We start from the raw sequence: 57,671 nt of genomic DNA on the forward strand, positions 1-57,671 counted from the left end.
TCGGCCATGAAGGGCGGCGGCACGATGACGATCTCGATTGCGCGGTCGGGATCGATACCGCAGGCGGCGAGCCAGTAGCGCAGTTCGTAATTGTGCCGGAATGCGGATGCACGACGGCAAAGCGCAGCGGCTCGCGGCCAGCTTCCACCCGCTCACGGATGAATGCGCCAAGTGCCGTCCCGGCGCGTGCCGGATCGAGATCGGCTTCAGCGCCATGCGCCACTATCCCGGCCCAGACTGCGTTGGAGATGGTGACGCAATTGCCGCCCAGCCCAAGCGAGAACGGCACGATGGTTTCGGAAGCGAGCGGCGTCAGCCCGAGATTGCAGGCGAGCGGCATGGGTCCCAGCATATGGGCAAGATCGAAGTGGCCGATGGCGATGCGGTCGCGGATGTTGGCCCAGGACGTCTCGCGGTGCAGCGTGAGGTCAATGCCTTCGCGTGCGGCGAAGCCAAGCTCGCTTGCAGCGACCAGCACGGCGCTGTCGAAAAGCGGCATGAAGCCGGCGGTGATCTGGTGCTCGGCGCCCATGCTCATTCGTCCTCCGCCGGTCCCAGCAGCCCGGCGGCGGTCACCAGGCTCTGGGCGATGTCGCTGATCTTGCGGTTCTGGTTCATCGCCGTCTTGCGCAGCAGCGTATAGGCGGCTTCTTCGGAGAGGCCGCGCGACTTCATCAATATGCCTTTGGCGCGATCGATGACCTTGCGGCTCTCGAGCTCGCTGCGCGCCTCTTCCAGCTCACGCGCCATGCGCGAGAAGGCGTTGAAGCGGCTGACGGCCATGTCGAGGATCGGCTTGACGCGCTCTTGCCGCAGGCCGTCGACGACATAGGCCGACACGCCGGCATCGACCGCGGCCTCGATCGAGGCCTGGTCGGAGCGGTCGACGAACATGGCGATCGGGCGTTTCACGGCACGCGACAGCTGGAACATGTTTTCGAGCATGTCGCGGTTGGGGTTTTCGAGGTCGATGACGATGACGTCCGGCTCGATCTCAGCGATCCGCCGGGCAATGCCGGTCACGTCATGGATGACGGTAACCTGTTGATGACCAGCCTCGCGCAGGCCGGCCTCGATGATCGAGGCACGGATGCGATTTTCATCGATCACCAGGACGGCTAGGGAGGATCGGACCATGCCCGCATTGTGGGCAAGGCGGCGAAATTGTGCAATGCGGCATAGCCGCGTCCTTTCGAAGGGCGTGGCTATGCCGCATCATCGCTTACCGCTGTGGATTGCTTCCTGCTCGCAAGCAGATCACGTCGTCTTGCTCAAAAGGCAGGGTGCGGGTCAGCCGCAGACGCGAACCTGCTCGATCACCCTGTGATGGTGGCGCCAGTGCTTGATGATCTCGACATGACAGCGGTGATGCCGGTGGTGGCGGCGATACTGGCCATCGTTGTTGTCATCATATTGCACGTTCTGGTCATCGCCATACTGGTTGTCGAAATTCTGCCGGTGATGGCGGCGAACGATAATCTGGCCGTTGTCGGATTCGTCGTCCGGTGAATACCGGTTGCCGTCGTCCGACTGGATAATCACGCTTGCGGCTTGCGTCGGCGCAATGACTGCGGCTGTGGCGGCCAATGCCACCATGGAAGCCAGAAATAACTTCTTCATGTTTCGTCCTCCTGCGGTTCTATGCGTATCAACTCGCAGAAAGAATTAGCGTTCCAAAATGAATCCCAAGTCTTTCGAAGCCATCTGCGGCAAGCCGGGTCTATAGGCGAACGAAGGCCGTCAACGGCAGGTGGTCGGAGGCAACGCGCGAAAGTGGCGTATCATGCGCCTCCACCGCTGCGATCATTCCGTGCCGATTGGTCATGATCCGATCGAGCGCCAAAAGCGGCAGGTTCGAGGGGAAGGTGGGGACTGCCGGCGGCTGCGGCCCGAAAGTCGCATGCAGTGTGTTGAGCGCGGAGCGGTTGCCGAGCCGCCATTCGTTGAGATCGCCAAGCAGAAGCGTCGGCTTTTCATCGGCGCTGCTCATAATGTCCAGCACCACGCGGGCCTGCTGCGAGCGTGAGTGGCGCAGCAGGCCGAGATGGGCGGCGATGATGCGCAAGGTCCGATTTCCGTCGAGGTCGATCTCCGCCACAACCGCACCGCGCGGTTCCAGGCCCGGAAGCCTGATCTGATGCACGTCGCGGACGACGCCCTTCTTGAACAGGAGGACATTGCCGTGCCAGCCATGGCCCTTGCCGGTGGCTGAAATCGGCACCGGCACAAGGCCGGTTTCCCGCTCGAGGCGCGGCAGGTCGAGAAGCCCGTCACGGTCGCCGAAACGGTTATCCGCTTCCTGCAGGGCGATGACATCGGGGTCGATTTCGCGGATGACGCGGCTGGTGCGCTCAGGATCGAACTTGCGATCGACGCCGATGCATTTGTGGACGTTGTAGGAGGCGACCAGCGTGCCCGTAGTGGCGGTCGCCTTGTGCGCAGCCGCGTTTGCCTTCTGCATCCGCCTGTCGCGGATGGACAAAAGCATGGTTGCCGGGAGGCTGCGTCCGTTCATCCGCACCGTCTGCCTGCCATGCCTGCTGCTTCCACCATGCACCTCAAATAGAGTCTCTGCGCGTATGTTCCATGGCCGACACCAAACTATCCGTCAAACACGTCGTTTTGTTAAAGACGAGAGACCTTTCTAGAGATAGGGCGATCCCAGCCACAGGATGCGGTCGAACAGCCGGATGATGAACGGCCGGGCCCGCAAGGAGTCCAGCGTGACAGGGATAGCCGTTTCGATTGCCGAGCCAATCCGGGCTTCGATCTCGCGGGCAAAGCCTGCGTCGAGAACCTCCAGATCGATCTCGAAGTTCAACCGCAGAGACCGGGCGTCGAGGTTGGACGAGCCGACATAGGCCCAGACGCCGTCGATCGACAGCAGCTTGGAATGGTCGAATGGGCCCTCCGTGCGCCATATACGGCAATAATTCTTCAGGATCTGGTCGAATTGCGCCGTCATGGCGCGGTCGACAAGGAAGAGATTGTTGACCGCGGGCACCACGACATCGATCTCGACGCCGCGTCGGGCGGCGGTGATCAAGGCGCTGATCAGTTCCCGGTCCGGCAGGAAATAGGGCGACATCAGGCGGATCGACTTGCGGGCGACCGAGAAGGCGCCGATCAGCAGTCTGTGATTGGTCTCGTTGCTGGCATCTGGCCCGGATGCGACCGCCCGCACCAGCATCGGCTGGCCGGGCGCCGGCGACAGCGGGACAATACGCCAGGCATCGCCTTTCAGCGCCTCGTTGGTGGCGAAACGCCAGTCTTCGGCGGCAACCGAGAACAGGTCGGCAACGACTGGTCCGGTGACCTTGAAATGCGTGTCCCTGGCGCTGCTGGAGCCTGCGAACTCGGCGGAAAAACCCTTGCGGATGTTCATGCCGCCGGTGAAGGCAATCGTGCCGTCGACCACCAGGATCTTCCGGTGGGTCCTGAGGTTGGCGTAGGGCAGGCGCAGGCCCATAACGATGTTGCCGTTGAAGACATCGGCGGGGATGTTGGCGCGGCGCAGATGGCCCAGGATGCTGGGGACGGAGTAACGGGCGCCGACGGCGTCGATCAGCACGCGAACGGTAACGCCGCGCGCGACAGCACTGGCCAGCGATTCGACGAAAAGCAGGCCGACGGCGTCATTGTCGAAAATATAGGTCTCGAGCAGGACGCTGCGTTCGGCGCCATCAATCGCCGCGCCCATGGCGGCATAGGCCTCGTCGCCGGTTTCCAGCACATCGATGGCATTTCCCGAGGTGAGCGCGCGCCGCGCCACCCTGTCGCCCAGCGTCCGCAGACCGGTGAAGCGTTGACCGTAGCGCTCGACGATGAGGGCCTCCTCGACGGCGGTGTCACGCTCGTCCTTGGCGGATACTGCGTCGCCGGCAAGCGGGCGCTGCGCGGTAATCGTGGCGCGGCGAATGCGGTTGATGCCGGCCACGGCATAGATCAGCACGCCGAGGATCGGTGACAGCACCATCACGCCGACCCAACCGGTGGCGGCGCGCACATCTTCCTTGGTCATGACGGCGTGGGCGATGCCGACGGTCGCCATCACCACCGAGATGATCGCCAGGATTTGGGTCCAGTGAGTCGCAATAGTCTCGAACATTGCCGGGACTATCGAGCGAGCGATTGCAGAAGGCAATGCAGGCGGTCATGCTTGGCATTCGGCGGATGGCAGTCGCGACCTGGCCGGCGCTTCGGCTGAGGAAATCTATTCCCAGGCAGGGTTTGGGTCGATGAAGTTCCGCGGAAACCCCGCTTTGGAAAGCCAACTTGGCCCGAGGTAAAGCATAGAGACAACGTGGTCCGGCATCGTCCTGTGCTGCCTTGGTGGTCCAGGACCTGCTGTACTTTGGTATCACGTCTGTTGTATATCAGAGGGAACGAAAAAAACGATATAACACTTTGATCGGAGGCGGGGGGAGCGCCGAATGATGCAAATCAACTTCGAGGGGCCTCCCGTGGGGGACGGCGACATGTCGGCCGAATGCCAGCGCCAGTTGCTGCCTCTAGTCCACGAAATCGTCCAGGCAGCGGTCGCGGCCGGCTGGAATCAGGACGATGTCCTCCTGGCTTTTGTGGAACTCACTTGGGATCTGTACGAGAAACGTCGCGGCGATCTTTAGCAGCTGACCGCAAGCTGTCGGCTCGGCGCCCCGTCTTGCCTTGCCGCCGATTTCGGTGGCAAAGAACCAAGCAGTGGATTCGCGGAAGCCGCACCAAGGCTGATGAGCGAAACTCAGGGATGGCGAAGACCTGCCAACCCTATGAAATAGAATGCTCGCCGACTTCCTCCATCGGTCATTTTTTCTGTCTTTTCGCGAATAAAAATTTTTCTTTGCGCGGGGGAGTTCTTCCCTAGCCGAGTTGTGTGCGTTACGCTGTTTTCGGGTCGGGCAAAGGGGGATTCGAGCGGCAGCAAGACGGCCGAGGCGATGCAATGAAAAATGCGGACGAGGCTCGGGAGAGCGGCGTTTCCCGAGGCGTCGATCGGACAGCCCGATACGTCTTGGACATCATCCCGGAAAGTGCTGGTCCCAGAAGAGCCACCGCGCGCGGCAGCGTCATCCATTCCGTCCGCGGCCCCGGGTCGCAGACGTTCCTGGCCATGGAACATTCCGCGGGCATTGTGCTGAGGCCAGGACGCAAATTCAGAGCCTCGCTCGGCAGCGACAAGATAACGGAATACGATGCGCCGGTCGGATGCCTCATCATCAATCCGCGGGGGTCGACAGCACCTTCGCCTGGTCGGAGACCAGGGAAAACGCTGTCGTCTCCATATCGCCGGAAGCGCTGTCGGAACTGGCCGCGCACGAGTCCGATCGCGCCGACGTGGAGCTTGCGCCGCCTGCGTTCGGCACGGTCGACCTGAGGGCGCTCAATATAGCCCAGATGATCACCGCCGAGCTGACCGGGACGCTGCCACCGAATGAGCTCTATCTGGATTCGCTGCTCACCGTGTTCGGCGTTCATCTGCTGCGCACATACACGAGCCGCAGCAGGCCGGCCGTGTCACCCAAAGGTGGGCTCTCTGCGGTTGGGGCTCGACGCGTGCGCGAGTATCTCGACGAGAATTTCGCGCGAAAAGTCATGATCGCCGAGCTTGCCTCGGTAGCGGGGGTTTCGCCCAATCATTTCATAGCAAGGTTCGCCAGGACGTTCGGCATGCCGCCGCATCGCTATCTGATCAATTTGCGCCTGGACCTCGCGGAAAAGCTGCTGGCCGGCGGTGAGTTCGCGATAGCCGAAGTCGCCTACCTCGCGGGGTTTTCGGATCAGAGCCATCTGGCCGCTACCATGAAAAAGTACAGGGGCAGAACGCCAACCAAGACCGGATATGCGCCGGGCAGAAACTGAAAGCGCGGTATGGCAAAGTGGCAACACCTGCCGTCCGATAATCCAAGACCGGAATTTCCTACAAAGCTTCCGGAGTTTTCCAAAATACGTCCACCACCACTTTGCCCCAAGGCATAACGGAAGTCATTCGGAATGGCATGGAGCCTGCGCATTGTTCGCCATCTGGCCGGACTGATCGAATGAATTGGAGCGACATTGCAGCCACGGCTCGATCGATCACGAATTGTTTTTGGGAGGAACGGGGAGGGCGGTCCCGGGTTGAATTCCATCTGCGAAATATCAAGGGACCGAAAGATGCGGTCTGATGATGGCCCTTCTGGACCGGCGTCCGGATCCGCGCGACAGCCGGCGCCGAACGTGAAAGGCGGGCTTTCCACACACGGCGCGCGCAAGGTGCAGGAATTCCTGGGTCAGAACTTTACGCGCAAGCTGGCGCTTGCCGAGATGGCGGCGGTTTGCGGCCTTTCATCCTATCACTTCGTGCGGGCTTTCTCCCGCACGTTCGGGGTGCCGCCGCATCAATACGTCCTCGATCTGCGGCTGGACTTTGCCGAAAGACTGCTTGCCGAAAGCCATATGACGATCGCCGATATCGCCCATTTGAGTGGTTTTTCGAGCCAGAGCCATTTTACTACTGTGATGAAGAAATATCGGCATGTAACGCCATTGCAGGCGCGCTTTGGTAAGCTTAACTCAAAGCGTAAGTGATGTATGCACGCCTCAACATTGTTTTACTTTACCTTATCAAAGCGCGAACTAAAGTAACTATCCGTTAACTCCTGCGAAGTTGCGCTGATTTTTCTCAAAAAACAGCAATTTCCTGAAATACGGCAAATCAGAATCGTGTCTTTCTGCGAGGTGCTGGAATTGTCAGACATTTCCTGACGGCTGGCGAACGGAGAGGGACCATGGCCGACAATCGCATTTCAAGTGGCTCGCTTGTCCAGCGTCGCGCGGCGCCTTTCGCCGGACATTGGATTGCTGGCGCTGATCACGGTTCCCGCTCGGTCCGCCGGCGCCTGATGGCGGTGCTGCGCATGGCGCACCGCGTGCTCGGCATGCGCCGCAAGGGGCATGGGCTCGGCATGCTCGGCATCGGCAGGATGTTGGCGGCGGCGCTGGGTGCGATCGCATTGGGCGGCATCGCCACGGCGGCATCAGCGCAGGTTTTCGGCGGCGGCGGCACGGCAAACGGAGTGCGCGGTATCGCGTTTGGGTCCGGAGCCGTGCAAAACGGAGCCGATTCAATAGCCGAGGGCACCAATGCCAATGCGGGCAGCCAGAATGCCGTAGCGGTTGGCTTCCAGTCGCTCGCGACCCAGATCAATTCCATCTATCTTGGCTCGCGCACCGTTGCCGGAACAGGTAGTACTGGTACGAGCGCCATCGGCATCGGCACGGACGTCACGGCATCTCAGGCCGACGCCATCGGAATAGGACGTTCATCCGTTGCGTCGGCGCAATACTCGGTGGCTCTCGGCCTGAACGCCAAAGCCACGGGCACAGGCGGCGCGATGGCGCTGGGGCAAGGCACGATCTCCAACGGCGTTAATTCCGTAGCGCTCGGTGTTCAGGCCCAAGCCCTCGGGGCTGGCGCCAACGCCTTGGGCACTTTCTCCGTTGCTTCGGGAGGGAACTCCACCGCCCTTGGCACCAGCTCCACGGCCAGCAACAACTATGCGACAGCCGCAGGCTGGGGATCCGTCGCCAGCGGCGCCGATTCCGTTGCCGTAGGACGTGAGGCCGCCGCGTCGGCGCTTGACTCAACGGCGATGGGGTACATAGCCAAGGCCTCGGGCCAATACAGCACCGCCGTCGGCGCCAACGCCAATGCCTCAGCGACGTCCAGCACCTCGATCGGCCAGAACACAGCTGCGTCGGGCGTTCAAGCGACCGCTCTCGGCTTCAACGCCAATGCCAGCTTCCTGAATGCGACCGCGCTAGGCGCCAACTCCACCGCCAGCGCCACGAGCGCCATCGCCGTCGGCAACAATGCCAAGGCCGATTCCGCCGAAGCGGTCGCCATGGGCACCAATGCGGTGGCGACCGGCGGTAAGGCCGTCTCCATCGGCTCCGGCAACACGGCTTACGGCAACGGCGCTGTCTCCATCGGTGATCCCAGCTACGCCAGCGGCACCGGTGCCTTCACCGGCGGCGCCAACAACATCGCCAACAGCGACGGCACGGCAACAGCCACCGCCGCCAACCAGGCCAACGGTGCCGTCGCCATCGGCAACAACAACAAGGCCATCGGGCAAGGTTCCGTGGCCCTGGGCAACGGCTCGACCGCGGGCGCTGCCGGCCTTGCGGGCAATGTCGCGCTCGGCAATGGCGCGACGGCGGCGGCAAGCTCCGGCGACGTGGCGCTTGGCTCTGGCTCGGTGACCGTCGCAGCGGTCGGCACGCCCAATGCCGTGATCAACGGCACGACCTATGCCTTCCAGGGCACCAATCCGACCTCGACGGTCAGCATCGGCGCGCCCGGCGCGGAGCGTACGCTCACCAATCTGGCGGCGGGGCGGATCAGCTTGACGTCGACCGACGCGGTCAACGGTTCGCAGCTCTTCGCCACAAACCAGGCCGTCAACGCCATCGGCACCACGCTCAACAACATCAACACCGGCGGCGGCATCAAATATTTCCATGCCAATTCGACGCTGGCGGACTCGTCGGCGACGGGTACGGACTCGGTCGCAATCGGACCCGTCGCGACCGCGTCGGGGACGAGCGCCATCGCCGCCGGCAACAATGCGAGCGCCTCCGACGCCAACGCCTCGGCCATCGGCACTAGCTCTGTCGCATCGGCCCTCGACGCAACGGCGATGGGTTTTATATCCAAGGCCTCGGGCCAATTCAGCACCGCCGTCGGCGCCAACGCCAATGCTACAGCCACGTCCAGCACGGCGATCGGCCAGAACTCACTCGCATCCGCCCTTCAAGCGACGGCTCTCGGCAAACAAGCGACTGCCAGCGCCGCGAATGCGCTCGCTCTGGGCGCCAACTCCACTGCCGGCAACGCCGGCGACGTGGCACTTGGCTCGGGCTCAGTGACCGCCGTGGCGGTCGGCACGCCCAATGCGGTGATCAACGGCACGACCTATGCCTTCCAGGGCACCACGCCGACCTCGACGGTCAGCATCGGCGCGCCGGGTGCGGAGCGGACGCTCACCAATGTTGCCGCGGGCCGGATCAGCGGATCCTCGACGGATGCGGTCAACGGTTCGCAGCTCTTCGCCACCAACCAGGCGGTCAACGCCATCGGCACCACGCTCAACACCATCAACACCGGCGGCGGCATCAAGTATTTCCATGCCAATTCGACGCTGGCGGAACTCGTCTGCGACGGGTACGGACTCGGTCGCGATCGGACCCACCTCGACCGCGTCGGGGACGAGCGCCATCGCGGCCGGTAACAATGCGACTGCCTCCGGCGTCAACGCCTCGGCCATCGGCACCGGCGCCGTCGCATCGGCCCTCGACGCAACGGCGATGGGCTTTATATCCAAGGCCTCGGGCCAATACAGCACCGCCGTAGGCGCCAACGCCAATGCTACAGCCACGTCCAGCACCGCGATCGGCCAGAACGCACTCGCAACCGGCTTCCAAGCGACCGCTCTTGGCCTAGGAGCGAATGCCGGCGCCCAGAATGCAATCGCGCTGGGCGCCCTCGCCAATGCCGGCAATGCCGGCGACGTGGCGCTTGGCTCGGGCTCGGTGACCGCCGTGGCGGTCGGCACGCCCAATGCGGTGATCAACGGCACAACCTATGCCTTCCAGGGCACCAATCCGACCTCGACGGTCAGCGTCGGCGCGGTCGGTGCGGAACGCACCATCACCAACGTCGCCGCGGGGCGGATCAGCGGGTCCTCGACGGATGCGATCAACGGCTCGCAGCTCTTCGCCACCAACCAGGCGGTCGATGCCATCGGCACCACGCTCAACACCATCAACACCGGCGGCGGCATCAAGTATTTCCATGCCAATTCGACGCTGGCGGACTCGTCTGCGACGGGTACGGACTCGGTCGCGATCGGACCCACCTCGACCGCGTCGGGGACGAGCGCCATCGCGGCCGGTAACAATGCGACTGCCTCCGGCGTCAACGCCTCGGCCATCGGCACCGGCGCCGTCGCATCGGCCCTCGACGCAACGGCGATGGGCTTTATATCCAAGGCCTCGGGCCAATACAGCACCGCCGTAGGCGCCAACGCCAATGCTACAGCCACGTCCAGCACCGCGATCGGCCAGAACGCACTCGCAACCGGCTTCCAAGCGACCGCTCTTGGCCTAGGAGCGAATGCCGGCGCCCAGAATGCAATCGCGCTGGGCGCCCTCGCCAATGCCGGCAATGCCGGCGACGTGGCGCTTGGCTCGGGCTCGGTGACCGCCGTGGCGGTCGGCACGCCCAATGCGGTGATCAACGGCACAACCTATGCCTTCCAGGGCACCAATCCGACCTCGACGGTCAGCGTCGGCGCGGTCGGTGCGGAACGCACCATCACCAACGTCGCCGCGGGGCGGATCAGCGGGTCCTCGACGGATGCGATCAACGGCTCGCAGCTCTTCGCCACCAACCAGGCGGTCGATGCCATCGGCACCACGCTCAACAACATCAATGTTGGCGGCGGCATCAAGTATTTCCACGCCAATTCGGCGCTGCCGGATTCCCAGGCCCTTGGAACGAATTCCGTCGCGGTCGGACCCAACGCCGTGGCCAACAATGCCGGCGACGTGGCGATCGGCCTGAATTCCGCATCCGGCACCACCACGGCGGTGGGCGGCGCGACAATCGGCGGCGTGAACTACACCTTCGCCGGCACCACGCCGGCCGGCGCTTTCTCGGTCGGCTCGCTGGGCGCTGAGCGTCAGATCCAGAACGTCGCGGCCGGACAGTTGAGCGGAAGCTCGACCGACGCGGTCAACGGCTCGCAGCTCTTCGCCACCAACCAGCAGGTCACGCAGAACACGACCGATATTGCCAACATCGGCAGTGGCGTCACCAATCTCGGCAACACCATCAGCAACATCGCCGGCGACACGTCGACCGCCTATACCGACGCCAATGGCATCGGTATCCGCTACGCCCGCACCAACGAGACGGGACTGGCGCAAACCGATTCCTTCGCGCAAGGGCTCGGCTCTACCGCCGTCGGCTACCAGGCGACCGCGACCGGGGTCAGCGGGCTCGCACTCGGTCGTGGCACACAGGCCAGCATCGATGGCAGCGTCGCCCTTGGTTCCGACTCGGTTTCCGATCGCGCCTTGGCGCCGGCCACCGGCCAGGTCGCTGCCGGTCCATCCAACTTCATCCAGTACAACACCACCGACAAGACACTACTCGGCGCCGTGTCGGTCGGCACCAGCACATCCTACCGGCAGATCACCAATGTCGCCGACGGCACGCAGGATCAGGATGCGGTGACGGTGCGCCAGCTCGCAGGCGCCATCGCCTCGGTCTCGTCGACGTCGACCAAATATTTCCATGCCAATTCGACGGCCGGCGACTCGCTCGCGGTCGGGGCGGAATCGGTCGCGGTCGGCCCGACAACGGTCGTCAACGGCGACAATGGCATCGGCATCGGCAATGGCGCCATTGTCGACCAGATCGCGCCTGGCGGCACGGCCATCGGCCAGAATGCGCATGTGATGCTGGCCGACGGGCTGGCGCTCGGCACCAATTCGACCGCGGCCGGCGTCCAGTCGGTGGCGCTCGGCGCGGGCGCCAACAGCACCTTCGCCAACAGCGTGGCGCTTGGTGCGCAATCCATCACCACGGTCGGCGCGCAGGCGAACTACACGGCCTATGCGCTGGCAAGCCCACAAACGTCGGCCGGCGAGGTGTCGATCGGCTCTGCCGGGGCCGAACGCAAGCTCACCAATGTCGCGGCGGGCTCGGCCAATACCGACGCCGTCAACGTCTCGCAGCTCAAGGGCGTGTCGCAAAACGTCGCCAACCTGTTCGGCGGCGGCACGACGGTCAATCCCGACGGATCGATCACCGGACCGACATACACCATCCAGGGCAACAATTATACGACCGTCTCTGACGGGTTCACGGCCGTCAACAATGCCCTGACCAACATCTCGAATGGCGGCGGCATCAAGTATTTCCACGCCAATTCGACGCTGGCCGACTCCACCGCCAGCGGCACCGACAGCGTCGCGATCGGACCGGCGAGCGTGGCGAGCGGTACCAACAGCCTTGCCGCCGGCAATGGTTCGACAGCCACGGGGCAAGGTGCGGTGGCGCTTGGCCAGGGCGCCAAGGCCAACAACGCCAATGATGTGGCGCTGGGTTCAGGCTCGGTGACGCAGACCGCGGTCGGCACCTCCAGCACCGTCATCAACGGCAAGACCTATACCTTCGCCGGCACCGCTCCGATCGGCACCGTCAGCGTCGGCAGTGCCGGCGCCGAGCGCACGATCACCAATGTCGCCGCCGGACAGATCAACGCCAACAGCACCGATGCGATAAATGGCTCGCAACTCTATGCCACCAACACGGCTGTCGAGGATTTGAAATCGGGTCTCGGATCGCTCACCCAGAATGCCGTCGTCTATGACACCAATCCGGACGGCAGCAAGAAGAACAGCATCACGCTGCAGGGTGGCGACGTCAACGCGCCAGTGGTCATCTCCAATGTCGGCCCCGGTGTTGCTGGTACCGATGCGGTCAACGTCAACCAGCTGAACCAGGGCCTGACCAACACAATCAGCACGTCCAACAGCTACACCGACAAGGTGGCCGCCACGACGTTGCAGCAGGCCAACAACTATACCGACCAGAAGCTCAGCCAGCTCAATTCGGACATCGGCGGCATCCGCGACGAAGCCCGCCAGGCGGCGGCGATCGGGCTCGCCGCAGCCTCGCTGCGCTATGACGACCGGCCCGGAAAGCTGAGCGTTGCGGCGGGTGGCGGCTTCTGGCGGGACGCGGGCGCGTTGGCCTTTGGCGCCGGCTACACCAGCGAAGACGGCCGCATCCGCGGCAATGTCTCAGGCACGGCCGCTGGTGGACATGTCGGTGTCGGCGCCGGTATCAGCTTCACCTTGAACTGAGGCAGGAATGAAAGGACTTGCCGTACTGACTTGCCTGGCGCTCTGCGGCGGCCTCGCACCGGCCGCCGGGCAGGTTGCGTCGCCCTACAGGATCAAGCCTTCGGATGTGGTGCTGCCGCCCGACGTGAAGCTCGGCGACTACCAGCGCACCATCCGTCCGTTCGAGAATTGGACGCTGATCTGCGACGAGAACCTCAAGGCCCGCAAGAAGGTCTGCAATGTTTCGCAAGTGATCGAGGATGCGTCCGGCAAGATGGCCTTCAGCTGGTCGCTGGCCGCCACGCAGGACGGCAAGCCCTACATGATCCTGCGCACCGCGCCGAATGCCAGGAGCGATGGCCTGGTGTCGCTGAAGTTCGACGGGCGAGGCCAGGCGATCGACGTCCACCTGAACGGCTGCAACGAGATGGTCTGCGTCGGCATGTTGCCGGTCGGCCCCCTCATGCGCCAGAAGATCTCACAGAATGCGACGCCGGCAATCTCCTATTCGACCGTCGACGGCCAGACAGTCACCGTGACCGCAACACTCAAAGGGCTGTCAGCAGCCCTTTCGCCACTCAAATAACCGGGGCAGTACCATGAGCCAGCAGGACCAGTTCATGTCCGCAAAACGTAGCGGCCCGACCGTCGAGGCGGATCGGCAGAGGCTCGTCGAACCCGCGCGGCGGCGGTGGCCGCGCGTTGTCGGATTTTCATTGTTGGGGCTCGTGGTGGCGGGCCTTGGCTTCGCCGCCGGCAACTATGCCGCGATCGCCAATCTGGTCGGCAGCGCGACGGCCGCGCAGCCTGAGGCAGCCAACCCGGCGCTTCCGGACACGCCTTTCCTCGAGCATGTCAAGCAGGCCGGGGTGCAGGCCTGTTCGACCATCTATCCGGTGCTCGGACAGATTTTGACGACCGGCACGAAATACAGCGTCAAATCCTTGTGGAACGACCAGGCCGCCGACAAGCATGCCGTCCAGGCCTTCGTCGGCATGGACTACGCGACGGAACGCTATAGCGGGCCTGCCGCCGGCGTCGTTTTCGCATCGCCCACCGCTTCTGGTTGCGAGGGGACGATGGTGCGGGTGGCACCATTCGCCAGCCCGTGTGCCGACATCCCGTCCATTCTTCCGCAAGGCAGCAAGATCACCGACCATCTTGGGCAGGTCGAAGTGTACGAGCTCGGCGGCAACGCCGGTGAAGCCCTTCTCTTGCCGAGGGGCAAAAGCTGCGTGGTGATCTCCGTCGCTTCGGCGGCGAAGTAAGGCGAGTGGGATCAAGGAAAGGGGTGCCGACCATGAGATTGCGGGCTTTGGCAGTTTTGGGCTTGACCTTGTTGTGGTGCGGACAAGTCGTCTCGGCCGACCTGGTGGCACCGTCGGAGCCGCAGCAGGAGGAAAAAGGCATCTGGGCGGCCATCGCCTATTCGCAGGCCGATAGCAAATACGGCTTCTTCTGGGGCGCCGACAAGCGGCAGGAGGCGAAGGACATCGCGCAGAAATATTGCGAAAACGCCGGCGGAAAGGCCTGCAGCGTCGTTACCGTCTTCCGCAACCATCGCCATTGGAATGATGACGACGAAACCGGCTTCCCCTACAAGCACTGCGGTGCGCTCGCCGTGGCCGACAAGGTCGAGAACCGTTTCACGCCCTGGGGTGTGAACTCGGCCAAGACTCGCCGGGAAGCCGAAGACCTCGCCTTGCAGGCCTGCCAGGCGTCGGGTAGCAAATGCAAGATCCGTGAATGGGTCTGCACATGAAACGTGGCCTCAAGGCCGCCTGCGCATGGGGGGCAATCGCATTTTCATGGATGTCGCCCGCATCGGCACAGCAACAGGTGGCGGCTGTTCCAGATGGCCCGTCATCGCTGCGCGAAGTCTACCAGGACTGGAGCGTGGCTTGCTCTGTCCAGGAGAATGCGAGGGTCTGCTCGCTTTCGCAGGACCAGGTCCAGAAGAACGGCCAAAGGCTCCTCGCCGTGGAGATACAGAGACGCACGGACGGGTCGACGATGGCTACCTTGCTTCTGCCCTTCGGCATCTTGCTTGATTCCGGCGTGACGCTCCAGATCGACGATCAGCCGCCCTTGTCCCCGCAGCGCTTCAGGACCTGCCTGCCAACGGGTTGCATCGCGGTGTTTTCCATCGATCGGCCGACACTTGGAAAGCTGAGGGGAGGCGAGGTGCTGAAGCTCAATGTCACGACAGACGCGGAGACGCCGCTGACATTCCCGGTGTCGCTGCACGGCCTGACCGCGGCGCTCGACCGGATGGTGGCGTTGAGCGCACGGTGAAGGAGGGGCGGCTGCCTTCGAAGCCAGCCGCCGCTGGTCCCATGGAACGTTGGCGTGCCGAGGTCGTTTAGTCCCGGTGCCATTGCCAGCGGATCGTGATGATGAAGAAGACCTACGTCAAACCCACGCTTGTGAAACGCGGAAAACTGACCGAGCGCACGGCACAGATCGTGGCATCCGGGGTCATATTGGGCGAGTAACCGCACTCCGCCGGCCGGCTATTTTTCCCGCATCGCCCGGCGGAAGTTCTGCAAGATCGGCTCAGCGAGGTAGGACAGTACGGTGCGGGCACCTGTCCGGATCATCGCCTCGCTTGGCATGCTGGGCAAGAGCTTGCGGCCCGTCAGGGCCACAACAGGTAGAAATAAATCCAAGCAGACTTCAGGCTCTCCCGTGGTCAACGTGGCCGGATGCGCAATCATTCAGTGTCGCGATCAGTGTCGCGATGATCGAGCAATTCAAGCATGGTGGACAGCATGCTTCCGACTTCTTCCGAGATTTCCTCGGGGCGAATTCCCGCCTTGATGGCGTCCGCCGTCACCTGGTCGGCGAGTTTCGCCGCAAGGGCCGGATCGTGGTTCGAAAAGGGTGGAACATTATCCTCCACCCATTTCTGCAGAAATTCGATGCCCCGAGCGCTCATGACGGACTAATGCGCGTTGGAGCGATTTCGTTCCGCCGGGGTATGTTCAAGAAAACGTCAGACCCTTGTGATCAGGGCCTGACGTTCCCCAAGGCTCACATTACGAGGAACGAAGACGCCGTCAACGCCAGGTGCGGAGCAAGAGTGGCAAACTGGATCTGGTGTGCGCCGCCTGCGCCATCGGCGTCGTAAGAGAGAGCGCCGGTCGAACTGTTGTAGATGATGTGGTCGCTGCTGTCATGCGCACCCCTGCCGACGTGGAATTCCGAGGTGGAAAGGGTGCTGCCTTGAAGGCCGGCAAACACAGTGTGGTCGAGCAGGATCTTGTCCTGGGCCACATTGAAGTCGGTGATCTTGTCGACATTGCTGGTATTGAGGGCGGATTTGAAGACAAAGACATCCGCGCCCCCATTTCCCGTGAGAACGTCTTTCCCGCCACCGCCGTTGATGTAGTTGTTGCCGGCATTGCCATCTACGGTTTGGGAGAACTCGTTTCCTTTGAGATTGATGGGGGAGGTGTCGGACTTGTTCGTGGTGGCGAGATGTTCGATCTCCGACCCGGCCGACAATACATAACTCACCGACGCCAGCACGGTATCGTTGCCGCCGCCCGGCAGTTCCACCACCTTGTCGGCGGCGTTGTTGACATAATAGGTGTCGTTGTAGCCACCACCGATCAACGTGTCGACGCCGGTGGTGCCGTGAAGCACATCCGCGCCGCCCGTGCCATAGAAAGTGTGATCGCTGGTCGAAGGCACAGTGACCGGGGGCACGGTGCTGGGCGGGGGCACGGTGCTGGTTGGGGGCACGGTGCTGGTTGGGGGCACAATGCTGCCAGTCGTATCGCCGGTCGAAGGCGTGCTGGTCGTGCTCTGGTTGTGCTGAAGGAAGAGGGCTTGCAGCGCCGACGAGTTGCCAAGCGCGGTGTCGCCCTGTTGAGAACCCCAAGCATAGGCATAGTCGAAGGCGGGCGATGGCGCCACCTTGGCCCAGTGGTCCAACATGGTCTGTTCCTGGGCGACGGTGGGAAGGACATATTGGCCGCCCGTATCGGTTGTGAAACTGCCGCCCCCAAACGTCTGGTAAACCGGAACGATCTGGCTGACCGGGATACCCGAGGCGACAGCCGCGGCCACGCTCCTGTCGATCATGTTGTAGTCGACCGTGCTTGTGCCGGTACGCACCGGGTAGGGATCCACGCCGTAATAGTCGATATGCGTGTTGGCAGGATTAAAAGTGTTTGAAAAATCGGGATTTGCGGAAGACCCCATGTTCATCATGGTGATGAAGGTCTTGGCTCCGGGCAGGTTTGTGTGGATCCAGTCGGATTCCGCCTTCAGATCCGCGGCGGTGGCATAGGTTCCCCATTTGCCCGTGGGGTCCGGCTCATCGACGAGGAAGAAGCCAAACACGTTCGGATTGCCGATGAAGGGGGTGACTTTCTGAATGAAAGACGACGTTGCGCCATTGGCTTCATTGAGCCAGACCAGACCTTTCGTGCCGGCTGGCAAGGCGTTGAGTTCGTCCACGGATGAAACGTCGACAAGATTGAATCCGGCGGTTGCGACCTCAGAGGCCGACCCACCCGAGGCGTAGTGGAGGGTTGTCATGCAAATATCCTTCGTCCGATTCGGTAGGTGCCCCACACCTGCCTACGGGAAAGGATACATTAGAGACAAATCACATACCGGCGCCTGTTGATAGAATCTTTGATCATCGTGAAGAAAACGCTACCGGTTCGGCCGGCCAGCTTGCCTCCGAGGCTTATAGACTATCCAACGATTTCTGGCATTCCACGCAGGACTGTGGAGCGCGAATGGCGACCGTCTATTTGCTATGCGCCACTCATCAGAAGGGCCCTTTCTATCAACGGACGGTTGTGGCTGAGATGGGGTTCAACGAGCATGTCGAGGTGCCCGCCGACGATCGGGACTATGTTCAAGCCGGTAACGAAAGGGCTCCAGCCAAGGTCTGTCGGAACGCCTGTGCGCCTGCACCGAAACAAGGTGGCGGTAATCGGCAATGCGGGCTTCGGTTGCGCGAGCCATTGGCCAAATGCTCGCATCCGCAGGATTTCTTCGAGCTCGAGGCGCAAAATGAATCGCGTTCTGGCGAGGGCCCGCCATTTCAGCCAGTCGATGCTCCTCGCGAGCACAGCCTCGGCACCAAATTGGGCAAACAATTTTGCCAGAGCCCGCAAAGTCATGCGATCCACCGTCACTCTATGCGCGTGGATGCGCTGAGCGGTGCGTGCGAGAGTTTCACGGTAATTGTGCTGCACAGGCCCGATATTGGTGTCGAGGATTCCCAGGAACGTGACCGCCCGACCGGCGGCAACAAGTTTTGCGGCAACCTCGAACGCGACGCCGCCGCCAAGCGAGTAGCCGATCAGTTTCACATTGCCATCAGGCTGGACCTGGTTGATCTGGTCGACAACCGCATCCACCATCTGCGGTATCGTGCCATGTCCCCTCAGCAGATCGTTCAGATCACCGTAGCGCACGGCAACAACCCTGGCGACATTGCCCATCTCGGCACCGAAGGCCGCCAGGCTTGGGCCATAGCCGATCGATCCAGGCACGATGAACAAAACGGGCCTCGGGTCGGAGGCCTCGACAAGCGCGCTGGTCGTGTCTTGCCCCGGAGAGGCTGCCCTGACGACATCGGTAAAGCTCATCCCGACAGTGAATGCGTCCAGGTTAAGTTCCCGCCCCAGAGCCGTCTCAAGCTCCATGACGAATTGCAGCAGCTTCAATGAATCGCCACCGGCATCGTCCCAGCGGCTGCCAGTTGCCCTTTTACCCGGGAGTATCCTCTCCCATACGGCCGCAGCGGTGCCTTCGATATCAAGCGGGTCCGCCGCCTGCCGGGCGATGGGCGTGTTCTGGGCGTCTTGCGCGTTCAGTGCGCGATCCAGTTCCCGCAGCTTGACACTGTCGACCTTGCCGCCCTTGAGCTGCGGTATCTCGGCAATGCTATGCAGTCGCGTTGGATGGACCGCCGGCGGCAGAGCCGTCCTGATCATCTCGCGCACTTCAGCAATGAACTCGCTTCCGCCTGGTTTTGCGGGGACGACAAAAGCCACCAGTTCGTTCGCATCCGTCACCACCGCAACGGCATCATTCACCTGAGGCGCCCGGCGCAGGACGAGTTCCAGCTCGGCCGGTTCGACCCGTCTTCCGTTTATTTTGATCTGGCGTCCCTTTCGCCCGACGATCCACATCATTCCGGTATCGTCGACCTTGACCAGATCGCCCGTTGCGAAGGTTCGAAGCCGGGGATTGCCGGAGTTCGCCTGAAGAGGGACGTTTTCCCCATCCGTCCAATAGCCGAGCGTGGTGTAGTTGCCTCTGATCAGCAACTCTCCTTCATCACCCGGGGCGACCTCGCATGCGTTCTCATCCACGACGGTGTATTCGATGCCGGGTAGGACGAAGCCAACCGGGACCGTTGCGCCTCGTTCCGGGTAGTCCCTCGGCAGGAACCATTGCGTGCCAATCGTTTCCGTGGACGAATAGCTGATCTGGACAAGGCAGGACTCGGGAACGTTGTCGCGGAGCCGATCGATGTCGGACCACAGGATCTTTCTCCGCCGACCCGCACGATCCGCAGGGAAGAGAATGCATTGGGCGCGGCACCATTCATCAACACACGCAGCAGCGCCGGCACGAGATAGACGACCGTTACCCGCCATTTCTCGAAATTTTCACGGACGGCGCGAATGCCGGCGCTTTCGATGTCGGAGAGGTACAGTGTGGCGCCGCACAGCATCGGGGTCATCATCTCGCGGCACCCAGCGATCGTCGCCGGCCCGGTCAGCGGCATGAACACGTCGTCGAGACCGAAGTGGCAGGCATCCACATATTGCTGAACGCGTTGGAGGATCGCCCGCTGGCTGTTCACGACGCCCTTCGGCGCCCCGGTGCTGCCTGACGTGTAGAGAACGATTCCCGGGGCATCGACCGACACTTCGGACGGCAACGCCGGCAAGCTGCCATCCTGCGTCGCGGCCATGCAACTTGCCGCATCGATCCATTCAAGTGAGGAGGCATCCGGCCAGCCGGCCGGCTTGCCCGGCCCTGGCCTGACGATCGCGGCCAGCCGTGCGCTGGTGGCAATTGCAGCGAGGCGCTGAAACGGATCCCGGGGGTTCAACGGCACGGCGGGCCTGCCAGCCCGCATGGCGGCGAGCATAGCCACCGGATACCAGAGGGTATTTCCGATTAGAAGCCCGACCGCCTTGCCCGGTGGGGCCGAGCCAGCAATCGCAACCGCCAGGTTTTGGACTGCGCTAAGCAGTTCCGAAAAGCTGAGGGACGTAGAGCCGTCACTGATCGCGATCTTGTCCGGGTATTTTTCGACGATCCGCTCCAGGTGAAAGAACGCCGATTTTTCGGAGAAGTCGTCGCCCATCCGTGGGAAGAGGCGGTTGGTCGGTCCGTCCATGTCAAGAGGACGGGTGGATGCCGGTTTCCATGTGAAGTCGTCCGGAAGGCCGTTGTTGCGAGCTATCGCAATAACCCGGTCTGTTGTCAGTCCGCCAATGGACGGCAAGGCGCGTGGAAACCAGCCTTCTGAACGCGGGCGTCCCGACGTTTCCAACACGACCCCCTGTTTTGCTGACCGGCTTTGCAATGTCGTAAGCGACCATGCTGGTCCTGACATCGTTAGAACGAATGATTTCCAGCCGAAGTCATCGATCCAATGGCAGCGACCGGTGCATCGCCGTATCGTCCAACACCTGCTTCATTCAAACAGACGAGGACAGCGCGAAGGCCTGCTCCTAGCGTGGACTTGGGTGTTGTGTGTGCAGGGGCGATGAAACCGGGCCATGGAAACAGATAGGGCCAGCGGTTTTGCGCGATTGGGATACTGCCGGCATCCAGGAGGGACGGGATGAGTCCGCATCTGGTTTGCGTTGGAGGCGAGGATCACCGGCTTAGAATTCCGTTCCTTCTGGCGTTGCGTGAAAGGGGCTTTCGGGTCACTGCCGTCTCGAGCGATGCCGGAGGCGCCTTTTCACCCCATGGCATTCCGCATCGCCGGCTTGCTTTCGACCGCTTTGCCAGTGGCGGTGGAGAATGGAGCGCTATCAGCGCAGTCCGCAATTGATGTCCGAACTGCGTCCGGACATCGTTCAAAGTTTCGACACCAAGCCCAACCTCCTGACCCCTTTGGCCGTGCGCGGGCAGGTTCCTGTCATTCGCACCATCAATGGGCTTGGCTGGACATTCTCGTCACGGGAACCGCGGGCGCTGGCGCTGCGTCCGGTCTTTTGCGGCCTTCAGGGGCTGGCGTCACTTTGGACAGCCATGACCGTCTTCCAGAATCGCGACGATCAGGCCTTCTTCGAGCGCTATCGGCTGGTGGGGCGCGGCAAAGGGCGGCTGATCCGCAGTTCCGGCATCGACCCGAATGCGTTTTCGACAGCAAGGTATCGTGGCCCTTCGGCCACCACGATGCGCGAAGAACTTGGGCTGCAGTCGGCCGAGATCATAATCTTTGTCGGTCGGCTGACTCGCCAGAAGGGGATCCCCACCCTCATCAAGGCGGTCCCCCGCGTCCTGTCCGAGAGGCCCAACGCGCGTTTCGTGCTCGTCGGTCCGCAAGACTCCGAAGGTCCGTTTGCGGTCAGCAGGTCCGATATCGAGCAATATGCTCCTCATGTCATAGCACTGGGGCCAAGAGGGGACGTTCCGGCCCTGCTTGGCATGGCGGATCTGTTCGCGTTTCCAACGCAGTATCGCGAGGGAATTCCGCGCGTCCTGCTGGAGGCGGGATTGTCCGGATTGCCAATCGTCGCTTCGAGAATGCCCGGCTGCAATGACGTGGTCGAAGATGGCTGGAATGGCTACCTCGTCGCGCCGCGCGATGCCGATGGCCTCGCATCCAGGATAATCGATGTTCTGTCCGACCGCGCCCGTGGCAAGATCATGGGCAGCCGTTCCGTCGGCCTGGTGCGAGAGCGCTTTTCGCTGTCGTGGGTCGTCGACCAGTATTGCGACCTGTACAAGACCGTACTCGACGGCAAATACCGCGGCAGCCTTGCTCGATCAGTGCCCGCGATCTCGAGGGAAGAGGGTGCGCGGAACCCCCGGCTGGGTGAGGCGCGGCAATGATCCGTGATGCGCTCCTGGCCTTCGGCGTCGCGATGTCCTACGCGGTGCAACTCAGCATCCCGGGGTTGCCGTTCGGCTACAGCGAACTGTTCCTCTCGCTCTGGATATTGCTGTCGATCACGCGGATCCTAGCAGGCGGCCGACTTGAGGCTACGCCGGCTTTGGCCAAGCTTGCCCGTTTCTGGCTGATCCTGACGCTTACCCTGGGCGTGGGGTCTATCATCGGCTTTCTAACGACCACACTGTTCCTCGATCCGTTGTTGCATGACACGATGGCGTACGTGCTGTTGGCCTGCGTTACCTGTCTGGCTGCAGCGGAACCCAACGCGGCCCTCCGTTTACGCCGTATCGCCTGGTGGATGATCGCTGTCGCGAGCGCAGGCTTTGTCGTTCAGCTAGGGCTTGGTTTCGGCTGGATCCATCAGTCTGGCGTCGATCCCTGGTACTGGGACCGTTTCTGCGGTTGGTCCGACAATCCGAACCAGCTTGCGCTCTACTGCGCGCTGCTTGGTCCCTTGGCCCTGCATCTTGCCACGACCACAAGCAATCCTTGGGGAAGATGTCTCGGGTTGTGCAGCCTGATCCTCACCTTCTATGTCGGAAGGCTGACAAAGAGCGATACCTATCTCTATACGACTGTCCTGGCTTGCCTGATCCTTCTCGGACTGCGGGTCCGGGCCTGGCTGACAAGCGACGGCGGCAAGGTCAGCCTTCCACGGCAACTTGCCCTGCTGTTCGCCGTTGGATTCCTTCCGTTGGCCATATCAATGGCGCCTTACGCCCTCAGCGAGGCCGCCAGTGCCGAAGACTTCGCCAAGAGCCTCACCAAGGACAAGGGCGGGGAAGCGACCGCGGAAAACCGCGGCACTTCGCCTCTACCTCTGGGAGGAGGCATTGAACAAGGGAGCTGGATCCGGATCCCTGGGTCTCGGTCCAGGCCCGCACCTTGATACTCCCCCCGTTGTCAATCAGCAGTTTCTGCCGCGGCCTTTCGAAGCCCATAGTACAATCCTCGATCTCTACACTCAGGGCGGCCTAATTTCAGTCCTGGCCCTGGTGTGGATCCTTGGCTCGTCCGCCTTGTCAGCGTGGCGTGCGAGACTGGACGTCCTCGTGGCGCTCGTAGCCTCGATCGCTGTCTTCAGTGCTCCGCACCTGATCATCCGCCATCCGATCGTGTGGTTCTGTCTGACCCTGTGCCTCGTCGCTGGAACGCCGCAGGCGATTCCCGCGACCGTTCGCCAGAGGAGATATTAGAATGTGCGGGATCGCCGGAATTCTCTTGGCGCCAGATGCGGCCGATACGAATGCGCTCAGGGCGATCGGGCCGATGGCGATGGCCCTTCGTCATCGCGGACCCGATGCCGAGGCCCTCTGGATGAGCCGTGAAGCCGGAATCGCCTTCGGCCACCGGCGTCTGGCCATCGTCGACCTGTCGGAGGCGGGTCGCCAGCCGATGCACTCCGCAAGCGGCCGGTATGTGATTACCTTCAATGGCGAGATATACAATTTTCGCGATCTGCGTCGCGAACTCGAAGGGGCGGGCCACCATTTCCGCGGCACCAGCGACACGGAAGTCATGCTGTGCGCGATCGAGAGCTGGGGCCTCGACGCGGCACTCCAGCGCTTCGCCGGCATGTTCGCTTTCGGCCTGTGGGATCTGAAGAGCCGGATCCTCCATCTCGCCCGCGACCGAATGGGCAAGAAGCCGCTCTATGTCGCCTCGACACGTGAAGCGCTCGTCTTCGCTTCGGAGTTGAAGGCGATCACGTGCTTCCCGGGCTTCAACCCGGAACTCGACGTCGATGCGGCGGCAACGATGATTTCGAAAGGGTGGGTGCCGGATGACCTTTGCATCTGGCAGGGCGTGTTCAAGCTGCCGCCCGGTTCAGTCCTGTCGGTGACAGCGGCGGATTTCGCCAGTGCCCGCGGCGCAGGCTCGCTTGCGCATCGCGTTCGCCGCTGGTGGGCGCTGGCCGATGTCGCCAGCAAGGCGCAGCGAGATCCGATCGCCGGCAGCGACGAGGATCTCACGACCGAGCTCGACAGGCTGCTTCGCCTTGCCGTCAACGAACGCATGATCGCCGATGTACCGCTTGGCGCCTTCCTGTCGGGCGGGATCGACAGCTCGACGGTCGTCGCCCTGATGCAGGCACAGTCCCAAAAGCCCGTTCGCACCTTCACCATAGCGTTCGGTGAGAGCGGGTTCGATGAGGCTCCTCATGCGGCCGCGGTTGCGCGGCATCTGGGCACCGATCATACCGAACTTCACCTTTCACCGGCCGCGGCGCTTGAAGTCATTCCCGAACTGCCGCGGATCTGGGACGAGCCGTTTGCCGATGAGTCGCAGATACCGACGCTGCTGGTGTCGCGCCTCGCCCGGCAACACGTAACGGTGGCTCTATCGGGCGATGGCGGCGACGAGTGCTTCGCCGGCTATTCTCGGCACTTCCTGGCAACCCGCCTCAGAAGGCAGCATGAGTTGCCATCGTCATTTCGTCGAATGTTGGCGGCGGGGGCTGGATTGCTGGCCCAGGCCTCCCAGAAAGACATTTTCGGCAGCCTGCCGCTTTCGGCGAATATGCGGCACGGATTGCGCGGTGACCGGTTGAACCGGCTCGCCCGCCTGTTCGCGGCGGCAAATGAGGACCAACTGCTTCAGCGGCTGACGGAATCTTCGACCAACAGCCTTCTTCATCACAAGCCACCGGCATCGAATGCCAGCGCGGCAGAGCTCGACGACTTGCTTTCGCGTCTCCTGTTTGACGACATGACAGGCTATCTGCCGGGCGACATCCTGGTGAAGCTCGATCGCGCCACCATGGCCAACAGCCTCGAGGGACGATGCCCGATCCTGGACCATCGCGTCGTTGAATTCGCCTGGCGCCTGCCGACCAGTGCCAAGGTCCGAAATGGCAAGGGCAAATGGATACTTCGCCAGCTCCTCGATCGCTATGTACCGCGCCCACTGGTCGATCGGCCCAAGCAAGGTTTCGACGTTCCGGTCGGGGCCTGGCTGAAGGGACCCCTGCGCAACTGGGCAACGGATATCATCGCCACGATACGCCTATCCGGAGACGGGGTCATCGACTGTGCGAAGGTCGACGCATGTTGGCGCGATCATCTGCGTGGAAACCAGGATCATTTCCGTGACCTGTGGCCGCTGCTGATGTTCCAGGCGTGGCGCAACGAAGCCATGCGGCCATCAGCGCCGGCAACCCGCCCTTCTTACGATATTGAACTGACAGGGGATTGAAATGGAAGGTTCTATAGCCAGCCGCGCCAGGCTTCCGCGCGCTACGCACATGGCTGTCGCTACGCTCGACGCCAATCCGCGGATGAGGCGACCGCCACGCGAGCCCATGCAACCGCCGTCTCCCTTCCACCAACTCGTCGTCACCTTGGCAACGAGAAAATGGCTCTTGCTTGCCGTCGCCCTTCTGGGCGGCATTCTGGCCGGCCTCGCGGGCTTTACTCGCCCGGTGCTGTTCGAGGCGACGACGCAGATCATCATCGACGCCCCGAGCGGCGGTACTTCGGGCGGCACGGCATCCGCCCAAGACTCGCTGGAATCGAGCATCGATGACCATCTGACGATGCTCTCGTCGCAAGGCCACCTGCGTCGAGTTCTGGCGGCGCTTCGCCAACCGCAGGCAGCCGACCTTGCCGCAAAAAGCGGCATCAGTGCCGTCCCGCCCGCCGCAGGCTCGTTCTTGAGCGATCTGCTGAGCCGGGTCTGGACGCAGGGCAAGCCGGCGGCAGGAAGTCCGGAAGCGGACGCTGCCGCGCTGAAGACGCTGCGGAACGGAATGAGGGTCGGACAAGAGCTGCGCTCGCGCGTCATTACCATCGGCTTCACCGATGCCAGTCCGGCGCGTGCCGCGCTGGTCGCGAACACATTCGCCCAAGTCTATATCGAAGATCTCGTACAGAAACGCCGTGCGTCGGATCAGTTCGAGCTGGAATCGCTGGTCGCCGGCCTGCCGCAAGTGCAAAAGGATCTGGTCGAAGCCACCGATCGGCTGGAGACATACCGGCTGACACACGGTGCCGTTGATCAAAGCGCGGCCAACAATGCAGCCGGTGAGACAGCGGAGTTCGGCCGACAGATTTTCTTGTCAAAGGCCAATCTTTCCGCCTCGGAAGCACGCCTTCACCATATTGAGGACCTGCGAAAGGCAGGCGCCCCTGTGTCGGCCATCGCCGAAGCGATCGGATCGCCTGTGTTGACGGACCTGGTGGCACGCCAGCAGGGTGCCGCGGCGGACGACGATCTGGGCAACGCGATCAGCCGTGAAATGGAGCAGGGCATCGCGCGCATCGCTGCCGAGGCAAACGTCTACCGCGCCCAGGTGGCGGCTCTCGAGGAGCGCAAGGGGATGCTCGACGCGGCCGTGGCCGACACGGCGAGCCAGCTTTCCGGGTTGCGGGCCCTTGAGCCGCAGGTGGCCATCGTGACACAATACTACAACGAGCTCCTTGGCCGGCAGCAGGACTTGATACGGCGCATCGCCGCTCCCTCGCCAGGTGTAGCGATCCTGTCGACGGCATGGCCGCCGTCAAATTCGAAGACCATGTCGCCCGTTTTCCTGGTTCCGCCCGGCATGATCGTGTTCGGCCTGATGGGGGCGGTCCTCGTCTTGGTCCGCAACAGCTTCAATCAGACCTTGCGCAGCGAAGCCGAAGCCGAAGCTGAGCTTGGGATCCCGTGCATCGGACTGCTTCCCAAAGTTTCGGGAGTTCATGCCAGACAGCTGCGGCATCTGGTTCTGGGTCAGCAGAACTCGCCGTTTAGTCGCGCCGCGACATCCCTTCTCGTCACAGCGGCGCCAACTCAGGGCAGGGGGCAGCCGCCGCATATCATCCTCGTAACGTCCAGCATCCAGGACGATGGCAAGACGGAGTTGGCATGGAGCCTGGCGCTGGCGGCAACGCGACTGGGAGGAAGGGTGCTTTTCCTCGACCTCGACCGCAAGGACGTGCGGCTCACGAATGAGTTTCGTGGCGAATTCAGCACCATCAAGGCTCACAATTCCTTTGGAGACTATGTGAGTGAACGCTGCGTTCTGAAGGATGCAATCACGAGAATGCCGGAAATCGGCATCGATCTCATGGCCGCTCCAGCACTTTCGGATGACCTGCTGACGCTTCTGTCCACCGTCGATAAATCCCAGTTTACCGATGAATTGCTGTCGGTCTACGATGTCGTCATCATAAACGGGCCCTTGGGGCTCGGAGGCCCCGAAACCAGGCTTCTAAAGCGCTGGGCCGATGCGGTGCTTTTTGCCGTTCGCTGGGCCAGGACGCGGCGCGGCATTGCCCGTGGTGTTCTGGAGTCGCTGCGGGCCGGCGGACCCGTCACTGTTCCAGTAGGCAGCGTGCTCACCGAAGTGAATTTAAAGAGGCATGCCGGCTACGGGCTCGGGGATAGCGCCGACCTCCTGTTGGAGAGGGTTTGATGAGGACCGTCGTCTGCGCTTCCCCAAAAGGAATCGAACCCGTTCCCGCAAATGAGCCTGACCCAGAATGATCATCGAATTCTTCGGACCGCCAGGATCCGGTAAAACAACGTTTGCGCATGAGCTCGTGCAGCAGCTGCGTGGGAAAGGTTATCGCGCCAAGGTCGCTCTCAACTATAAGCCCAGCGCACGGACCGGAAGATTCGACCTTGGGATCTTTCTGTTCGTATCAAGAATTGTATCGGCAATATTTTCGACTGTAGTAATATTGATTTCCTCTAGAGGCCGAATGAACGATATTTCAATTTCATTGTCGATGGTGCGGCTTATACCGCCAAGAAACAGAATATGGCGCGCTCGAATATGGCAATACATCTTGCACCTATCGCGTTGCTGGAATGGTGCTGAGCGATCACCCGAAATAATAATTTTCGATCAAGGGTATGTTCAAGCAATTGGATCGCTGGCGATGTTCAACGGGGGCGCTGATCATGGAGCGTTAAAAAAGGCGCTCAGCCTCGCGCCGCCGGCCGACCTGACCGTCAGGCTGGTGGTGCCATATGCGGTCGTGGAGAGCCGCTTGCGGCAGCGGATGGAGCGCGAGCCGCCGGCGGAACGAATCTTCGAGGCCGACTTGAACGTGAATATGCGCTCTCTTGGTGTTTTTGAATCGATAAATGATCTCCTCGCGATTTCTGGCCGAGAAGTCATTTCCGTCGACAATGCTGACGGCCAATCGACCTTCAAAAGTATTTGTCGAGTCGAGAAAAAAATCATTTCCGCATTGTTACGGACAGATAAGTCCGCCGCTGAGAATCAAAGGAAGTTCCCGAATCCTCCCGCGCTCGTTCCTGCTTCAGCAACGGCGCCGCGGAATAAGGAAATGGGCTCCCGGCTCGCTTGGGCGAGCATTTTCGCCCTGTTGATCTACATCGGCGGCGCTGGGCTAACCAGTCTTGCGCAGTTGGCAATTGCACGCCTCATCGGGCCACGCAACTACGGCATCTATTCCTACGTTCTGGCATGGACCTCCGTGCTGGCCTATCTGGCAACGCTTGGTTTCAATGTATCCTTGTTGCGTTTTGTCCCGGCCTATAGAGCCAATGGCAGGCTTGATCTGGCACGGGGGGTGATAAGATTTGCCCTGCAAAGATCGCTGGTGGCGGCAGCGCTGTTCGGGATGATCGGCATTGCCTCTGTCCTGTTCTTTTCAGATCATACGCAAAGAGGGCTTGAGATAAGCACTATGCTCGGCATGGTGGCTGTGCCCTTGATTACGACTTATGCTCTCGGAGCCACGCTTGTGCGTGCTTTCGGCGGCGTCGTCTCTGCGCTGTTGCCGGAACGCATCGTGCGAGACGGGCTCCTGCTGGTGTTGGTGGCGATCCTGGCCAAGTCCGGATTGCGAACCGTGGATGCGCCGGAGGTGATGCTGGCGGTGGTAACAAGTTCGGTCATCACGGTTGGGCTGGTGTTCATCACCGCCAGGAAACTTGAACCGCCTGGCGTGAGGCAGGCTAAACCCACCTATGCATCGAGAGAATGGTGGTTTGCCGTCCCCCCGCTCATGCTCATCACCGGGCTCGATGTTTTCGTCAGCCGGGCCGGCGTGCTGGTTTTGGGCTGGACAAACCATATCCGTGAAGCGGGTGTTTTCGCCTTGGCGTTGAACATCGCGATGCTTGTGGGGCTCTCCCGCATCGCCGTCGCTACCATGTTTTCTCCAACAGCTGCCGATCTGTATGCAAGAGGCGATCGCAAAGGACTACAGCAGCTATTCGCGCGGGCTACCTTGCTTTCTGCCAGTGGCGCCATCGTTGTAGCCATCCCAATGATGGTGATCGCTGAGCCGTTTTTGAGCTTCTTCGGTGAGGGTTACGCCGCAGGAGCGCCAATCGCGCGGGTTCTCATCTTGGGATATGTGTTTGTCGCGCTGTGTGGGCCTCAGCAGAATCTCCTGACCATGACCGGGAACGAATGGGCCGCCGCAACGACCATGATCGCCGGTGCGATAGCCAACATCATAGCCTGTGCGCTGGGCGTCGCAATTTACGGCCCGATTGGCGCTGCGGTCGGTGTCGCGCTTGCCCTGAGCATCTGGAGCGTTGCCATGGCCATCTATATCGGCAAGCGACTGAAAATCGTGCCGGGCTTGGTTTTTGTTTTGCTCTCGATCAGGCCGAGCGCGATCGGCGGCCAACAATGGAACTGGTTCTTGAGGGCTGGCAAATGAGAGCTGTCCACCGACGGTGATGGCCCCATCATTGAGCCGGCAGTTTAACGAAGGCCCGGGCGCATATTGGTCGTTAATGTGGCCGGTGGGCTTGGATGCCTCCAGCATGGCTGAAGGCATAAGACTCGGAGAGGCGTCGACGTTCACCCTCCCTCGACACAACTACGCCCGCCGGCACGGCCGTTACATTCTATGGTCTGTGTCCGTCATTTGAAGGATGCATGAGTTCCCGAGGCGCGTCACGGTGTTGTGCAAGCTGCGGAGCATCCATGGAACAAGAACCAATGGCGGCGGCCTCGACGCCTTCGATGCGCCATCGGTCCGAAAGATCGACGCCAGTCGAGCCCAGCCAGCGCGAAACACTCACTCAGGTCCAGGTCCTGCGCGCCCTCGCGGCCACCTCGGTCGCGCTGCGCCACGCGCAGCACGATGCGGCGAGCTTGGAACTAGAAGCCGGCCGCACCTTTCAGGCGTGGGATCCGATACCATGGAGCGCTGGAGTCGATGTCTTCTTCGTAATTTCCGGCCTGATCATGGTGCACACGTCGCGACAGTTGTTCGCCAAGACGGGTGGCGCGCGTCTCTTCCTTTCTCGGCGGCTCGCCCGGATTGTCCCGCTATATTGGGCGGTCACCACGCTCTACCTTGCCGTGGCGTTGCTCGCTCCCTCATTTCTCAACCAGGACTACATCAATTTCCGGTTTGTAATCGAATCCTACTTCTTCATCCCGGCCACTCGCCCCGACGGCGTCGTTCAGCCTGTCTACGAGCTGGGTTGGACGCTCAACTATGAGATGCTTTTCTACGTGTTGTTTACGGCGGCGATCGTGCTGCCCATGCGTTGGGCCGTTACCGTCCTGCTCACGACCCTGGTGGGGATGGTGTTCGCAGGCCGTCTCGCGGCGCCTTTGCGAGAGCCATTCGCGTTCTGGACCGATCCGATCATCCTTGAGTTCGCTTTCGGCGTGACAATCGGGATCATGTGCACCTCGGGTCTGCGGCCCTCCGGTTTGATCAGGGCCTGCGTCGCTGCAGCGGGACTGGCCGCCCTGATGCTGGCGGCGGCTTTTCCCGATATCTCGATCGGCCTTTCCCGCCCCATTGTTTACGGCATCCCGGCATCTCTCATCGTTTGGAGTGCTGCATTGGCGCCGGGCGAGCTGAGGCATGAAAGCCTGGCCGCGCGATGGGGCGCCGGCGTCGGCGACGCGTCCTATGCTCTCTACCTCCTGCATCCATTCGTGATCCGCGCCACGCGCATCTTCTTCTGGCGAACAGGCTTGATTCTGGTGCTCGGCCCGTGGGCCTTTATCGCGTCGGCGCTGGTGATCACTTTTGGTGTGGCACTCATCACCTATCGCTTGTTCGAGAAGCCGCTGACTCGCCGTGCCCGACGCCTTCTGGGAGCCGGGCCCAGCGCCCGACAGCAGCTTCGCCCATTTCCGGTGCCGGCGTATCCCAAGACGGACTGATCGAGCGTTGGTCAAATGAGCCGGCGTTGTGCTCGCCGTCCGGCCCTGTTCCCGCCCTATGCCTGAATGAACGCTTGTCGTTTTCGGCCGACGGGCCTTGCATGGAAATCCCGGTACCATTCCACGAAACGTTGCACCCCGTCCTCGAGTGCTGTCGCCGGTGCGAAGCCGACAGCACGGCGGAGGTCGCTGACGTCGGCGCGGGTTTCCAGGACGTCACCCGGGGGCAAAGGCACGTTGACGCGAAGGGCGCGGCGGCCAAGGGCCGTCTCGATGATTGCGATCAGACGGTTGATCTCTTCGGGCCGGTCGTTGCCGATATTGTAGACCCGATATGGCGCCGAACTGGAGGCGGGATCGGCCGCGAGGCTGTCCCAGTCCGGATCCGGCCGCGGCGGCGCAGCGAGCACGCGAACCACCCCTTCCACGATGTCGTCGATGTAAGTGAAATCTCGCCATACGCGGCCGGCATTGGCGATTTCGATCGTCCGTCCCTCGGCGATGGCATGGGTGAACGTATAGACCGCCATGTCGGGCCGGCCCCAAGGCCCGTAGACGGTGAAGAAACGCAATCCAGTCACGGGCAAGCCGAACAGATGGCTGTACGAATGCGCCATGCATTCGTTCGCGCTTTTGGTCGCGGCATAGAAGCTGACCGGGTGGCTGGCGCCATGGTGCTCGGAAAACGGGATGCTTCGATTGGCGCCGTAAACGGAACTCGACGAGGCATAGACGAGATGGCTGACGCCGGCGTGCCGGCAGCCCTCCAGGACATTGAGAAACGCGACAATGTTCGACTGCACATAGGCATGCGGGTCGACGAGCGAATAACGCACGCCGGCTTGAGCGGCGAGGTGCACGAAGTGCGATGGCTGGAAGTCGGAAAACAGCGCTTTTACCAGTACCTGGTCCGCCAGGTCCATCCGCATGGGCGTGAACCTCGGCTCGGCGCAGAGCTGTGCAAATCGCGCCTCCTTCAGCCTCAGGTCGTAGTAGGGCGTGAAATTGTCGACGCCGATGACGTCAACGCCCTGCCGCAAGAGCCGTAACGCAACATGAAAGCCGATGAACCCGGCGGCGCCTGTGACGACGACGGGCCCCGCGCGTGCAAGTTTCAATACAGCACCATCCGACCGCGCTCGAGCGGTATCCGCCAGCTTGTGAACCGTCGAATTTGCTTCGACCATGGCAAGTCACTCCTGTTGCGAGATCCTGCTTTGCCGATAGCGCGTCGAAAGGGTGGGGTGGCGCTGCCAACGATCTGCCCCATCGCGGCCGCAGAATGCCGCCGCGTTGGCATTGGCCTGATGTCGATCGCCTGAATCCGGGCGGCTGCCGACGCCCGGCCGTTGCAATTTCATGGCAGGACCGAAATGCGCCCCAGAAGAGCCACCAACTCCGCCTGACGCCTTGTCTCGGTCTTGGCGAACAGCGAGGCAAGCTGGGAACGGATCGTCGTGCGGCTGAGATGCCAGCTGCGGGCGATCTCCAGGGGCGCATCGCCATGCGCCAGGCGCAACGCCAGCTGCGTTTCCGCACTGGTCAAACCGAACATCCTTTGCAAGGTCTGAGGGTTTGCCGACGATGTGTTCTCCCGGTCCAGCAATGCGACGATGCTGGTACCGTCCGGTGTGACAACGCCCGTCTCATTCAGGACCACCGGCCTGTCGCCCCTGCTGCGGATCACCACCCATGAAAGTGTGCCCGGCTGAAAGTGAACCGGAACATTCGCGACCAGCCGCCTTAGTCCGGCGGAAAGCTCGCCTGCCGTGTCGGCCGCTTCACCCTGGCGCTCTAGCGTCTCTTGAGCGGCTGCGTTCCACTCGATTACTTTCCTGTCGCGGTCCAGCACGAAATAGCCGCAGCCGATGCGGTCAAGCATGCCGGTTATGGATTCCAAACTGCGTCGCTGCGGTCCGCCGATTCTGGCGTCCGGTCGATCCGACAGGTGTATCGGACGTGCGTGACGAGTATCCTTCAGTGAAATGTATTGGCTGATCGCAACCGCCTCGTTGCGCCTCTCAATCAGTGTCATCGCCTCTACCCCAACCCTAGTTGCTACTGATCCAAGTAAATCTTGTGCGATTTACTTGCTTTTAATTCCGCCAACTGACGGGAATGCACTCCTTTGGCTTGATTTTCGACACGTCTGAAGAAATCCGCGGCAAGTCTGTTCCGCAGCGTTCGTTGAACATGCCTTTTTGATGAGCCCAACCGAGCCTGATTCTATTCGCCGGCAAGGGCATGGCAATCCGGCAGTGGTACTAGGCTGCCCCGTCGCGGCCTAGTCTCGACGAACTAGACAGAAGGTTGTAGTCTGGGAGCATGGGTTCGTACCTGCGCTGGCTCAAATCGAACGTGTCAAGCACCCCGTTGGCTCATGTAGCTTCGCTATTGGTGCTTGCAGCAGCGATAGTACTCGAAGCGATAAATACGATATATGTCGGCGAAGGGGTGACGTTTATTGCGTTTATCCCCATAATTATTGTTATCGTTTATCTCGAAGGGCGTCTGGTTGCCATCGCCGCAACGCTTCTCATGGCGGCCGCCGGCTTGTGGATGCGACGCGTTCTGAACGCCCAACTCTCTGCTGAAGATTGGACGAGCGCCATCTTCCTTCTGGTCTCCGGTGGCCTGATCGCATTTGTGTTCCACCGCCTGCGACAGGATCTGCGCGCGGCGCTCGAGGTTGCGGAGGCGAGGCTCGCTGCCATCGATGCCGCCGAGAGTCGTTATCGTTGGGCCTTCGAGCGCGCCGCCTTGGGTTTTGCAAATGCCAATCGACGTGGCGAACTGCTGCAATCGAACAGACGCTTTTCCGAGATGACCGGCTACGAAGGAGGGGAACTTGCCCAGCTCAAGCTGGAGGGGCTCGTTCTTCGCGACGATCGAGATGCTGTGCGGGGGTTGTTGAAAGATTTGGATAACGGCGCCTCGTCGTCCGCTGCGGATATTCGCCTGCTGCGGAAGGACGGCAAGGCATTCTGGGCTCGTCTGTCCCTGTCTTCATCGCGGCCTGACGAGGCATCCACCGAGAGCGTGTTCGTGGTGATCGACGATATTTCCGAGCGACGAGCCGCACGCGAGGCCCTCCGGGCTCAGAAGGAATGGCTTGATCTCGCTCTGTCTGCCGGACGCCTGGGTACGTGGCGAATAGATCTCAAGGAAGGGACGGTCGAGGGCTCCGGCAAGTTCTGGGACATTCTCGGTCTGCCGCCGACGCCCGTCCGCCGCTTGGAAGAACTCTCGACCGTCATCCATCCAGCCGACTGGCCGAAGTTGGCTGCCTCGGCAAAACCCTCGTCGGCGGTGAACTACGACATCGAGATTCGTGTCAGGCGGATGGATGGTCACATACGCTGGGTTGCTCTGCGCGGACGGCAGGAAGAACACGGCGATCGTGCGATCCGCATCGGGATCGCGGCCGATCTGACCGAGCGTCGACAAACCACGCTTCTTCGCGCCGCCGTGAAGAAGCGCGAGCGCATCATGCTCGAAGAGCGCCATCGGTTCAGCAACTTGTTCCCGGTGATCACGGCCCTGGTGAACATGATCAATGTTCCCGAGAACGACGTTGCCAAATACAAGGAGATGCTGGTCGATCGGATTCGAACGCTGGAAGCGACGCATCTGCTGCTGTCTCGTCATACCAGCCTGTCCGGGATGCTCCACGACCTCGTGGCCCAGGAGTTGCAGCCTTTCAAGGAGACACGGGACATAACGATCAGTGGCCCCGCCCTCACAGTGCCAAGTGGCGCCGCCGAGAGCTTTGCGATGATCCTTCACGAGCTGACGACAAACTCCGTGAAACACGGTGCGCTGGGTGACTCACAAGGCAAGGTCGAAGTTAAGTGGCAATTCGCATCCGACGGCGCAGGCGACGACCTCGTGTTCGATTGGGTGGAATCGGGACGGCGGAAGAACTCAAAGGTCGTGCGCCACGGTTTCGGGTCCATGATAATCGGCGTGGACGGCACGCCGCTAGTCGGTCACTCCCCGAAACTGGAAATATCGGAGCACGGACTGCGATATTCCTTGCGGTTATCGCGGAAGGAAATTGAATTATAGTGGATGTCGCTGCAAAACGACCTCGGATCCGGGAAACTTGCATCCGTAACAAAGACCAAAGCGCGTCGGTCTCGCAGGTCTACCCTCTACATGCCGGTCCAAACCGCTACCAGCTTCGGGTGGCATAAATCAGCTCACATTTCTCGACTGCCAGGTTTGCAGCAAAACAGCTGCTTCAGTCCGGTTCCGTACCCCGAGCTCGCGCAGAATGGCAGCGGCATGGATTTTGGTTGTCGCTTCGGCAATATCCAGATTGCGGGCGATCTCCTTGTTCGAGTACCCCTCCGCCATCAGCTTGAGGACGTCCTTCTGCCTCGACGTCAGCCTGCCGAGATCGCTCGAGCCCACGCGTCGACGGATTGGATTTTTCGCCGAGGGCAGGGCGGCATACGATCTCTGGTCCCCAGACGTCCGAGACAGGAGTGCTGGTACATAGATCCGACCCGCGAGGATCTCATTTACCGCCAGCACGACTTCCTCGTCTTTCTGCGATTTGACGATGTAACCATGGAGCCCGATCGAAAGAGCCGTCAGAATCTCCGAGCGGGAAATCGTCCCCGGAAACGATCGCAAAGCGTGTGCCAGGATAGGCGGAGAGAACCTCGCTGAGCACTTGCTGATCAAACAGCCCAGGCATGTTCAGGTCGAGGATCGCAAGATCGATGGATGCCTGCTCCTCCAGAAGATTGACCACAGCATCGAAACACGCAGCCTCGAATATCTCGGCACCTGGAATTCCAGCCATAAGTGCCAGCCGGAGGCCACGCCGATACAAGCCGTGATCATCGGCAATGACGATCCGATACATTGAACCACCCCAACGCGTTACCCGGTTCCCGACGAGAAAACCCGTTGGAACCTCCCATTCCTGTGTGATGGACGGAACCGCGGCGATCCTAGAATCGTGTCCAACCACTGGTCATCCCATCACAGTGAAGTCCGCAGCGTCCCCATCCACGCACATCACACATGGCTAATGTAATACTAATTTGCGACGATCTTCTATTAGTTTTTTAACGCTGGCGTGCGGTACCTGCCCGCCGAACGATGCCGAGTTTCCGTTTCCAGTGTCCAAAACCAGTGTGCCGCACAGTGTTTTGATGCGGCACCTGCCTTCGCCAGAGGCGCGCGGCCCGGCTTCGGCACTGGGCAAATCATTGTTTTTTGATCGCAAGACTGATTCGGTTTCATTGGTCTCATGATCAGGTCCAAAGCGCTTGGGTCTGTCCTTGATCCTGCGGCTATTTAATACCGGAAACGCTTGGGATCGTTACCATTCGAATGCACGACGACACCCATTCAGAGTGATCATACCATTCATGATGAGGTGTTCGGATTGGCTCGTGGGCGACCCTGCGAGCACTCCATTCGCAACGATGATGTTCGGGCTGAATAAACTCGGGAGGATCGGATGAAAGCGGTGATTCAATGTGGTGGGATGGGTACGCGCCTTCGGCCTTTCACGTCGGTCCTGCCGAAACCCTTGATGCCGATAGGGGCCCGGCCCGTTCTTGAGCTGCTTCTGAAGTGGCTGCGGCGCAACGGTATCGAAGAGGTCTATATCACGACCGGGTATCTCGGGCACTTGATCCGCAGCGTCTGCGGCGACGGATCGCAATGGAATTTGAAGATCAGATACACCCAGGAAATGGAGCCACTGGGTACCATCGGGCCTCTCTCTCTGATCAGGGATGAACTGAACGAAACATTTGTGGTGCTCAACGGCGATGTTCTTACCGATCTGAGCCTCAGCCGGTTCGTGGCCGCGCACCGCATGCACAAGGATCCGGTTACGATCGCCACGGCCTGCCGCCATATCAAGATGGACTTCGGCGTCATCGACGAGATCGACAATGCCGTTCAGCTCTTTCGGGAAAAGCCGACGCTTTCCCATCTCGTCAGCATGGGGATTTACTGCATGAACCCGGATGTCCTGCGGTTCATTCCTTCCGGCATCCCATTTGGGTTCGACGACCTGATGCTGCAGATGATGCAGGGCGGCACGACCGTGCACGTGTACAAGCATGATGGTCTCTGGCTCGACATCGGTCGCGTTGATGACTTCCAGAATGCGCAAGCGGTTGCCTGGGAAGAGCAGTCGACCTCGATCGAGGTCGCAGCCGCGGCCGCATGAAAACCCGCAAATAACGAGTTCAGGAGGTCAAGATGCTCTTGGTGAGCGCCCCGATACTAGGCGTGCCGGAGAAGGTGGCCCTGTCCAAGGTGATTGACAGCGGCTGGCTTACCATGGGGGATAGGGTACGAGAGTTCGAGCAGACCTTTGCCACCATGCATGGCGCGCAGGATTGCGTTGCGGTTGGTTCCTGCACCGCGGCGCTTCATCTTATCCTGCATGCACTGGGAATAGGCCCTGGCGACGAAGTGCTGGTTCCGTCACTGACGTTCGTGGCGACCGCGAATGCGGTGCTCTATGTCGGGGCGACTCCGATCTTTGTCGACATCGAATCGGTCGACGTGCCGTTGATGTCGCTTGCGGAAGCAGAAGCGCGGTGCACGCCACGCACCAAGGCGGTCATTCTCGTTCACTTCGCGGGCTATCTCGCCAATCGGGAACAATGGCAGCGGTTCGCCCGGGTTAGAGGACTGCATATTATCGAGGATGCCGCGCATGCGCCCGGCCTCAGGGAAGTGGGGACGTTCGGCACCGCGGCTGCTTTCAGCTTCTATGGCAACAAGAACATGACAACGGCGGAAGGGGGCGCGGTGATCGCCCGCGACCCCGATCTGCTCGACAGGGTTCGCCAGGCCCGTGGGCACGGGATGACCAGCGGGACACATCAGCGGCTGAACAGTCGTACGCCGCAATATGATGTCACGATGCTCGGGTTCAACTACCGCATGGACGAGATGCGGGCGGCGATTGGGCTGGTTCAGCTGCAGAACCTGCAAGAGTGGAACGAAATCAGGCGCATCCTGGCCGTCCTCTACCGGCGCCTCATCGCAGAACATTGCCCGGCCGTGACCATTCCATTCAGCGAACCCCGGACGTCGGCTTACCACATCATGCCGGTCCTCCTGCCGCGCTACGCGAGGCGGCAGGACGTTATCGACGAACTGCGGACGCAGGGGATACAGACCACGATTCATTATCCGCCGGTGCACCAGATGACGTTCTATCGCGAGCGTTACCCCGGCATCACCTTGCCGCGGACAGAGGACTTTGCGCAGCGAGAGCTGACAATTCCACTGCATCCCCAGATCACTTCACCTGTCGCCGAAGCGGTTGTGTCTGCACTCGCAGCCGCGCTCAACGGCGGCGCCCAAACAGGAACTGCCGCATGAATGCATTAGATCTTTCCGTGCATCGGCGCGTCGTCTCAAGGCCCGTACACGGGCTGGCGAGACGTTCGATCGATCTCGTGGTCGCGGGCGTCGCGGCCGTCCTATTCGCACCATTGATGCTGCTGATCGCCGGAGCGCTGCTGTTCGAAGGCGGAGGCTCGATCTTGTTCGCACAGACCCGTATGGGCGCTGGTGGCCGACCCTTCCGCATGTACAAATTTCGCAAGTTCGGTGTGAACTGCGGCTCTCAAGGCCTCGCGCTGACCGTCGTGGGCGACAGCCGCATGACGGCGGTGGGCCGATTCCTCGCCGCAACGAAGTTCGACGAACTGCCGCAGCTGTGGAACGTCCTCAAAGGCGAGATGGCGATCGTCGGGCCGCGACCCGAGAGCCTGGCTTTCGCCGATTGTTTCCGGGGTGGCCTCGAGGCCGTCCTGCAATACAAGCCCGGCCTGCTGGGGCCAACCCAGGTTCTCTTCCGGCACGAGGCGCATTTCTTTCCCCGATCCGCGGATCCGATCCTGTTTTACCGGGAGGTTATGTTCCCCGCCAAAGCCAGACTCGACCTCTCCTACTATCCACAGCGCACCATCGCCTCCGACATCGTGTGGATGGTGCGCGGCTTCCTGGCGGTTGTCGGCTGGGTTCCATCACAGCCGATCAATGTATGAACCCCAAAAGGAAGCGCTCCAGTCAGCCAAGGGAATGCGCAGTCATGAGCTACAACGGCAAGAAAGTTCTGGTGACGGGCGCGGATGGATTTATCGGTTCGCATCTCACCGAAGCGCTCGTCCGCAATGGAGCGGATGTCACGGCTCTGGCGCTCTACAATTCCTTCGACAGCCATGGATGGCTGGATGATTTGCCCGACAACATCCGGAGCCGGCTGAAGCTTGTCCGCGGCGACGTCCGCGACAGCGCGTTCCTGAACCGGGTCATGCGCGGCCAGGCCGTTGTGTTTCATCTGGCTGCGCTGATCGCGATTCCATATTCCTACGCGGCTGCCCAGTCCTATGTGGAAACCAACGTCCTGGGCACGGTGAACGTGCTTGAAGCGGCACGTCAATGGGAGACGGAGCGGGTGGTGCATACCTCCACAAGCGAGGTTTATGGAACCGCCCAGACCATGCCCATCCGCGAAACGCATCCGCTGCAGGGACAGTCACCCTATTCGGCGTCCAAGATCGGCGCCGACATGATGGCGGAGTCCTACGCCAGGTCGTTCGATGTCCCTGTGGTCATCATGCGGCCCTTCAACACTTATGGTCCGCGCCAGAGTGAGCGCGCCATCGTGCCGACCATCATCCGGCAGGCCCTCGACCCGAATTGCCCGTCGATCATGGTCGGCGATACAAGCCCGATCCGTGACCTGACCTTTGTGGAAGACACTGCGGCAGCGTTCCTGACTGCGGGCCTGGCCCGGCTTGAATTCGGCCATGCGTACAATGCCGGCAGCCAACGCGCCGTGACCGTCTCCGACGTCTTGGACCTTGTCCTCGAATTGAGCGGTTCCAAAAAACCGATCCATCGAGACGAAAGCCGTTTGCGGCCGCAAAATTCGGAAGTTCGCGCCTTGCTCGCCGATTCCTCGCGGTTTGAAGGCGAGACTGGATGGCGGGCGCAGACCAGCCTGCGCGACGGGCTGGCGCAAACGATCGCATGGTGGCGCGCGCGCCTTAGTGAAGGCCGGGTGAGGCGCGAAATGGGTTACATGACATGACCCGGCTCCGCCGGCATATATCGGCGCTGCTGCTGATTGCCGGCGCCATGTTCCTGAATATCTACATGGCCGGTGGTCGCGAAAGCAGCGCATCGCAACCGTCGCCCGCACAGGCGGCAAGAAACCTGCCGGGCTATCTGCGCGAAACGACGGATCCATGGTCCGGCATGATTCTCGTGCGGATCACCGAACCCGGAATTCTTGGTCTCGCGGGTGTCTGCGGGAAGAAATACTGCACCCACCGTTACTCGAGCGCACAGGCCTGGAATGCTGACCAGAGCCTTCTCCTGATCGTCAATGGTTGCGGTGGCATGTGCTTTCTCGACGGGCACAGCTACGTTCCATTGTTCCACCGCAACCGCTCGACCGAATGCGAATGGCATCCCAGGGATCCCGAGCTGATGATCTGCGTTGCTGGCCGGCAGATTTCGACCTGGGCGCCACGCACCGATCACGAAGACATCGTGTTCACCTCGGCAGCCTATAGCGATCTCAAGTTCGGGCCCTACAAAGGCAATCCGAGCCGCGGCGGCAACCGCATTGCGGTGCGTGCAAAGCGCAATGATGGCAAATCGGTGGTCTTTGGCTACGACCTCAAGCTGAGGCAGAAATTCCCGGATATCGATCTTGCCCAGCTTCCAGGAACCACCGGCTCCTGCTCGATCTCCCCGCTCGGCATCAACATTGTGTGCTCACAGGCATTGCCGGACGGCAATGAGCCGAGCTTCGTCTTTTCCATCGATGGCGTCTTGCGCCAGAAGTGGATGGAGCACCACCGGCCCGGTCACGGCGACATGACGGTCGATGCCGACGGCAGCGAAATCTATGTCGGGATCAGCAAATCGGATCCCGACAAATATCAGGTGATCAAACGCCGGTTAGCCGACGGCAAGGTCACCTCGCTGATGAAATATGGCGAGGCCATGCATGCGTCGCTCAGGTCCCTGGACAGGCCGGGCTGGGTGTTTCTGAGCTATGGCGGGACACCAGCCAGATATCGCAGCATCCGGATTGGGCGCCCTACGCGCAGCAGGTCATTGCGCTGCGTTTGGACGGCAGCGGAGAGGTCCGCCGTATCGTGGACACGCAAAACGCGCACTTCGACTACTGGAGCGAGACGCATGCCTCGCCGTCTCCCGATGGCTCACAGGTGGTCTGGTCGAGCAATTGGGGCGTGCCCGGCGGCCCGGTGTACGATTTCGTTGCTCGTGTTGATTGGCCTTGGGAGCCGGTGTCGAACCAGAAGGAGATTGTCGCAAATGGCCTTCACTAAACGAACCATTCTTGCCGCGGCTGCCGTGATGTCCCTGACATCGATGGCCATCGCAGGCGACGCCGAGCCCTATCAACTGTCACCTGGCGATACCGTCGAGATTGGGATAGCGCCGATCCCGGAGCGAACGCAGCGCGCGGTGGTCCAGATGGACGGCAATATCGCCCTTCCCGCAGTCGGGATGATCATGGTCGCAGGCTTGACGGCGTCTCAATTGCAGACGCGCATGCAAACGCTTTTACCGACCAAGATCTTTCATGTGCGTCTGCCCGATGGACGCGAGCAGATGGTTGTCGTCAAGCCGGACGACGTGACTGCCATCATCGCGGAGTATCGTCCGATCTATGTGATGGGCGACGTGCTTACCCCGGGACAACAGGCCTATCGTCCGCTCATGACCGTGCGGCAGGCGCTTGCCGTCTCCGGCGGCTTCAGCCTTTTGCGGTCACGAGCAGGCCAGACCGGGCCCGATCCGGTTGATCTCAGGCGCGATTACGAAACACTTTGGGGGGATTACACCAAAGACTATTTTCACGCCGCCCGTATCCGCGCCGAACTTCAGGGCCAGGCGGATTTCGACAAGCAGACACCACAAGGGTCACCTCTGTCGCCCAGCGTCGGCGCCGCGATCGCCCAGGCTGAAGCGGACGCGCTGAAGATTGCGCTGAGCGATTTCCAGCAGGAGCAGGCTTTTCTTGAGAAGGGCGAGAAGGATGCGGCCGATCAGATCGAGGTTCTGCAGAAGCGAGAACAGGTCGAGGCCGAGAGCGTGAAGGCGGATCAGGAAGACCTAGCGAAAGTAACCAAGGCGTTTGACGCAGGCAATCTGACCAACAATCGGCTCGCCGATGTCAGGCGCGCCTTGCTTCTGTCGTCGAGCGGTGCGCTGCAAACCACGGTCGAGCTCATGAGAGCGCGGCGCCAGCAGGAGGATTATGTCAGGCAGCACGAACGCAATGACAATCAGAGGAAGATTGTCTTGCTGACGGATCTGAAGGACACCAACGCGCGGCTGGGGGATGTCACCGCCAAACTCCACGCCGCCAGCGAGAAGCTGCAACCGACCGGCGCATCCACTCAGCCATTGCCGATTGCCGGCGAAACGATCCAGGCTCAGGTCACGATCGTCCGCAAGATAGGTGATGAGTGGCGCAAGCTGTCGGCTGACGAAGATACCGTTGTGATGCCGGGGGATACCGTCGAAGCCCGGTTCAACAGTGATCTGCAAAGCGCGGCGATCCAATAGGCCGCCTCGGTAGCAGTCCGATAAAATGGGCTTGGGGAGCTCACTGTTCGATCGGGCAGTCGAACACAATGTAACGGGAGATACAGGTGAGGCTCAATTCCAAGCAAGGGGTGAAGCCGGCGCCGTCGACGAACGCGGCTCAAATGGCTCAGTCGGCAAATTATGCTTTCGATACGCCTTCAGCAGCGCGGATTCCGCCGGGCCAGGCCTCAGACCGGTAAGTCCCGAGTTTGGCAGGAGCTGACGTCCAGCCAGCAGGCCCACCCACAAGGCGACCGAGCGTCGAACGACTACAGGGCCAGCCATTGCGCGCCAGGCTACGGCGCGCATTACAACAAAACACACGAGTCCGGCTATTATGGCGCGCTTTGGGAGAAAATCGAAAAGCCGCTGATCCTGGACGTTCTTCGCCCAATGGGGGGAGCCGGCCGAAAGTGCCTCGATTTCGCATGCGGAACAGGTCGCATCGCCAACGTGGCGGCCGGGCTCTTCGGCGAGGTGGTGGGCGCCGACATTTCCAGACCCATGCTCGACTGCGCGCAAGTTCCACCCAATGTGAGACTGCGTCACATCGATATGACGAGGGAGCCTCTCGGCGAGACCTTCGACGTCGTAACGGCATTTCGCTTCTTCCTGAACGCAGAGGATCAACTGAAGTCGGATGCGCTGAAGGCGATAAATGAGCATCTGAAGGACGGCGGGCGACTTGTGTGCAATGTTCATATGAACGCGACTTCACCCATCGGCCTGGTTTGCAGGCTGCTCAACCGGTTGTCTGGACGCACAATTCGCCACACGCTGAGCACAACGGCGTTCAAGGAACTCCTGACCGCGTCGGGGTTCCGTGTCGAGGAGATGACACCTTACGGCTATCTGCCCCGGCCGGGAAACCTCTTGCCAGGGGTCTGTGGAGCGTTGATCGAGCCCTTCGAGAAGGTGTCCAGAACTCTTCGCGTTCCTGGACAACTGGCGCAGCATTTCCTGGTTGTTGCGAAGAAGCGCTAAAAACGACATCGCACACTCAAATGGCTCCGTGAAAACGGCTGGGGAGCCATTTGCCTGAGGGGCGAATCACCTCCCGAAAGGAAGGTACGGTGTCGCTGCCGTAGCCTGGAACGCGACCCTCGACAGCCACCAATGCACCCTAAAACGGCAGTTTTCCCCTGATTTAATGCTCCAGTTCGGGCTTTCTCGGGCTGGCGCCACGATTTTGCTACATTTGAAAGAAAGGCCACGTACGTTAGTGGGGCGTAATATTAGAAGGTAAAGAGGGATACGCTCCTGAAAACCCAAAATTTGTCCATGGCCGGCGGAACCGACCGGCCGACCCGACGACTTCTTGTCGGAGGTAGCAAGCCATGAGTTCCGGTGGGATACGCTCGCCCAATCTACGTGGCGCCATGCTTGACGCCGTGCCCGCGCTGGTAGGCGTTGGTATGTTCTCGGCGGTCATAAACATTCTCGCTTTGACCGGCTCCGTCTATATGCTGCAAATCTACGACCGCGTTCTGCCTTCGCAGAGCGTTCCGACGCTTGTCGGATTTACGATCGGAATGCTGGGCCTCTACGCGGTCTACGGGTTGCTGGATTTCGTGCGGCTTCGCCTCCTGGTTCGAATCGGCAATCGTCTCCATAAGAAGCTGCAGCAAAGGGTCTTCGGCCTCTCACTGTCCTTACCGCTCATCGGCGGCCAGGATGCAAACCGGATACATCCGCTTCGTGATCTGGACCAGTTGCGCGCTTTCCTTTCAGGATTGGGGCCGACCGTCATCTTCGATGCGCCGTGGATACCGTTTTATCTGTTGGTCATCTATCTTCTGCATCCTGCGCTCGGCCTGCTGGCAACGAGTGGTGCGATTGTTGTCGTGCTGCTTACGGCGATCGCGGAAGTCCTTGGCCGCGGACCGGCGGCGCGTGCGTCCGAGACGCTCGTGTCGCAACGCAACCTTGCCGATGCCGGCCGCCGCAATGCGGAGGTTGTGCGCGCCATGGGCCTTTCGGACCGCCTCGCCCGCCGCTGGGGTGAGATCAATCACGCATATCTCACGCACCAGGAGCGCCTTTCCGACATTGTCGGCGCCACCGGTTCACTGTCGAGGGCGCTGCGGATGGCCTTGCAGTCCTGCGTCCTGGGACTTGGCGCCTACCTCGTGATCGGGGGTGAAGCGTCGCCCGGTGTGATCATAGCATCCTCCATATTGCTCGGCCGCTCGTTGGCCCCGGTTGACGCGGCGATGGCAAACTGGCGAGGGTTTGTGGCGTTCCGTCAGAGCTATTCCCAACTGACAGCGGCGCTGTCCGCCTTCGGTAGCCAAGGCGAGCTCATGGAACTGCCACGCCCGCAGGCGATGCTTGCGGTCGAGGAAGTGACGATAGCCCCGCCAGGCCAGCAAAAACCGACCGTGGCCAATGTCAGCTTCAACCTGTCTGGAGGCGCGGGCATGGCCATTGTCGGCCCGAGCGGTTCCGGGAAAACGACGCTTGTGCGCGCGCTGGTGGGAGTGTGGCAGCCGCTTCGCGGAACGGTAAGGCTGGACGAAGCCTCGCTCGACCAATGGGGCCAGGAACAGCTTGGCGAGCATATCGGTTACCTGCCGCAGGACGTCGAACTGTTTGATGGAACGGTTGCCGATAACATTTCGCGATTTGGCGGCAAGGGTGACGCCAAGGGCGTGCTGGCAGCCGCCAGGGCCGCGGGTGTCGACAAGATGATCATGCGATTGCCGAATGGGTTTCAACACGCGTCGGCGAGGGAGGGGCAGCCCTGTCGGCCGGACAGCGGCAACTCGTTGGGCTTGCCAGGGCACTTTACGGCGACCCGTTTCTTGTCGTCCTCGACGAGCCGAATTCAAACCTGGACGTCGATGGCGATACCGCCCTGGCCGGCGCGATCCTGGGCGTGCGCCGACGTGGGGGCATCGTCATCGTTGTTGCGCACCGTCCTTCTGCGCTCACCAATATCGACAAGGTGCTCGTCATGGCGAATGGGACGCTTCACTCCTTTGGCTCCCGCGAAGAGGTCCTGGCCAACGTCATCCGGCCCTTCCCTTCGCCCGCTGAACGGCCGGCGGCGGTTGTCCCGATGCAGAAAGGGGTGAGCGGTCATGCGTGAGGTGCTGTTTCGTGTCTGACGTGACGATGGGTTTATTTGCTCCGATCGACGATGGGAGCCGAAGGGTCGAGGCGAATTCGGCCGGGGCACAGGATGGTATCAGGGCCAACCTGATCCTGGGCGCGGCGGTCACCGTCATGTTGATTGCCGGCGGCGGTCTTTGGCTCGGTTTGACGAAGATCGCCGGCGCGGTGATTGCGCCTGCCACCGTGGTGGTCGAAAGCAACATCAAGAAAGTCCAGCACCTGACCGGCGGCACGATCGGCGGCATCTTCGCGCAAGATGGGGACCATGTGCGGGCCGGCGATGTGGTGGCCAGGCTGGACGACACGCTGACGCGGGCCAACCTGCAGATAATCAGTGAGGATCTTGATCGCGCCACCGTCCGGCTTGCGCGGCTGGAGGCCGAGCGGCAAGGTCTGACGGAAATGCAGCTTCCGTCCAGCCTTCAAACACGGATGGGCGATCCGGAACTGGCTGCACTGGTGAACGGGGAGCGCACCCTGTTCGAAAGCCGCGCAACGGCGTTGACGGGGCAGAAGGCACAGTTGCAAAGCCGTTCAAAGCAACTCGAACGCCAGATCGATGGCCTCAAGGCGCAGCAGGCCGCGGAAGACCAGTCCGTGGTCCTGCTGGACGGAGATCTTGGCGATGTCCAGGCGCTTTATACAAAGAAGTTGGTGTCCAAGGAGAGACTGAGCAACATCAGATTGGATGCCACCCGGGCGCATGGAGAATCAGGACGCCTCGCGGCGGCGGTCGCTGAGGCACAGGCCCGGATCAGCGAGACCGAGTTGCAGATTCTTCAGCTCGACGAACAAAGGCGCAGCGAAGTAACGAGCGAACTTCGTGAAACGGAAGCCAAGCAGACCGAACTCAGCGAGCGCAAGGTCGTCGCGCAAGACGAACTGACCAAAACCAACATCCGCGCTCCGCAATCGGGAACGGTGCAGGAATCCTCCATCCACACGATCGGCGGCGTGATCGCCCCTGGCGAAGTGATCATGATGATTGTCCCCGACGCCGACAACCTCGTCGTCGACGCGCTGATTCCTCCATCGCGCATAGACGACGTTCGTCCAGGTCAGCACGTCTCGATCCGGTTTCCGGCTTTCGATGCCGGCACCACGCCGGCTTGCCAGGGATCGGTCAAGCGCATCTCGGCGGATCTGATCAAGGATCAGCAAAAACAGCTTTCGTATTTCTCGGCGCGTATCAATGTCGAGAACAAGGCAGCCTGCCTGACGGATGCCAAGGTGCTCAAACCAGGTATGCCGGCAGAGGTCCACATAAGCACCGACGAACGCAGCGTCTGGTCTTATCTGCTGAAGCCTCTCACGGATCAGATGTCCAGGGCCTTCCGCCAATGACATGGCGAACTGTTGGAAGCCAGCCGCAAAAGCGATTAGCTCTTCTTCCTACGACGCGGTGAGCGCCCTCCGGCGGGCGCGGCGGGCGGTACGCACCGTTCGCTCCGCCGTCACCGGAATCTTGGCCACATCGTTCTTATGCGGCACGGCGTTCGTGGTGCTATGGAGCCTCTCATAGGGCAGCAAATCCCTGATCCGGGCGTTGACCGATGCAATTTCGGCCCGCAGGTCCTCGCATTCCTGCCGTCTGATATCGAGTTGTATCTGATCGGATGCCTGTTGCAGCGACAGCTGTGAAAAATTGGCGGTTATCTTCGAAAGGTTCAGCTTGTCGGTTTCGACTTCCTTGGTGAGGGCAGCCAACCTTTCATCCGCCACCTGCTTTTCCGCCACGGCGTCGCTCCATTGAAGCCTGAGCCTGTCGATCTCGGCCGAGGCTTCGTTATTTGCGCTTGATGTGAGCTCAAGTCGCGAGTTGAGGCTCTGAACTTCGGAACGCAATCCCCAATCTCGGCCCGGCAGCGTTCGAGCTCGGCATCCTTGTCCGCCTCCATGATCCTGGCGGTTTCCGTCACCTCCGACAGTTTCGCCTGGGTGATCTCGAGCGAGTGATGGAGCCGTGTCGCTTCCTTTTCGCTCTTACCGAGCGCACCCAGTATTTCGGAATTTTTCGCAGCTTCGGTGGCATGGATCGAGGAGAAGGCGTCCAGCCTGTGCCGCGCCTCGTCCTCCCGCTTCAGCGCCTTTTCCAGGTCGATCGACAGGCTGACATTCTTTTCACGCAGCAGTTTGTTCTCGCGCGCGCGTCTGTCGGCCTCAACGGTTGCGGCGGCAAGCGTGTTTGTGAGGTCTCCGAATTCCGCTTCATTCTTTGCGTTGGTGTTCGCGGCCTCCACGAGTTCCAGCCTTGCCGCGGCCAATGCGCCGCGAAGCGCCTCGCCGTCCTGAATCAGGCTTGCCTCGCGCTGCTGCAAAGCCTCCACCATGCTTTCACGCTCATACTGCCTTCGGTTGAGGTCATTGAGCTTGTCCGACAGGCTCCTTTGCTCCGCGGTCAGGTTTAGATTGGCGAGTTCCAGTTCGTTGGCGCGGGAGAATGTCGGCGTGAAGGATGTGGAAGAATTCAAAGGTGAGTTGATGTGTGCTCGCGATCTCGGACAGTTTCGCGTTGATCTCCTCGAAATGCAGCTTCGCATCGCGAAACAGCCCATCAAAGGAACTCAATGCAGCCATACGGCTCTGCGTATGAGAGGTCAGCCGTCGCACGGGTTCCTGTGTGCCGGCATTGTCGGTGCCAGCATCATCCTCGGTCTGCGGGCTGTCGTCCTGTTCGCTGTTGTCGTCTGGCATGGGCGGCTCGCCCGCGGCATCGTCCATTACCAGCGCTGACAGGTCGTCCAAACCAAGGCACTCGTCGACGGCGTCGGCCAAGTCAGCTTCGAGGTCGTCGAATGACTTCTCCACATTGTTGTCGGCACGTTTGATCAGATCCCTGAACTTCATGCCCTACATCCCCCTTCCGCATTCCTGGACCCAGCAAGGCGCGGACTGAGCCTCCATTTGTATCGAGAGATCAGTTCAGCGTCTTCGTGCAATCAAACGATGCCAAGCGCCAGCGATTCAGCGCCTCAACAGCGACAAGTCATCGAGACTTGTGAGGTTTTGTTGGTCGCCGATCACCTCCACCAGCCTTACTGATCTATGCCAGGATCGCTTTTTCGTCGGGTGACCCTGTTGTGTTTATCTTGACGTCTTCTGTTGCGTGGACCTGGCGCCGCTCGCTTGCCGGCATGGGAGGCCGTCCGGAGCGCTCTCGCGGGTAAGCCTCCCTGATAGATCAAGCGGCCCGACAGCCTCTTGTAGGGGGGCATCAGGCGGCCGGGCCTAACCGGCTGTTGGGTGTGTTTTGGTTTGCCGGCTGACCCAACATGCGCCTCGGCGGGTGGAAGCGCATCATTCGAACGAACTGTTCGCCGGGCGGGCTTCACTCAGCCAACGACACAAGCTCCACCACTTCGGAAGCACGACAGTGCAGGTGCCGATTAAGTCCGTAGACTCCTTCAAATGAACGATCAGCTCGCAATCAAGGAGGGATAGTGTGGTTTTTTGCGGCGATAGGGCCGGAATTCTGCAGGCTATGGGGGCAAAGCCATGTGCGGTATCGTGGGAATCGTCGGCCATTCGCAGGTTACGCCGCTCCTCCTTGCCACACTGAAGCGGCTGGAATATCGCGGCTATGATTCGGCCGGCGTCGCCACCATCGAAAAGGGACAACTTGGCCGCCGCCGCGCCGAAGGCAAGCTGATCAACCTCGAACGCCGTCTCAAGGAGGAGCCGCTCGACGGCACGATCGGCATCGGCCATACGCGCTGGGCCACCCATGGCGTGCCCAACGAGACCAATGCGCATCCGCATTTTTCCGACGGTGTCGCCATCGTCCACAACGGCATCATCGAGAACTTTGCCGAACTGCGCGACGAACTGGTCCGTGACGGCTACTCCTTCTCGTCGCAGACCGACACCGAGGTCGTCGCGCACCTGGTGGCGCGCGAACTCGCCAAGGGGCTGAAGCCGGTGCAAGCCGCGCACCAGGCGTTGAAGCAGCTCGAAGGCGCCTTTGCGCTGGCCATCATGTTCAAGGGCGACGAGGACCTGATCGTCGGCGCCCGCAATGGTCCGCCACTGGCCGTCGGCCATGGTGATGGCGAGATGTTTTTGGGCTCCGATGCCATTGCGCTGGCGCCATTCACCAATTCCATCACCTATCTCGAAGATGGCGACTGGGCGGTGGTGCGCCGCGACAGCGTCGCCATCTTCGACATCGACGGCAAAAAGGTCGAGCGCAAGCGCCAGCAGTCGCTGTCGACCTCCTTCATGGTCGACAAGGGCAACCGCCGGCATTTCATGGAGAAGGAAATCCATGAGCAACCCGAGGTGATCTCGCACACGCTGGCCCATTATGTCGATTTCGTCTCCGGCGTCTCGAAGCCGCTCGACCTGCCATTCGATTTCGCCAAAATTGGCCGACTGGCGATCTCGGCCTGCGGCACCGCCTATCTCGCCGGCCTGATCGGCAAATACTGGTTCGAGCGCTATGCGCGGCTGCCGGTCGACATCGATGTCGCCTCGGAATTCCGCTACCGCGAGATGCCGCTGTCAGCCAACGATGCCGCCTTCTTCATCTCGCAATCGGGCGAGACCGCCGACACGCTGGCTTCGTTGCGCTACTGCCGCAAGGCCGGCATGAAGATCGGCGCCGTCGTCAATGTGCGGGAATCGACCATGGCGCGCGAATCCGACGTCGTGCTGCCGACGCTTGCCGGTCCCGAGATCGGCGTCGCCTCGACCAAGGCTTTCACCTGCCAACTCTCCGTGCTGGCGTCGCTTGCCGTGCGCGCCGGTGTGGCACGCGGCACGATCTCGAAAGATGAGGAGAAGACCCTGGTGCGCGCGCTTTCGGAAGCGCCGCGCTATGCCAACCAGGTGCTCAAGCTCGAAGAGCAGATCGAGCGGATCGCGCGCGAACTGTCGCGCTACAAGGACGTGCTCTATCTCGGCCGTGACACCAATTTCCCGCTGGCCATGGAAGGCGCGCTGAAACTCAAGGAAATCTCCTATATCCACGCCGAAGGCTATGCGGCGGGTGAGCTGAAGCACGGGCCGATCGCGCTGATCGACGAGAACATGCCGGTCATCGTCATTGCGCCGCATGACCGCATTTTCGAGAAAACCGTGTCGAACATGCAGGAGGTGGCGGCGCGCGGCGGCAAGATCATCCTGATCACCGACAGCAAGGGTGCAGCACACTCAAGCGTGAAGACGATGGAGACGATCATCCTGCCGGATGTGCCGGAAATCATCTCGCCGATCATCTATGCGCTGCCGATCCAGATGTTGGCCTATTTCGCCGCGGTGTTCATGGGCACCGACGTCGACCAGCCGCGCAATCTGGCGAAATCGGTGACGGTGGAGTAGGGGGCGAGATGGACGATGACGATGCCTTTCGCACTGGCTTCTGTTCTTTGGATTTTGGTGGCGTGAGACCACCACATCGCTAGACCGGGGCGGTCTCATGCTCTTCCAAGACTCGCGCGATGACCTTGTCAAAATCGTGAGGTTCAGCACCGTTGACTTGTATCAAGGGCCATCCATCTTGGCGCAAGCACTCGCCGATCTCCCTCGAAATATCGGCCTGTCTCAAGCCCCTGTCCACGCCGAGTTCGAACAGGAGGACCTCGAGGAGCGGTTGCTGCGCATGCCGATCCATAAGACGGCGGCGCAACGTTTGCTGCGGCGCATCGAGCTGGATGAGGAGGTCCGGTCGCGGCAGGAACGCCAGGCAGTCACGAACCACGTCGATGCTTGGAGTTCGTGCCAGCAAAACCAGCGCGCACAAAGCCTGGATCAGGCCTTCTTCGAAAATGAAGTAACCTTCCGATTCCTGCGCTTGACGCCAGGACTCGCACAGCAGGGCGATGTCGACCTTCATACGCCATGACCATGTGCGGCTTCTCAAGGGAATTGAAGCCAGAAGCCGCGCGGCGACACCGTCCTTCGGCAAGGTCGACAGCAAGACAGGGCCCGATGTGGCGATCTTTCTGCCAATGCGCCCAATGCCATGGCGTACCTCCGGGCCATCATCCTGTTCCGACCCGTATTCAATCAGGCGATAGCCGTTGACCGTCTTAACGTTGATGCCGTGTTTCGCCATCTCCCGGCAAAGGCGGCGAAGAAGCGTGGTCTTACCTGCACAAGGCGGCCCAAACAACTCGATGATCATGGCGGTATGCCCAAACGTCTCCGAGCAAGCAGTCATTCACCTGCAGATCAAAGCTTAGCCAGATTACAAACCACACCAACGTTCATTTGAATGACTTTTCAACCTGCCGCCGGAGGGTCACGGGATTGGCCTGGACTAGCGTTTCACGGTCGGGGACCTCTGGGCGAACCGGCTGTTGCTGGAGAGAAATTGGAGAACTTCAGGGAGGCCGGGAGGGAAAGCGCTGCCTGATCAAGATCGAGGCATCATCCGTATGATTGATGAAAAGATTTTAATCGCGAGCGATGGTCAACATTCACCTTGGTGGGGCCCTGAATGTCTTCAGCGTATCTGCACTCTGAAGCGGTGAATCAAGATCTGCAGGTGGATTGTCGACCAGCGACGATCCGCAAATGGTCGGATATCCCCGAATATGCTCTCGACGAGGGCGGGCCTGTCTTGCGCCATTATCAACAGATGGGCCCCGATTTTGCGGACATTTCCCTCATCGATCACCTTGGAAATGTCGCAAGGCAATATCCCGACAAGCTCGCGGTCAGCGACGGCGCCAATCGCCTGACCTATTCTGAGCTTTTCCGGACTGTCGAGACGCTGTCTCACCGTATCGCTGCTGTCGTCCCCGAAGGACAGGCGGTCGGAATCCTTCAGGCCAACTCGGCCTGGTATCCTGTGGCGATGCTGGGGAGCATAATGGCCGGGCGGCCTTGCGTTCCGCTCAACATGAGAGATCCGGGCTCCCGGATCATCGAGATCGTGAATGCCGCGCGGCTCGGCGCTATCATAGGCGCCGGCGAGGTTCGCTCCGTCGATTTGGCACAGGACATCATATGGATCGATATAGCCGCCAGCGTTGCGCCGAACAGTCGACCCGCATTGCCACCACCCAATTCCGTTTCCGTCGATGCACCCGCAATGGTGCTTTACACCTCGGGCAGCACCGGACGTCCCAAGGGGATCGTCAACAGCCAACGCGCCCTGCTGTGGCGGGTCCGGCAATATGTCGACGCGTGCCATATCAACGCGGACGACGTTTTCCTGCCGCTGACCGGACCTGCCACGATTGCCGGTTGCCGGGAGATTTTCGCCGCGCTGCTGACGGGCGCCACATTGCATCTTCTCGAGGTGGAGGCGGTCGGCCTGCGCGCCGTGCGCGCGCGGTTGCAAGCCGAAGGCGTGACGGTTGCCTATCTTGTGCCGGCGCTGCTTCGGGCGCTCTTGAGTGAGGGCCCCGCTGACGCCTTCCAGTCACTTAGAGTGGCCCGGCTCGGTGGTGAGAAAGTGTCGTGGACGGACATCGCGTTGCTGCGCAAAGCCGTTTCCGACCAGTGCCTGATCCAGATCGGCTACTCGTCAACCGAGACCACCGGTTCGCAATGGTTCTTGCCGCCGGACTGGCCGGAGCAAGACGCCTCGGTCCCCGTTGGCAGGCTGCTTCCCGGGATGGCATTCGCCATTGTCGACGAAACGGGGCGCAACGTTGGGACAGGCGAGAGCGGAGAGCTTCTGATCCGAAGCCCCTATGTTCTGCTTGGTCATTGGGAGAACGGTGTCGTCGTTCCCGCGCGGCCGGATCCGGACGATCCCGGTGTTCGAGTTTTTGCGACGGGCGACCTCGTTCGGCTGGATGATGATGGCCTGTTGCGGATCGTCGGCCGCAAAGGGCGCCAGATCAAGATCAATGGTCGGCGCGTCGAACCCGCCGAGCTCGAACGGGTCCTGCGTTGCGCACCTTCGGTGGCGGATGCCGTGGCAATCGTGACGCCAGCGGAGGAACTCATCGCATTCGCGGTTCCCCAGCGCTTCGCCGGGGCTGCTTTCGCGGAGGAGCTTCGCCAGCTCGTCAGAACGACGTTGCCGGCGCCACTGCGTCCCTTGCGGTTGCACACCATCGCCGCAATCCCGCGCCTGCTGGGGGGGAAGGTCGACCTGGCAACACTCACCGAAATGGATCGCTCGGAGAGAAAGACGGCGCCAGCCGACCAGCCGCCCAGTGCCCGACCGCTCCCCGCGGGAGGCGAACTGAATACAAGGCAAATAGTGCAGCACGCGTGGATGCAGGTTCTCAACACCGGCGTGGCCGCGGGAAACTGGGATGACGCGGGAGGAGATTCGCTGCAGCTGCTGCATTGCGTCATGGCGATCGAGAGCGCTATCGGGCAAGAGCTGGGCCTCGAGGCCTTCACCGTCGGAATGAGCTTCAACGAGATGGTTGAGGCGGTCTTATCGGCACAGGCAGGCGAACGGCGCGAGAAGAAGCGTCATCCCCCGGTTCTTTTCCTGTTTCCAGGGTCGGTCGGCTATGGTCCGAGCCTGGCCGCCTTCGCAGCCGCCATGGGCAAGGTCGCCCGGGTGAGCCCCATCCGGTATCCTGGCCTCGCAGCGATATTGGATGGACATGACAGTCTCGCCGCCATGGCTGCGGCCGCACTCGAGCAGATAAACCGCGCCCAACCTGCCGGCCCTGTGCGACTTCTTGGCCATTCGCTTGGCGGCGCGGTTGCGTTCGAGGTTGCGGCACGGCTTCTGGCCGCCGGTCGACCGGTAAGGTTTTTGGGTATCCTCGATACGAGCCTGCTGGACGAGCCGAGCAATCATTGGGAGACACTTACCCGCACATTCCATCGCATTCGCACGAATCGCATATCGGCCCGCCGAATGGCTTGCCGAGCCCTTGCGAAAATCACCGTTGCCATCGGCCGCGAGGCGTATCTCACCAGGATTCTCGACCGCTTTGCCAAGGGAGAGTTCAACCCGACAAGCTTCAGAACCAAACTGGAACTGCAGGAGGTCTTGCGGGCGCGGTCTTTCTTCCGGTGGCTGGACGGACCGAAACCGGCTCTGCCGATCGCCGGCACCTTGTTTCGCTGTCGTCGGGAGGGAATGCCTCGAACTTTGGGCTGGGATAGCGTTTTGGCCCATCTGGACGTGGTTCCGATCAAGGGCAACCACATCGACCTCGTCATAGAGCCTAATCTTGCCACCAACCGTCCGCTCATCGAGACGGCCGTCGTGCAGACCTACTCCCCGGCCGAGTCTCGCAAAAGGGAGGATCTGTCATCGACGTGATCTCACAGTTCAGCAAGGACGTGCTGGTGCTCGATGCTCGTGCGGAGGTCGATCGCATCGTTGACACCTTGCGCAAGCAGGTTCTTGGCACGTTCCATCGTCGCGGCGTGGTCGTCGGGCTTTCCGGCGGCATCGACAGCTCCGTCGTCGCGACCTTGTGCGCGCGCGCGTTCGGCAGGGACAAGGTCCTGGGACTGTTCATGCCGGAGCGGGATTCCTCCGGCGACTCGCTCAGACTTGGCCGCCGTGTTGCGGCACAGCTTGGCATTGAGAACGTCCTGGAAAACATAGGCCCGGCACTGGAGGCCACTGGCGCCTATAGAAGGCAGCTCGAAGCGATCCGGACCGTCGTTCCCGACTATGGGGAAGGCTGGAAATGCAAGCTGGTGATCGAGCCGGTTCTCGAGAGCAACGGCCTCAACATCACCCGGCTCACCGTCCAGGATCCGGAGGGCAAGGTCGACACGGTGCGTCTTTCGCCAGCAGCCTATCTGCAGATCGTCGCTGCAACCAACTATAAGCAGCGCCTGCGCAAGATGACGGAATACTACCACGCCGACCGCCTCAAATACGCGGTGGCGGGGACACCGAACCTTCTTGAGTACGACCAGGGGTTTTTCGTCAAGCAGGGCGACGGAACCGCCGACGTGATGCCGATCGTTCACCTCTACAAAACCCAGGTTTATCAACTCGCGGAATATCTCGGCGTGGACGAGGAAATCCGCCAGCGGGCACCGACCACCGACACATTCTCCATGGCGCAAAGCCAGGAGGAGTTCTACTTCGCGCTGCCCTATCACCTGATGGATCTATGCCTTTACGGCCTGAACCACGGGATCGCGAGCGATGAGGTCGCGGCGGTTGCCGGCCTCACCGAGCTCCAGCTTCAGAAAGTCTTCAAGGACATCGACGCGAAACGGCGGGCCGCCCACTATCTTCACGCGCGGCCTTTGCTGTCCGTGGAATTTGGCGAGGATTGACCGGGGATGTGCGGCATCGCTGGAATTGTGGCACTGAACGCCGCGGCGGCTTCTCCTTCGCGTGAGGCGCTGATGCGGATGGTGGGCGTGCTCTCACACAGAGGTCCGGACGAGCGCGGCCTGTACCGGGACAAACGCGCGGGGCTGGCGCATGCGCGCTTGTCCGTCGTCGATCTTTCCAGCGGCCAGCAGCCACTTGCGGACACAGGCGATACGACCTGGATCGTGTTCAACGGCGAGATATTCAACTATGTCGAACTGCGGGAACAGCTGATTGCGCTCGGCCACCGCTTCCGAACCCGCAGCGACACGGAGGTCGCGCTCCATGCCTATCGTGCATGGGCGAAGCGGCCTTCGAGCGTATGAATGGCCAGTGGGCAATCGCCATCTGGGACTCGATGGCGGGACGTCTCGTCTTGTCGCGCGACCGCTTCGGCATTTGCCCCTGCATGTCTGTGAGCATGCGGGCCGGCTTTATTTCGCCAGTGAAGTGAAGGCCATTTTCGCGGCCGATCCGACCATACCGCGCGCCTTTGATCCCGCCGGCCTCGATCAGACCTTCACGCTCTGGACAGTCGTTCCGCCACAAGGGGTATTTCAGGGAATCCATGAGCTCGTGCCAGGGCATGTCCGCACCTACCAGGATGGCACCGTTCGCGAGCAGGTCTTCTGGCAGCCTTCCTACCCCGAAAATTTCGGATCGCCGCAGGGCGAGTTCACCGGGTCGTGCGATGACGCGGTGGATCGCGTGCGTGGCGCCCTTGAGGCCGCGACGGCGCTCAGAATGGTGCGCGCCGACGTGCCTGTCGGGTGTTACCTCTCGGGAGGGCTGGACAGTTCGCTTGTGGCGACACTGGGAAGGCGCTTCGCCGGCCGACGCTTCCAGACCTTCTCCTTGCGTTTTGCCGACGCCGAATATGACGAGACCCGATTCCAGCGCCTGGTCGCCGAAGCAACCGGCAGTGAGCATCATGAAGTGGTGGTTTCGCGCGGCGATATCGCCGCCATCTTTCCGGAGGTGATCTACCACACCGAGCGCCCGATACTGAGGACCGCCCCGGCGCCGCTGTTCCTGCTCTCCAGGCTGGTGCGCGACCGCGGCATCAAGGTCGTGCTGACCGGCGAAGGGGCCGACGAAATGTTCGCCGGCTACGACCTGTTCCGCGAAGGCAAGGTCCGGCGGTTCTGGGGACGCCAGCCGGCATCGACACGACGCTCGCGGCTCCTGGAGCGCCTTTACCCCTATCTCACCCGCTCGCCGGTGCAACAGCAAGCGATGGCGCGCCAGTTCTTCGGGCGCGGTATCGAGGCCCATGACGCGCCCGGCTTCGCCCATGACACGCGCTGGCGCAGCACCAGCGCCATCAAGCGGCTTTTCTCCGCGGAGCTGCGCGCCGAATCCCAGCGCCACGACGCCGTGTCGGAGTTGCTCGCCCGCCTGCCGGCGGCGTTTTCGCGTTGGAGCCCTCTTGCGCAGGACCAGTATCTCGAGGTCCAGACATTGATGTCGGGTTATCTGCTTTCCTCGCAAGGCGACAGAATGCTGATGGCCCACTCCGTCGAGGGGCGCTTCCCGTTCCTGGACGATGAGCTTGTGAGGCTCGCGAATTCACTTCCGCCTTCCTACAAGCTGCG

39 protein-coding genes and 8 pseudogenes (2 of these 47 cut by a window edge) are annotated in these 57,671 nt (G+C 61.3%); 30 read left to right on the top strand and 17 right to left on the bottom strand.

Going from position 1 to position 57,671, the window contains the following annotated elements; all coding sequences use genetic code 11:
* The 5 genes and pseudogenes from AC0V8S_RS11605 to AC0V8S_RS11625 all read right to left on the bottom strand — a co-directional run.
* A pseudogene (locus AC0V8S_RS11605) lies at nt 1-532 on the bottom strand (CmpA/NrtA family ABC transporter substrate-binding protein); it reaches 706 nt to the left of the window's first position.
* A 2-nt stretch (nt 533-534) separates the two neighbouring features.
* Entirely contained in the window at nt 535-1,137 is a 603-nt protein-coding gene (locus tag AC0V8S_RS11610; protein ID WP_096449728.1) for an ANTAR domain-containing response regulator, read from the bottom strand.
* Nucleotides 1,138-1,290: 153 nt separating this feature from the next.
* The gene (locus AC0V8S_RS11615) at nt 1,291-1,620 is read right to left on the bottom strand and encodes a hypothetical protein (protein WP_475437752.1); all 330 of its coding nucleotides are present in this window, start codon (nt 1,618-1,620) and stop codon (nt 1,291-1,293) included.
* 100 nt (nt 1,621-1,720) lie between these two features.
* Nucleotides 1,721-2,521, bottom strand: a complete 801-nt coding sequence (locus AC0V8S_RS11620) for an endonuclease/exonuclease/phosphatase family protein (protein ID WP_475437753.1) — start codon at nt 2,519-2,521, stop codon at nt 1,721-1,723.
* A gap of 123 nt (nt 2,522-2,644) precedes the next feature.
* On the bottom strand, nt 2,645-4,108 hold the full coding sequence (locus AC0V8S_RS11625) for a phospholipase D-like domain-containing protein (protein ID WP_475437754.1): 1,464 nt from the start codon (nt 4,106-4,108) through the stop codon (nt 2,645-2,647).
* A gap of 325 nt (nt 4,109-4,433) precedes the next feature.
* Between AC0V8S_RS11625 and AC0V8S_RS11630 the strand changes: the two genes are divergently transcribed.
* From AC0V8S_RS11630 to AC0V8S_RS11675, 10 genes and pseudogenes are all read left to right on the top strand, one after another.
* A complete protein-coding gene (locus tag AC0V8S_RS11630; protein ID WP_475437755.1) occupies nt 4,434-4,628 on the top strand; it encodes a hypothetical protein in 195 nt (64 codons plus the stop codon).
* Between the two features lie 577 nt (nt 4,629-5,205).
* Nucleotides 5,206-5,859, top strand: coding sequence for an AraC family transcriptional regulator (locus AC0V8S_RS11635; RefSeq protein WP_475437756.1), 654 nt, complete (start codon nt 5,206-5,208; stop codon nt 5,857-5,859).
* Between the two features lie 357 nt (nt 5,860-6,216).
* Complete coding sequence (locus AC0V8S_RS11640) at nt 6,217-6,567, top strand: helix-turn-helix domain-containing protein (RefSeq protein WP_475437757.1); 351 nt, start codon at nt 6,217-6,219, stop codon at nt 6,565-6,567.
* 395 nt (nt 6,568-6,962) lie between these two features.
* Nucleotides 6,963-8,828, top strand: a pseudogene (locus tag AC0V8S_RS11645) (YadA family autotransporter adhesin); the annotation flags it as partial.
* A 238-nt stretch (nt 8,829-9,066) separates the two neighbouring features.
* On the top strand, nt 9,067-12,918 hold the full coding sequence (locus tag AC0V8S_RS11650) for a YadA-like family protein (RefSeq protein WP_475437758.1): 3,852 nt from the start codon (nt 9,067-9,069) through the stop codon (nt 12,916-12,918).
* Between the two features lie 7 nt (nt 12,919-12,925).
* Nucleotides 12,926-13,483, top strand: coding sequence for an invasion associated locus B family protein (locus AC0V8S_RS11655; RefSeq protein ID WP_475437759.1), 558 nt, complete (start codon nt 12,926-12,928; stop codon nt 13,481-13,483).
* Between the two features lie 13 nt (nt 13,484-13,496).
* Nucleotides 13,497-14,165, top strand: a complete 669-nt coding sequence (locus tag AC0V8S_RS11660) for a hypothetical protein (protein ID WP_475437760.1) — start codon at nt 13,497-13,499, stop codon at nt 14,163-14,165.
* A gap of 32 nt (nt 14,166-14,197) precedes the next feature.
* Nucleotides 14,198-14,659 (top strand): DUF4189 domain-containing protein, encoded by a 462-nt coding sequence (locus tag AC0V8S_RS11665; protein ID WP_475437761.1) that lies wholly within the window; start codon nt 14,198-14,200, stop codon nt 14,657-14,659.
* A complete protein-coding gene (locus AC0V8S_RS11670) occupies nt 14,644-15,192 on the top strand; it encodes an invasion associated locus B family protein (RefSeq protein WP_475437762.1) in 549 nt (182 codons plus the stop codon). The genes AC0V8S_RS11665 and AC0V8S_RS11670 overlap by 16 nt, the downstream gene beginning before the upstream one ends.
* Before the next feature lie 101 nt (nt 15,193-15,293).
* Nucleotides 15,294-15,392, top strand: a complete 99-nt coding sequence (locus tag AC0V8S_RS11675) for a putative RiPP precursor (protein ID WP_198421140.1) — start codon at nt 15,294-15,296, stop codon at nt 15,390-15,392.
* A gap of 18 nt (nt 15,393-15,410) precedes the next feature.
* On the opposite strand, the pseudogene AC0V8S_RS11680 reads toward AC0V8S_RS11675, so the two are convergent.
* The 5 genes and pseudogenes from AC0V8S_RS11680 to AC0V8S_RS11700 form a co-directional block, all read right to left on the bottom strand.
* A pseudogene (locus AC0V8S_RS11680) lies at nt 15,411-15,539 on the bottom strand (HlyD family type I secretion periplasmic adaptor subunit); the annotation flags it as partial.
* Between the two features lie 71 nt (nt 15,540-15,610).
* Complete coding sequence (locus AC0V8S_RS11685) at nt 15,611-15,835, bottom strand: DUF768 domain-containing protein (RefSeq protein ID WP_475437763.1); 225 nt, start codon at nt 15,833-15,835, stop codon at nt 15,611-15,613.
* 95 nt (nt 15,836-15,930) lie between these two features.
* Entirely contained in the window at nt 15,931-17,445 is a 1,515-nt protein-coding gene (locus tag AC0V8S_RS11690) for a calcium-binding protein (protein WP_475437764.1), read from the bottom strand.
* Between the two features lie 224 nt (nt 17,446-17,669).
* On the bottom strand, nt 17,670-19,529 hold the full coding sequence (locus AC0V8S_RS11695) for a thioesterase domain-containing protein (RefSeq protein ID WP_475437765.1): 1,860 nt from the start codon (nt 19,527-19,529) through the stop codon (nt 17,670-17,672).
* A pseudogene (locus AC0V8S_RS11700) lies at nt 19,478-20,500 on the bottom strand (AMP-binding protein); the annotation flags it as partial. The gene AC0V8S_RS11695 and the pseudogene AC0V8S_RS11700, both read right to left, overlap by 52 nt.
* A 416-nt stretch (nt 20,501-20,916) precedes the next feature.
* On the opposite strand from AC0V8S_RS11700, the gene AC0V8S_RS11705 reads away from it, so the two are divergent.
* From AC0V8S_RS11705 to AC0V8S_RS11730, 6 genes are all read left to right on the top strand, one after another.
* On the top strand, nt 20,917-21,954 hold the full coding sequence (locus AC0V8S_RS11705) for a glycosyltransferase (protein ID WP_475437766.1): 1,038 nt from the start codon (nt 20,917-20,919) through the stop codon (nt 21,952-21,954).
* Nucleotides 21,951-22,904: a hypothetical protein gene (locus AC0V8S_RS11710; protein ID WP_475437767.1), complete on the top strand. Its 954-nt coding sequence runs from the start codon at nt 21,951-21,953 to the stop codon at nt 22,902-22,904. Before AC0V8S_RS11705 ends, AC0V8S_RS11710 begins: the two co-directional genes overlap by 4 nt.
* Before the next feature lie 308 nt (nt 22,905-23,212).
* A complete protein-coding gene (gene asnB / locus AC0V8S_RS11715) occupies nt 23,213-25,210 on the top strand; it encodes an asparagine synthase (glutamine-hydrolyzing) (protein ID WP_475437768.1) in 1,998 nt (665 codons plus the stop codon).
* A 166-nt stretch (nt 25,211-25,376) separates the two neighbouring features.
* Nucleotides 25,377-27,413 carry a GumC family protein gene (locus AC0V8S_RS11720; RefSeq protein WP_475437769.1) on the top strand — a complete coding sequence of 679 codons (2,037 nt, stop codon included), beginning with the start codon at nt 25,377-25,379 and terminating at the stop codon, nt 27,411-27,413.
* Nucleotides 27,414-27,480: 67 nt separating this feature from the next.
* On the top strand, nt 27,481-29,646 hold the full coding sequence (locus AC0V8S_RS11725) for an oligosaccharide flippase family protein (protein ID WP_475437770.1): 2,166 nt from the start codon (nt 27,481-27,483) through the stop codon (nt 29,644-29,646).
* Between the two features lie 269 nt (nt 29,647-29,915).
* Nucleotides 29,916-31,118 carry an acyltransferase family protein gene (locus AC0V8S_RS11730; protein WP_183462652.1) on the top strand — a complete coding sequence of 401 codons (1,203 nt, stop codon included), beginning with the start codon at nt 29,916-29,918 and terminating at the stop codon, nt 31,116-31,118.
* A 56-nt stretch (nt 31,119-31,174) separates the two neighbouring features.
* Here the strand turns inward: AC0V8S_RS11730 and AC0V8S_RS11735 are convergent, their stop codons facing one another.
* Together AC0V8S_RS11735 and AC0V8S_RS11740 are read right to left on the bottom strand one after the other, a co-directional pair.
* A complete protein-coding gene (locus AC0V8S_RS11735) occupies nt 31,175-32,236 on the bottom strand; it encodes an NAD-dependent epimerase (RefSeq protein WP_475438604.1) in 1,062 nt (353 codons plus the stop codon).
* A 239-nt stretch (nt 32,237-32,475) separates the two neighbouring features.
* Nucleotides 32,476-33,153, bottom strand: coding sequence for a helix-turn-helix transcriptional regulator (locus tag AC0V8S_RS11740; protein ID WP_183462650.1), 678 nt, complete (start codon nt 33,151-33,153; stop codon nt 32,476-32,478).
* Between the two features lie 290 nt (nt 33,154-33,443).
* On the opposite strand from AC0V8S_RS11740, the gene AC0V8S_RS11745 reads away from it, so the two are divergent.
* Nucleotides 33,444-35,186 (top strand): sensor histidine kinase, encoded by a 1,743-nt coding sequence (locus tag AC0V8S_RS11745; protein WP_475437771.1) that lies wholly within the window; start codon nt 33,444-33,446, stop codon nt 35,184-35,186.
* Nucleotides 35,187-35,315: 129 nt separating this feature from the next.
* On the opposite strand, the pseudogene AC0V8S_RS11750 reads toward AC0V8S_RS11745, so the two are convergent.
* A pseudogene (locus AC0V8S_RS11750) lies at nt 35,316-35,994 on the bottom strand (LuxR C-terminal-related transcriptional regulator).
* Between the two features lie 603 nt (nt 35,995-36,597).
* Between AC0V8S_RS11750 and AC0V8S_RS11755 the strand changes: the two are divergent.
* The 9 genes and pseudogenes from AC0V8S_RS11755 (at nt 36,598) to AC0V8S_RS11795 (ending at nt 47,210) form a co-directional block, all read left to right on the top strand.
* On the top strand, nt 36,598-37,320 hold the full coding sequence (locus AC0V8S_RS11755; protein WP_475437772.1) for a nucleotidyltransferase family protein: 723 nt from the start codon (nt 36,598-36,600) through the stop codon (nt 37,318-37,320).
* A gap of 32 nt (nt 37,321-37,352) precedes the next feature.
* Nucleotides 37,353-38,489: a DegT/DnrJ/EryC1/StrS family aminotransferase gene (locus AC0V8S_RS11760; protein ID WP_183462646.1), complete on the top strand. Its 1,137-nt coding sequence runs from the start codon at nt 37,353-37,355 to the stop codon at nt 38,487-38,489.
* Nucleotides 38,490-38,605: 116 nt separating this feature from the next.
* Nucleotides 38,606-39,160: a sugar transferase gene (locus tag AC0V8S_RS11765; RefSeq protein WP_475437773.1), complete on the top strand. Its 555-nt coding sequence runs from the start codon at nt 38,606-38,608 to the stop codon at nt 39,158-39,160.
* Nucleotides 39,161-39,204: 44 nt separating this feature from the next.
* Entirely contained in the window at nt 39,205-40,209 is a 1,005-nt protein-coding gene (locus AC0V8S_RS11770) for an NAD-dependent epimerase/dehydratase family protein (protein WP_183462642.1), read from the top strand.
* Nucleotides 40,206-41,482: pseudogene (locus AC0V8S_RS11775) on the top strand (hypothetical protein). Before AC0V8S_RS11770 ends, AC0V8S_RS11775 begins: the two are co-directional and overlap by 4 nt.
* Nucleotides 41,483-41,525: 43 nt before the next feature.
* Complete coding sequence (locus AC0V8S_RS11780) at nt 41,526-42,728, top strand: polysaccharide biosynthesis/export family protein (RefSeq protein ID WP_475438605.1); 1,203 nt, start codon at nt 41,526-41,528, stop codon at nt 42,726-42,728.
* Nucleotides 42,729-42,890: 162 nt separating this feature from the next.
* Nucleotides 42,891-43,733 (top strand): class I SAM-dependent methyltransferase, encoded by an 843-nt coding sequence (locus tag AC0V8S_RS11785; RefSeq protein ID WP_475437774.1) that lies wholly within the window; start codon nt 42,891-42,893, stop codon nt 43,731-43,733.
* Between the two features lie 353 nt (nt 43,734-44,086).
* A pseudogene (locus AC0V8S_RS11790) lies at nt 44,087-45,840 on the top strand (type I secretion system permease/ATPase).
* 26 nt (nt 45,841-45,866) lie between these two features.
* Complete coding sequence (locus tag AC0V8S_RS11795; RefSeq protein WP_183465034.1) at nt 45,867-47,210, top strand: HlyD family type I secretion periplasmic adaptor subunit; 1,344 nt, start codon at nt 45,867-45,869, stop codon at nt 47,208-47,210.
* Between the two features lie 48 nt (nt 47,211-47,258).
* On the opposite strand, the gene AC0V8S_RS11800 is transcribed toward AC0V8S_RS11795, so the two are convergent.
* Genes AC0V8S_RS11800 through AC0V8S_RS11810 form a run of 3 tightly spaced genes read right to left on the bottom strand, consistent with a single transcriptional unit; the run spans nt 47,259 to nt 48,713 of the window.
* Complete coding sequence (locus AC0V8S_RS11800) at nt 47,259-47,603, bottom strand: hypothetical protein (RefSeq protein WP_475437775.1); 345 nt, start codon at nt 47,601-47,603, stop codon at nt 47,259-47,261.
* Nucleotides 47,534-48,196, bottom strand: a complete 663-nt coding sequence (locus AC0V8S_RS11805) for a hypothetical protein (protein WP_475437776.1) — start codon at nt 48,194-48,196, stop codon at nt 47,534-47,536. The genes AC0V8S_RS11800 and AC0V8S_RS11805 overlap by 70 nt, the downstream gene beginning before the upstream one ends.
* Nucleotides 48,197-48,227: 31 nt before the next feature.
* A complete protein-coding gene (locus AC0V8S_RS11810; protein ID WP_475437777.1) occupies nt 48,228-48,713 on the bottom strand; it encodes a hypothetical protein in 486 nt (161 codons plus the stop codon).
* Between the two features lie 648 nt (nt 48,714-49,361).
* Between AC0V8S_RS11810 and glmS the strand changes: the two genes are divergently transcribed.
* Nucleotides 49,362-51,185 carry a glutamine--fructose-6-phosphate transaminase (isomerizing) gene (gene glmS, locus AC0V8S_RS11815; protein WP_475437778.1) on the top strand — a complete coding sequence of 608 codons (1,824 nt, stop codon included), beginning with the start codon at nt 49,362-49,364 and terminating at the stop codon, nt 51,183-51,185.
* 79 nt (nt 51,186-51,264) lie between these two features.
* Here the strand turns inward: glmS and AC0V8S_RS11820 are convergent, their stop codons facing one another.
* Nucleotides 51,265-51,990, bottom strand: coding sequence for a nucleoside/nucleotide kinase family protein (locus AC0V8S_RS11820; RefSeq protein WP_475437779.1), 726 nt, complete (start codon nt 51,988-51,990; stop codon nt 51,265-51,267).
* Nucleotides 51,991-52,305: 315 nt separating this feature from the next.
* On the opposite strand from AC0V8S_RS11820, the gene AC0V8S_RS11825 reads away from it, so the two are divergent.
* From AC0V8S_RS11825 to asnB (AC0V8S_RS11835), 3 genes and pseudogenes are all read left to right on the top strand, one after another.
* Nucleotides 52,306-55,056: an AMP-binding protein gene (locus AC0V8S_RS11825; protein WP_475437780.1), complete on the top strand. Its 2,751-nt coding sequence runs from the start codon at nt 52,306-52,308 to the stop codon at nt 55,054-55,056.
* A 20-nt stretch (nt 55,057-55,076) separates the two neighbouring features.
* Nucleotides 55,077-56,036, top strand: a complete 960-nt coding sequence (gene nadE, locus AC0V8S_RS11830) for an NAD(+) synthase (RefSeq protein ID WP_475437781.1) — start codon at nt 55,077-55,079, stop codon at nt 56,034-56,036.
* Between the two features lie 6 nt (nt 56,037-56,042).
* Nucleotides 56,043-57,671: pseudogene (gene asnB / locus AC0V8S_RS11835) on the top strand (asparagine synthase (glutamine-hydrolyzing)) (it continues 397 nt past the right edge of the window).

Source organism: Mesorhizobium oxytropidicola (assembly GCF_056174625.1).

What these genes read in the sequence shown, in the direction of transcription:
- asnB (WP_475437768.1), top strand. Translation starts at nt 23,213, where the DNA reads ATGTGCGGGATCGCCGGAATTCTCTTGGCGCCAGATGCGGCCGATACG.
- AC0V8S_RS11660 (WP_475437760.1), top strand. Translation starts at nt 13,497, where the DNA reads ATGAGCCAGCAGGACCAGTTCATGTCCGCAAAACGTAGCGGCCCGACC.
- AC0V8S_RS11770 (WP_183462642.1), top strand. Translation starts at nt 39,205, where the DNA reads ATGAGCTACAACGGCAAGAAAGTTCTGGTGACGGGCGCGGATGGATTT.
- AC0V8S_RS11730 (WP_183462652.1), top strand. Translation starts at nt 29,916, where the DNA reads ATGGAACAAGAACCAATGGCGGCGGCCTCGACGCCTTCGATGCGCCAT.
- AC0V8S_RS11670 (WP_475437762.1), top strand. Translation starts at nt 14,644, where the DNA reads ATGGGTCTGCACATGAAACGTGGCCTCAAGGCCGCCTGCGCATGGGGG.
- AC0V8S_RS11825 (WP_475437780.1), top strand. Translation starts at nt 52,306, where the DNA reads ATGTCTTCAGCGTATCTGCACTCTGAAGCGGTGAATCAAGATCTGCAG.
- AC0V8S_RS11755 (WP_475437772.1), top strand. Translation starts at nt 36,598, where the DNA reads ATGAAAGCGGTGATTCAATGTGGTGGGATGGGTACGCGCCTTCGGCCT.
- AC0V8S_RS11650 (WP_475437758.1), top strand. Translation starts at nt 9,067, where the DNA reads ATGCGGTCAACGGTTCGCAGCTCTTCGCCACCAACCAGGCGGTCAACG.
- AC0V8S_RS11785 (WP_475437774.1), top strand. Translation starts at nt 42,891, where the DNA reads ATGCTTTCGATACGCCTTCAGCAGCGCGGATTCCGCCGGGCCAGGCCT.
- AC0V8S_RS11710 (WP_475437767.1), top strand. Translation starts at nt 21,951, where the DNA reads ATGATCCGTGATGCGCTCCTGGCCTTCGGCGTCGCGATGTCCTACGCG.
- AC0V8S_RS11690 (WP_475437764.1), bottom strand. Translation starts at nt 17,445, where the DNA reads ATGACAACCCTCCACTACGCCTCGGGTGGGTCGGCCTCTGAGGTCGCA.
- AC0V8S_RS11745 (WP_475437771.1), top strand. Translation starts at nt 33,444, where the DNA reads ATGGGTTCGTACCTGCGCTGGCTCAAATCGAACGTGTCAAGCACCCCG.
- AC0V8S_RS11780 (WP_475438605.1), top strand. Translation starts at nt 41,526, where the DNA reads ATGGCCATCGCAGGCGACGCCGAGCCCTATCAACTGTCACCTGGCGAT.
- AC0V8S_RS11685 (WP_475437763.1), bottom strand. Translation starts at nt 15,835, where the DNA reads ATGAGCGCTCGGGGCATCGAATTTCTGCAGAAATGGGTGGAGGATAAT.
- AC0V8S_RS11805 (WP_475437776.1), bottom strand. Translation starts at nt 48,196, where the DNA reads ATGGTGGAGGCTTTGCAGCAGCGCGAGGCAAGCCTGATTCAGGACGGC.
- AC0V8S_RS11665 (WP_475437761.1), top strand. Translation starts at nt 14,198, where the DNA reads ATGAGATTGCGGGCTTTGGCAGTTTTGGGCTTGACCTTGTTGTGGTGC.
- AC0V8S_RS11760 (WP_183462646.1), top strand. Translation starts at nt 37,353, where the DNA reads ATGCTCTTGGTGAGCGCCCCGATACTAGGCGTGCCGGAGAAGGTGGCC.
- glmS (WP_475437778.1), top strand. Translation starts at nt 49,362, where the DNA reads ATGTGCGGTATCGTGGGAATCGTCGGCCATTCGCAGGTTACGCCGCTC.
- AC0V8S_RS11795 (WP_183465034.1), top strand. Translation starts at nt 45,867, where the DNA reads ATGGGTTTATTTGCTCCGATCGACGATGGGAGCCGAAGGGTCGAGGCG.
- AC0V8S_RS11635 (WP_475437756.1), top strand. Translation starts at nt 5,206, where the DNA reads ATGCCTCATCATCAATCCGCGGGGGTCGACAGCACCTTCGCCTGGTCG.
- AC0V8S_RS11655 (WP_475437759.1), top strand. Translation starts at nt 12,926, where the DNA reads ATGAAAGGACTTGCCGTACTGACTTGCCTGGCGCTCTGCGGCGGCCTC.
- AC0V8S_RS11740 (WP_183462650.1), bottom strand. Translation starts at nt 33,153, where the DNA reads ATGACACTGATTGAGAGGCGCAACGAGGCGGTTGCGATCAGCCAATAC.
- AC0V8S_RS11625 (WP_475437754.1), bottom strand. Translation starts at nt 4,108, where the DNA reads ATGTTCGAGACTATTGCGACTCACTGGACCCAAATCCTGGCGATCATC.
- AC0V8S_RS11820 (WP_475437779.1), bottom strand. Translation starts at nt 51,990, where the DNA reads ATGATCATCGAGTTGTTTGGGCCGCCTTGTGCAGGTAAGACCACGCTT.
- AC0V8S_RS11765 (WP_475437773.1), top strand. Translation starts at nt 38,606, where the DNA reads ATGCTGCTGATCGCCGGAGCGCTGCTGTTCGAAGGCGGAGGCTCGATC.
- AC0V8S_RS11675 (WP_198421140.1), top strand. Translation starts at nt 15,294, where the DNA reads ATGAAGAAGACCTACGTCAAACCCACGCTTGTGAAACGCGGAAAACTG.
- AC0V8S_RS11695 (WP_475437765.1), bottom strand. Translation starts at nt 19,529, where the DNA reads ATGGCGGGTAACGGTCGTCTATCTCGTGCCGGCGCTGCTGCGTGTGTT.
- AC0V8S_RS11725 (WP_475437770.1), top strand. Translation starts at nt 27,481, where the DNA reads ATGATCATCGAATTCTTCGGACCGCCAGGATCCGGTAAAACAACGTTT.
- AC0V8S_RS11610 (WP_096449728.1), bottom strand. Translation starts at nt 1,137, where the DNA reads ATGGTCCGATCCTCCCTAGCCGTCCTGGTGATCGATGAAAATCGCATC.
- AC0V8S_RS11705 (WP_475437766.1), top strand. Translation starts at nt 20,917, where the DNA reads ATGGAGCGCTATCAGCGCAGTCCGCAATTGATGTCCGAACTGCGTCCG.
- AC0V8S_RS11615 (WP_475437752.1), bottom strand. Translation starts at nt 1,620, where the DNA reads ATGAAGAAGTTATTTCTGGCTTCCATGGTGGCATTGGCCGCCACAGCC.
- AC0V8S_RS11630 (WP_475437755.1), top strand. Translation starts at nt 4,434, where the DNA reads ATGATGCAAATCAACTTCGAGGGGCCTCCCGTGGGGGACGGCGACATG.
- AC0V8S_RS11810 (WP_475437777.1), bottom strand. Translation starts at nt 48,713, where the DNA reads ATGAAGTTCAGGGATCTGATCAAACGTGCCGACAACAATGTGGAGAAG.